The sequence below is a fragment of the Clostridium ihumii AP5 genome, assembly GCF_000612845.1.
In the GTDB taxonomy this organism is placed as follows: domain Bacteria; phylum Bacillota; class Clostridia; order Clostridiales; family Clostridiaceae; genus Clostridium_J; species Clostridium_J ihumii.
Genome location: NZ_CCAT010000049.1, coordinates 1 through 54729 on the forward strand (window position 1 = coordinate 1; position 54729 = coordinate 54729).

The following is a 54729-nucleotide window of genomic DNA, read 5'->3' on the forward strand; positions in this document are numbered from 1 at the left end:
CTTAGAAAAATAAGACGACACTACTGATGGAAATATATCTTTTGAAAAACATCCTATCAAATTGTTAAGCAAGCCTAAAAGGCTTAGACTTATGCGTATTATCAAATGTTCTTATTTTATCGAATTTTTATCCACATTTCTATAATACGTATGGTACAATATGACTAAATTACATATATATTATAAAATAAGGATATATCAAGGAGAAGTAATGAACAAGAAAGGTAATAAAATAAAAGAAAAAAGAAAAACATTAACGTATTCTACAAGAGAGCTTGCTCGTGTAACGAATGTTTTGGAAAAAGATATTATAGCATATGAAGCAAATAAAAAGGTTGCAACTTTAACAACTATAGAGAAAATAGCACATGCAACAAATACAAAAGTTAGTGATTGGGCTGACGAAGAATATTTTACAAGATCAAGAAATAAAAAAAAATTAGAAACTATTGTTGATAAAACTGATGAAGAAAATGTTATAGCTTTATTTAGGGCAATGTTTCGAGCAGATGATGTAATGGATACTCTATATAAAGCATTAATAAATATGAATGAAGTTAAAATGGAAAAAGATGAAGAAATTATATTCTCTGAATTCTCTAAAAAAATACTTATAAATATTGCTTCAATGAAATTAAAAAAAGTTTTCAATGCTTGTGAAATTGGGAGATATACAGGCAAAAATACTGATGATATAATAGTAAAAAAAAATAATACTAATATCAAAGAAAACAAAATTTCTATAAATCAGACAACTTTAAATAATATAACAAAAGAACTTAGAATTCTATTTAAAGATACTGATAACATAAAAATTATAATACAAGCTTTAATTAACATAAATTCTATTGATAGCAAAGGAAATTGTTCAAAAAAGGCTAAATTACTATTAGATACAATTATTGCTGATAAGATTAAAAAAGAATTAGACTGTCAATGAATATTTCATTTGAAAAATGATATAAAACAAGAAAAAATAATAAATAGTATAATAAAAAACAAAATATAGACACCTAATAGGTGTTTTTATTTTGTTTTTTTATTTATAAAAGGTAGGTGTAATATGGAAGAACTATTAAAGTTAGCAGGAACACAAGGAATATGGTGTCTTGCATGTATATTACTTACAATATATGTGCTTAAAACTACAAAGGAAAGAGAAGATAAGTTAAATGCAACTATAGACAATAACCAAAAAATAATAATGGATTTAACTAAAAATATAGAAGTTGTAACAGAAATAAAACAAGATGTTGAGGACATAAAAGAAAAATTAAAATAGGGAGGAATTTACTATGAGACAATTTAAAGAATGGTTAAAAAGATTTAAAAATACAGGTACTTTAACATCAACAGTAGGATTAATAGCTTTATTACTAATACAATTTGGAATGGATATTGATATGGGATGGTTAGAAAATACTATGACAATTATATGTAGTGCTTTAATAGTGTTAGGACTTGCAAACAACAGTGAAACACCAGGAATGGATTTACCTATTAATCCATTTAATAAGAAGGAGAGCGATATTGATGCAAAGTAGAAGTACAAGCAATTTAAAAGGAATAGATATTTCAAACTGGCAAGGAGATATAGATTATAGTAAGGTCAAAGCTAGTGGGATAAAAGTAGTTTATATGAAAGCATCCGAAGGTAATAATTATAAGGATGCTTTTTTAGAGCAAAATTATAGTAGAGCAAAAGAACAAGGATTAAAAGTTGGGTTTTATCACTTTTTTAGAGGTGATGCTTTAAATGAAGCTAGATATTTTGTAGAGTGCATTAAAAATAAAGTTTCAGATTGCTTATTAGCATTAGATATAGAAGTTGATTGTGGAATGGATGCAAGTAAACTAACTACTGAATGTATAACATTTTTAAAAGAAGTAAAAAGGTTAACAGGGAAAAATGTTGTTGTATATACTTATACATCTTTTGCTAATAGTTCACTAGATTCAAGACTTTCAAAGTATCCGGTATGGATTGCACATTATGGTGTTGACACTCCAGGATATAATCCTATTTGGACATCATGGGTAGGATTTCAATATAGTGATAAAGGACAGGTTAATGGTGTAAATGGTAACTGTGATGTTAATGAATTTAATAGTGGAATATTTAATGAAGTTGTAACTATTAATAAAAATGAGGGAGTTGTTACAGCTGATGTATTAAATGTTAGAGATAAACCTAATGGGAATATAATAGGAACATTATCGAATGGAGCAGTTATAAGGATAGATAAAAAAGTAGATAAGTGGTATTCAATTTATTTTGGGGACCATGGAGGATATGTATCAGTAGATTATATAAGAACAAATTTTGAAAAAGAAAATAATAAAGAGGTGTATGATATGAAAACAATAGTACTTTATTTTGGTGACATGGATGCAAATGCAGCTATATATGTAGCACAGAAAAATCAATGTCCTATGATGAAGAAGAGTGATTTTGATATAAGTGGATTAAAAGCAGAAAAGATAATTCAAATAGGTGGTAGACCAGGAACAGGAAGGAATGACAGTTTGAAAGATGCTGCTAAATTAGTTTAAAAAAAGAAGGTAGATTGCAAGTTTAAAATACTTGTAATCTACCTTCTTTTTTTATTTATTTTTAATTGTTTTTTTAGAATATTCAATAGCATTATTTATGTTATTTATTATAAATTTCAATTCATTTTCATTAAAGCTACTATTCTTCAAATCTTGCAAAGTAGTATTAAAGTATTCTTCTAAATTTAAGTTAACATTTTTAGGTTGTATAAGATTATTGGCATTAGCCTTATTGTTATTTCTTAATCTATCTATTAAACTATCACTCATATTTATATCCTCCATTACAAACAATATATTAACATAAAGTATTAAATATAACTGTACAGTAATATTTTTGGACTTAAATATTTTAAGTTTTTTATTTTCTACTTGACATACCGTAGACGGTACGATATTATATAATTATAAGGTTAAACGAAAGGGGATTTTAAAATGTCTTGGTATTATGGAACATTTAGTTGTGGACACGAAGGAAGAGTAAATATAATAGGGCCTAATAAAAATAGACAATGGAAAGCAGATAAAAGGTTCGAAGGAAAATGTGAAGAGTGCTATGCTAAATGGTTACAAGAAGAAAGAGAAAGAATAAATAAAGAAGCTTTAGAAAAGGCTGTTGAAATGGAGCTACCAGAATTAACAGGTACAGAAAAACAAATTTCTTGGGGAAATACAATAAGAGATAAATTTATAGATAAAATAGATTATTATTTAAATAATATAGATAGAGTAAAAGAAGATTTAAAATTTAATCGAATTGAGGATCTTTCAAAAAAAGAAATTAGTAGTATTGCTGAAAATTTAAACGATATTATGGATTATATTTTAGTACAAAAAACAAAATCTACATGGTTTATAGATAATAGAGATTCTTTAGTGGATGCACTTTTAAAAATATATAGAGAAATGGAAGCTAAGGATGACTTAAAGGAACTACTAGAACAACAAATTATAAAAGAGGGAACAATAAGTCCTTCTAATGTAGTTCACAATGGAATTGTAAACATAAATGCAGATGAAAATCTAATAACAGCTTCATATGAAAAAAATGAAGATTTTAGATTAATACTAAAAGATCTTAAATATAGTTGGAAAAATGGGAGATGGGAAAGAGAAATAAGTGAATCAACAGGAAGTTATATAGATAGAGCAGCTGAATTAGGGAATAGATTATTAAATGAAGGTTTTAGTATATCTATTCAAGATAAAGATATACGAGAAAAGGCTGTAAATGGAGATTTTGAATATGAATGCGATAGATGGATATATGGTAGAGCCAATACATCTAAATTCGCAATAAGATGGCAAGGATATGATAGAAATTTATATGATGATGCTAAAGGATTACCAGGTGCTAGATGGGAAAATGGAGCAATGCTTGTAGATATATCTCATTTTGAAGAAGTTGAGGAATTTGCAGAGCTGTTTGAATTTAAATTTTCTCAAAAAGCAGTATCATTGATAGATAAATATAAAGAAGAACTTACAAAAGTAGATACTGTAGATGTAGAAGAGGTTGAAAAATATACACCTAAAGATGGGTTATCTGAAATTTTAGAGAGTAGTAGAGAAATAATACCTGATTTAATAGATGATTAAAGTTTATGAGAAAATATAGGAATTGGTGGTGATTAAATGGAGCTATTAACAAACCTATATGAACATCAAAGAAATGCTGTAGAAAAATTAAGGCATATAAAAGTAGGGGCGTTATATCTTTGAGAGTACTTGAAATGGGTACCGGAAAAACAAGAACAGCACTAGAATTAATAAGTATAAGATTGAATAAGGGTAAGATTAGCCATGTTTTATGGTTATGCCCTTGTTCTGTTAAAGAAAATCTTAAAAAAGATATAGAAAAACATATAGGAAAATTTAATTCTGAACTTATTACTATATGTGGTATAGAAACTCTTTCTAGCAGTATAAAGGCTAATTTAGAGTTACTACAATTGGTAAAAAACAAATCTTGTTATTTAATAGTTGATGAAAGCAATTTGGTAAAAAACCATAAAACTAAGAGAACTAAAAATATAACAAGATTAGCTGAAAAATGTAAGTACAAATTAATATTGAACGGAACACCTATAAGTAGAAATGAAGCTGATTTATATTCTCAATGGTATATATTAGATTGGAGAATATTAGGCTATAAAAGTTATTGGAGCTTTGCAGCCAATCACTTAGAAATTGATGAAGTTGGTAGAATACGTAACTGTTTAAATACTGACTATTTAGTAGAAAAAATAGCACCATATAGTTACCAGGTTAAAAAATCCGAATGCTTGGATTTACCACCTAAAACATATGATGAAATTTATTATACATTAACTGATGAACAGGATGAACACTACGAAAAAGTAGCAGATGAATTATTATTTAAGGTTGATGAATTGGAACCACACACAATTTATAGGCTTTTTACAGGATTACAAAATGTTATAAGTGGATTTAAGGTAAATACAAAAAATAAATCACTAGAAAAAACAGATTTTTTCAATGATCCTTTAGATAATCCAAGAATACAATGCTTATTAGAAATACTAGAGCAAATAAATACTGATGAAAAAATAATTATCTTTTGTAAGTACACGAAAGAAATTACAGATATAGTAGAAATATTAAATTCTAAATTTGGACATAATGTTGCAATACCTTTTTATGGAGAAATAAATCAAAAACAAAGGCAAAAAAATTTATGTGAGTTCATGGATAAAGGACAGTTTTTAATAGCAAATAAAACATGTGCAGGATATGGATTAAATCTTCAATTTTGTTCGTACATAATTTATTACAGTAATGATTGGGATTATGCAACGAGAATCCAAAGTGAGGATAGAATCCATCGTATAGGTCAAAATAAAAACGTTCATATAATAGATATTTGTGCTGAGTATACACTTGATGAAAGAATTATAAAATGTTTAAAAAGGAAAGAAAATTTAGTAAATAGTTTTAAATATGAACTAGATAGAACTAAGGATAAATATGAATTATATAATTGGATTCAAAAGAGAAAAGATAATAAAGCAAGTAATAATATAGATAAATCAGATTTAATAGAATAATCCATAACCCTCCAAAGTTAACAATTTGTTAATTGACGTACCGTAAAAGGTATGATATTATAAATGTAGTTAGTAAAACGGAGGGTTTAATTATGAAATATTTTAAGTGCAATTACAATAGAACAGAGTTTTATTCAATTATGGGGAAATACTTTGCTGAAAGAAATTATAGAAAATTAATGCCTTACTTAGTTAATGATGATAAAACAGAATGGATAATAAAAACTAATAAAGAAAATGAGGTTTTAGGATTTATAAGTTTTATCGAAAGAAAAGATAAAATAACTATTGGCTATTTGTTTATTGAAGAAATTGAAAATAAAAAAGATATTCAGGATGAAATAATTATGGAATTTTATAATCAGCATGTATCAAAAGAAATGTATGCTGAAGTTGAAAAACATTTTGACATTGATATTTATTTAGATTTAGGATTTGAAGTGATAAAAGAATCAACTAATTATTATTATCTAGTAAGGAGGAAGCCTTATGAAATTATATAATAATACAAATGTTTATGATGCTGCTAAAGAAAGAATAAACTATATATTTGATGAATTTGAAAATATATGTGTGAGTTTTAGTGGTGGTAAGGATAGTGGGGTAGTGCTTAATCTTTGTATAGATGAAGCTAGAAAAAGGAATAGAAAAATAGGTGTTATGTTTATAGATCTTGAAGCTTTTTATGAAAAAACAATAGATTTTATAGAAAGTATTATAAAAAACAATATAGATGTTTTAGACCCATACTGGATATGTTTACCTATGGAAAGTCCAAATAGTTTAAGCTATTTGGAACCTACATGGATATGGTGGGATAAAGAAAAAGAGCCTATATGGGTAAGACCAATGCCTAAAAATAAGTGGGTTATAAATGAACAAAACAATCCACTAGATTTTTATAAAAAAAATATGCCTTTTGAAGAATTTATAAAATATTTTGGTGATTGGTATGGAAAAGGTAAAAAAACTGCTACATTAGTAGGTATAAGAACTGATGAAAGTTTAAATAGATTTAGAGCTATAGCAGGCGACAAAGCTATGTATAAAGATAAAAAGTATTCTACTAGAGTTTCAGAAAGTACTTGTAATTTTTATCCAATTTATGATTGGTCTGTTGAAGATATATGGACCTATAATGGCAAATTTGAAAAGGAATATAATAAATTATATGACATATTTTATAGAGCAGGTGTAAGCATACACAAAATGAGGGTTGATGAACCATTTGGTAATGAAGCTAAAGCAGGATTAAGCCTATTTAGGGTTATAGAGCCTAACACATGGGCCAAAGTTGTAAATAGAGTTAGTGGTGCTAATTTTGGTAATATTTATAGTGGGAAAAAAATAATGAGTGCTAATTATACATTACCTAAAAATCATACTTGGAAAAGTTTCACAAAGTTTTTATTAAGTACATTACCTCCTGAAACGGCTAATAATTATAAAACTAAATTCATTAAGTTTATTAAGTATTGGAATAAAGTAGGATGTCCAATGCAAGAAGAGTTTATAAAAGAATTAGAAGAAAATTATTCTGATGCAATAATAAATACACATGAGTTTAGTAAACGTGGAAAAGGTGATAAAGAAGTAATTAAATTTAAAAGAATATTAGATGAAGTTCCAGGAGTAGATAATAAAGATGATATTTTAACATGGAAAAGAATGTGTATGTGTATTATTAAAAATGACTATGTATGTAAGGGATTATCCTTTTCAATGACAAAGGATCTTACAATTAGGCAAAAGAATATAATGGAAAAATATAAAGGAATAATAAGGGGAGAATTATAATGAATAAAATATCTGATTTATTAAAAGAATTAAAAACTGAATTTAATAATATAGATAACATAGATGATAAAGTAGAAATAATTAATAATATCAAAAGTACTTTAGCTGAAATAAGTCCATTTGATGAACCAGTTGAATGTGTAAAATGGGTATCAATGGATAAGGTAAAAGCTAATTCATGGAATCCAAATGCAGTTGCTCCACCAGAAATGAAATTACTTTATGATAGTATTAAGTGTGATGGATATACTCAGCCAATAGTAGCATATAAATTAGAAAATGGAGAATATGAAGTAGTTGATGGATATCATAGAAATAGAATTGCTAAAGAACATAATGATATAAAAGAAAAACTATATGGATATTTACCAATAGTAGAATTAACATCAAACAAAAGTGATAGAATGGCATCAACAATAAGACATAATAGAGCTCGTGGTAGCCACGATATAGATTTAATGAGTAATATAGTAGCTGAATTACATGAAATGGGTAGAACTGATACATGGATAGCAAAACATTTAGGAATGGACTTAGATGAAATACTTAGATTAAAACAAATTACAGGCATTGCAGCATTATTTAAAGATAATAATTTTTCAAATAGTTGGGAGTAGGAGAGATAGTATGTCAAAGAATGGAGAAGTTAAAACAGCAAGAAAAATAATATTCACTACTGGAGGAAATGGATCTACATCATGTAGAGTTAGCCTTCCGAAAAGCTGGATAGATGAAATGAATATATCAAAAGAAGATAATGTAAAAATATCCTTCATAGATAATAAAATAATTATAGAAAAAAATTAATTTCAGAAGTAACATTTGTTGCTTCTTTTTTTATATTTACAAAGGTTTACTTTAAAATTAAGTTTACATAATTAAAATTATGACAATTATAAATTATGTAAACTTAAATCCGATTAAAATTTAAAAAACATAAAAAATAAAATTCACACCTTATAAAAATATGTTATTATTAATGTAATACAATTGTAATTTAAGGAGGCTTTGGATATGACTAAAGAAAATTTTAATAGATTACCAATAAATAAACAAATAGATACTATAAATACTTTGATCTATAAATTGGGAAGTATAAATAAAGCTTGTAAAGAAATAGGTATAGCTAAAAGCACAGTGAGAGATCGTTTTAAAAGTAAAGGGTATTATTATAACATAGAAAATAAAAAATATGAATTAGAAATTGAAGTAATATCATCTAAAAATGAACATGAACCTATTAATAATATAGGTAATAATTCGGGCGATAACAATCGTAATATTAAGTATTACGATAACAAATTGGATAATACGGAGGATTATGAGTGTAAATTTCCTTCTATAACTTTAACTAATCAAACATTATTGGCTTTAAATTTTATTACAGAAAATCTTGGAGAATTTAAAAAAATTATAAATAATAAAAACGTAATTGGATGTAATTATGTAGATTCTGAAATTATTATGCCTACTTTTAATGGTGATAATATGCCAACAACAATTAAAGTTAATAAAGCTATTTGGAATGATTTTTCTGAATTGGCATCCTACTATAAACAATATAGTAAACAAGATATTATAAGTTTAGCTTTTAAAGAATTTATTGATAAATATAGAAAATAATAGACATATTACAAGCGTAATATGTCTATTATTTTGCTAATTTCCATTAGAGCTATATAGTCTTAAAATAATCTTCTAATTCATTTTTATAACAATATATAGCCTTATCTAAAATGTAATTCTTATCTTCTTTGGTAAACTCATTGTATTCATTCAAAAACTGCTCTACTTCTTTCTTGTAGCAATCCTGAATCTTGCTAACAACATAAGCCTTATTCATTACATATCCCCTTTATATTTAACTAGTATAATAATTAAACTAGACTACTTTAATCTTATAAACTCAAAATATTATCAATGGAATTTTCACTTTCTTTATCTAGTTTTTTCTTAGTTTCTTTTGGTACAGTTTTTATTTCTATACCATTGCAATCTTGATTAATTAAATAAGTTACATAAGTGCTAAAATTATATCCTAAATCTTTTGCTCTTGCCAATCCTTTATTTAATATATCTTCTTCCAAACTTAAATTTTTTTTAACTTTACTCAAATTTATTCACCCCTAATAGGTAAAATGCTTTTGCATTTGTAAAAATTGTATCTTTATCTAGTTCTTCATTTAATAAAAACTTTCCAAGCCTATAAGATCCACCTCCAACAAAAATATGTTTGCTTGTAACATATTCCTTCATACCATTTAGTCTATTTAATATAAGTTTTGCATGTTTTTCTAATTCTGCATTTAATAAATTTTCAATATTAATTACTTTATTATCTTTTATTATTTCTTTAGTATCTAATAAATCATCAACTTTTAAAATGTCATAACTTACTGTGTATTCATTTTTAATTTTAGTTACAATAGAATTTGCTAAAATATTCATACCCAATTCAAAAGTATCTAATTTTTTTAGATTTTTATTATTGAAGAAACTTAAATCTACAGTATATCCTCCAATATCTACAACACATACATCACCTTTTAATTTATTTGGATCTAATAGCAGCACCCCTGAAGATTGTGGAAATACAATTACATCTGTAATAGTAAATCTCTTAGGTTCTCCATTAATTGTTATATTTACTGTTTTATTAGTTAATCCTTTAGTTAAAGTATCCTTTTGTGTTTTATAATATGATGCTGGAAGACCAGTCACTAACTTAATATCTTCATTAGTAGTATTCTTCATCGCCATACCTATTGCAGCATATAAACATAAATTAAAGTTTAACGATTCAATTTTATTTACTTCATTATCATACAAACAATTGCTACTATTTTCTCCAATAGTATATTCTCCACCCTCAAATTCTGCTTTTATGCTATTACATATATCTAAAATACCTTCTTCAATTGTACTTTTAAAACTAAACTCACCATTAGCACCCCATACTTTAGTGTGGCTATAGCCTACATCAATTCCTAATATCATATTTTATTCCTCACTTTCTCATATATAAACATATTATGTACATACAATGATTATATTATACGCATAATTTATATTTCATTTATTTTACAATTCAATTATACTCATATTATATTTATATTGTCAACATTTTGTGCGTATAAATATATAAATTTAACATATAATCTATATATATCATAAAATTAACGAAAACATTTTATAAACTATATATATCTTAGCTAAAATTAGTTTACATTTATTACCAATTATTGTAAACTATATACAAATAAATGTAAACATGAATTATTCAGAGGTGATATAAAGTGAGTAGAGGTAGAAAAAAAGAACCTGATGCCAAAAGAGAAGTCATAAGCATAAGGATAAATGAAAAACAAAAGGAAATTATAAATAAAAACCAGTTTATCAAAAAAGAAATTGATGAACTGGTTCGCAGATATGTGGATAACTATTTGTAAAAAAATAAAAGTGTTTACAAAAGATAAGATTGGATTTATAATAAAAACAAGTTATTACAACTTTTTGTAACAACTTGTCCAAATTAGAATATAATAATCGTTTTAAAATAAATAAAATTGCATAGCAAAAAAGAGTTGACACCGACCAAAGTTTCAAACTCTTTTTTCATCACAAATACTTAAAGTATTTTTTATTTCTTTATTAATATACTCATATTATATATATTTTATGATTATTTGTAAAGAGATTTTATAAAAAACTTCTAAGTATTTATTTGAAGCTATGTGTTTTGAATAATGAAAAGGAGTTATTTTTATGAGTAAAAGTGTATTGAACATATCAAAAGACATTTTAAAATTATTTAGAGATGGGAATGAAGTTCCCTTAAATAACATATCTTATAAGTTTACTAAAACAGAAAAATTAGTATTTTTAGCTTATTCATCTAAAATTATTAAATTTAATAATGATGAACTAGGTATAACTACTGTTATTAATAATACAGAAATAGCCAAACTATGTAACTTAACCGTTGCAACAGTAGTTACTGCTAGAAAATCTTTAGAAAAAACAGGATTAATTAAAGTAAAAAACATAGATAAATTCAAACACCAAGTTATTATTGTTGGATATGAAAACCTTCATTTAACTAAAGATGAAGGTGGTAGTGGTTACGTTAAAATAGGATTTAACATGTTCAAGGAGCTATGTAAGCTTACTGCTAATGAATTAAGAATTGCATTTGACTTAATTTTATCTATAGATAGTAATAAAGGTAATAAATTTAATGGTACTGATTCTTTGACTAGAAATTATAGCTTTATAAAAAAATATTTACCTAGTTATGTTGATTGTAAGAAAAAAGTTAAAGAGATTTTAAAAAAATTAGATGGATTATTTGACTTAACATTTAAAGAAGATAATATTCAAGCCAAAGAGATCCAAACATATAACGTTGAAAATTATTTAGCTTGTGTATCTAAGGGTAATAGAAAGTTTATTAAAAAAATACTTAAAAATACTAACATAAATTTTGATAGAAAAGATTTATCAGATTTAGTTCAAATGAGTATAGAATATGGTTGTAAATCTATTTCTAATGCATTAATGTATATATTCTTAAATACTATTAGTATTAAAGAAACTCTTGGTGGATTAGTCAGAACACTTATTAAAAGTGCTTCATTTAATGGACTAAATACATTAAATGTAAACTAAAAATATAATAGATATATTCTGTACTTTTTTAAGTATACATTTTTTAAAATTTAATAAGATTATTAAGATTTACTATAGTCTATTATTAGTAAGTCTATTTGTCGTATCTTTATTTAACAAAAATTTCAACTAGTAGAGAATTTATTTAGTTCTCTATTTTTTTATCTTATTTCATGCAATATTTTATAATTTTACTAACATATTTGTGGATAATTAAAAAATATTATATTCATAGTTTTTAATTTTTAACGGTATAGTTTTTAATTTTTAACGGTATGATTTTTAATTTTTAACGATATATATGTATAGTTTTTAATTTTTAACGGTATAGTTTTTAATTTTTAATATGTTTTAAATAACTACAACTGGCTATATTTAAAGGTTTGTTAGCTTTTTTTATTTTAAGCTAATATCTGTATTTCAACTTCTTCTTTATATAATATCTGGAAGAGAATCGATGTATTTCAAAGATAAACTGAAGAGCTCCTTTCCTATTCTTTTCTAAACCTTATATTATATCATATAAATTTTCTATTTTTTTGTAACACTTTTAAATAATTTAAATAGTATACAGTATAGGACATTGGCAACCACACACCGACAAATGTAACCCAATAAATATATACTTAGGTAGCCATTGGTATTAATTATATGCAAGGGGGTAACAATGAAACGATTGAGAATAACAATAAATTTTAAAGCAAATCTAAAAGAGGAGGTAGAACTCTACAATAAATTAAGCAGTTATAGCAATACTAGTAGCATAATTAAAGATATTCTTTTAGGAAGATTACCAATAGAAGTATTAGGATTAGATACTACAGAAAAAACTAAATTTAAATCAATTGATTTAAGCGAAATAATAGATAAATAAGCAGTAAAAAAGCCTACCTGATTTACAGATAGACTTTCCCAGTTTCTACTACGTTTCTCACAACGTCTACGACTTCGTGTTCACTACGTAGGATATGCTGGTAGGGTTTAAAAGTTGCTACATTTTATAATATATTAACAATTTATTTATTATTATTTTATAAGAAGTGGTACTAACTTCGATGCTAATTCAATACCAGCAAAGAATAAAGCTATTCCAAACTCTACTGTCATTTCAATCAACCACCTTTACTTTTTATTTGATATTTATATTGTAACCATAAAATTATAATTGTATTCATTAATTTTAAGGAGGAAACTATGAAAGTAATTGGATTTTATGAAAATAGAAATATAAGAAAATTAAAAAATCAATATGCTCTTGCTGAAGAAAATGCAACTAAAATAATTGCAAATAAAGATATAAATAAAAAAGCAATAATAATTTTAGGAAGTTTACTATATATACAAAATACTTGTGTATATGCAGCAGAATCTGGTGTTATGACTTCTATGGATAATTTAGGATTTAAGTTATTAGAAACAATGCAATGGATTGGAAGATGGGTTTGTATAGCAATGTGTATTAAAGAAATTATACAAACAGCATTACAAGGTGGAAGAACTAAAGATATAGGAAGTATCTTTATGAAATATATTATAATTTTTGGAAGTCTACTTTTAATTCCAAAGGTTTTTATGGAATTACCAGCTTATATAAATAATTAGAAGGTGATATGTAATGTATGTTAGTGTAATTGCAGTAAATGGAACATTAGATAAGTTAACAGAAGGGGTACAAACAATAGCACGAGGATTTGAGTATTTATTTCATCCAACTCATATTCTAATAGATTTATGGAATGGCCTAGTTGAAATATCAACACCTATCTGTATAACTAGTGCATTAGCTTGTATAATCTTGTACGCACTTGGATATAAGAAATATGGGAAAGGTATAACATTATCATTTATCATTTATATATTAATTCAAGCAATAGGGGTGATTTCAAAGTGAAAAATCTAAAAATGCCACTAGATAAATACTATCAAATAATTAAACCAACTTATATTTACTTAAAGGTTATACCTCATAAAAGCAATAGAAATCAAACTTCATCATGCTTGGCAAAATCTATATGTAGTATGTTTAAAAGTGTAAACCAAAGAATTGAAAGAATTGAAAAAAAATATATATATCATACAGATTGGAAATTTTGCTATATGATTGATATGAATAAATCAGATAAGAATGATATATGTTTCTATTTTATAGTGCCACAACACTACAAAAATTTAGCTAAAGAAAAAATTAGAGAGGTTTGGAATAAAAGTGATATAGAAGAAGTTAATATGATAAAACCATTTAATAATAATTCTGTTAAATATCAATTAAATTATAAGTTTGAAGATGCTCTTAGCTTAAAAATAAATAAAAGTAGCAATGAACCGCTTAACTCCATACTTAATGCATTTGATATTATGGAATCAGGGGATAGAGTAAGTATATTATATAATTTTCAATATTATGGAGATGATATGTGGAGAAGTTGCTATAAAAATTCAATAACTAGATGGGAAAATCATAAATCTTTAGAAAGGCAGCATAGCGCTGGATATATATTTAGACTTATTGCAAATGTACTAGTAGAAATTTTAGATATGCTAAATGGTGTAATAAATGATTTATTTACAATTTCAAGCAAAAATAAGGAGAATATAAGTCTAGTTGAATCATTAGCAGATGTTTTAAGTATAAATACAAAGAAATTATCCGAGTCAACGTTGAATAAAGGTACACAAAATGTATTGAAAACACAAATTGCAATTGTATCTGAAAGCTCAGACTTAAATAGAGCAAATACAAATGCATTAAGTGTATGTCAAAGTTATAAAGCATTAGAGGAAGATAATACTTTAGTTTATAAAAAAACAAAATATCCATTACGAATAGAAGATAAAAAATTTAAGGGAATAGAAGATAATATATTTAGTACGGAAGAATGTCATAATTTTTTACAATCTCCAGGAAGAGAATTACTTAATGAATATAGCATAGAACATACAAAAGTTATTGAGAATCCATTACCACTAGAATTACAAGCTGGAACTAAATATTTAGGAGAAGTTAAATATAAAGAAGCCAAATACAATTCTTATTTAGAAAATGAATATAATATTGGAAATCTTCCTTTAGTCCTTATAGGATCTCAAGGTGGAGGCAAAACAACTTATATGAGCAATTATGCGCATTATTGTACAGAGAGTAATGAGAGTGTAATTATAATTGATTTCATAAAGAATTGTGAATTAAGTGATAGCATAAAAAAAGTTGTATCTAAAGAAAAAATAGTAGAAATTGATTTAGGTACTGAGAAAGGAATCCAAGGATTAGGCTATAATGAAATTGCGATAAAGGAAGATATGAGTGATTTTGAAAAATTAAAGTTGGCTAATTTACAATCACAGCAAGTAATGGCTTTAGTAGATGCAATAAGTGTAGGAGATCCATTAAGTAGTAGAATGAGAAGATATTTAAATAGTGCAGCAACAATAGTATTATCACAAGGTCATAATAGTATTAAATCTGTTATTGATTGTTTAGAAAAACATGACAAAAGAAAGAAATATATTAGTAATTTGAATGATAATTTAAGAAATATGTTAGAAGATGAATTGAATACATTAGATGAATTAAATGAGTATTCAAAAGTAACTAATGATAATCCTATACCAGATATCATAGGAACTAAAGCAAGTAAAATAGAACATATACTAGACAGAATAGGTATGCTTAGAGAAGATTTTAAATTGAAGTATATGTATAATAAGTCATTAAAAGATAATATAAATTTAGTTGAATGTATGGAAAATGGTAAAGTTGTATTAATAAAAATGAATGAACAAGATTTTCAGAGTCCTATGATTAAAAATATAATGGTTACTTATTGGGTAAGTAAAATATGGTTAGCTAGTCAAATTCGTGGTGGACTTCATGATAAACCATTGAGAACAAATGTAATAATAGATGAAGTATTCCAGGCACCTACATGTATGAATACATTAGAATATATATTACCGCAATCAAGAAAATTTGGCTGTAAGTTTGTATTTAGTACACAATATATAAAACAATTAGAAAGAATATTCAATACATTAGAAGCTAGTGGAAGCAGTTATATGATGTTAAAAGGATGTCTAGAAGATGATTTTAAACATTTTAAATCAAAAATAAATAATTTTGAATTTGAAGATTTGAGAGATATGAAGCAATTTCACAGTTTAAATCTAATTTACTATAGTAAAGGATATTCTAGCTTTATAAGCCAACTTCCTAAACCAATTAAATAACAATAATAGATATTGATTTAAATAGATCAATATCTATTATACTAAAATAAGCTAGTAATATTTAAAATGATTAAAATATTACTAGCTTATTTTAGCATAGACTCAAGAAAAATAAGTATATTATTACGTTTCTCATTATCAAATTGGTTAAAAATATATATCAGTTTTAATGTATCCGAATTTAACATAGTTGTATTTAAATCTAATAACCAATCGGAAGAAACATTAAATTCTTTACCAATATTCCTAATAACTTCACAACTAGGAACAATTGTTCCATTTTCTATTTTTGATATTAATCCCCTACTAACATTAATTTTATTTGCAAATTCTTCCTGAGTTAGCTCTTTAGCATTTCTTAGTATACTAACTTTAAGGCCTAAACTTCTACGTATGTCCATTAAAATACTCCTAAAATAATTCTAACAGAAATATTTTAACATTAACAATTGCTATTACATTCAAATGTTAATATACTACCAAAAAGTAAGCTTAAAGTATAATATATTATATTTATTAGTCGTTTTCTTTTTTAGATTGTTCTTCTATACAACAATACTTTAATTCAGGATGTTTAAGTTTACAAAGTTCACATACATATTCATCTATTAAAAGTTTAGGGCATATATGCAATTTTATTGCTATTAAAAAAAATAATTTAATTTTAGGTATTCGTTTAAAACTTTCAACTTTTGAAATATAACTTTGAGATAGATTTAAAAATGTAGCTAATTTTTTTTGTGATATATTTCTTGAACGTCTATAATTATTAAATTTTTTTGACACAATATCACCCTTTTCATACTTTTTTTTACAATTATTTATTAAAAAGATACTATTATAATTATATATTAAATTATAATTATAATTATTGTTCGAAATAATGAAAATATTTACAAAATGTTTATTTATGTAGAATTTTGGGAAAAGTATGCCTGGGTGTCATGGATTTTCGTGCTATAATGTGTTTGTAAATTTTATATGAATAAGTCTAGACTTAAAAATATACGAAATATCTTAAATAAAAAAATAGGGGAGTGACTTAAATAATGGACAATGTAAAAAAAAAGATAATTGAACTAATAAATGAATTAGATGATTATAGATTATTAAAATTAATATACTTATATGCTAATAGTTTAAAAAAAAACAAGTAATTAAATTACTTGTCTTTCTTATTTTCACATATTATAGCATCTAATAAATTATTAACTAAATCAATATATTTTTCATCTAACTTAGTAAGTTGTGAAATAACCTTATATAATTGCTTATTATTAGATAATGAAATTTTAGCTAATGCATCAGCTAAAATTTCATCATCTTTTTGTGATATATACATATCGCCCTCATTTTTTAATAACCAATTTTGATTAACATTGAATACCCTACATATATCGTTTATAGTTCTTTCAGTTAAGTTTCTATGACCACTTTCATAAGATGCTACTTGACTTTGTGATAAATTGATTTTATCCCCAAAGCTTTTTTGTGAAAGTTTTTCAGATTCTCGAAGTTCTTTTATTCTAAATTTAATATTGTCCATAACAAAACCTCCTGAGATATATTATACCGTATTTTTATGGCAATGCAATATAAAAATAAAAAAAATACAATTTTAATATTGCTAAGAAATAATAAAAGTAGTAATATATAGGTAATGCAAAGAGGTTTATATATATTCAAAAGCGATAAAATAAGGCATATGAGTTATTAAAATACAGTATATAGTTATAAAATTAATGAAAAGGAGAGTAGGAGAAATGATATATAAAGCATGAAAAATGTCTTTAATTTAATAAAGTTATAAATAAAGAGCAGCTAAGCTACTCACTATTTATAACTTTATTAAATTGATTGGAGTCTTAATAATTCTAAGATTTGACTTAAAACAAATTCTTGATATTTTTTATCTAATTGTATATATTTCTCAATAAGTAAATCTGGAATCGGTGTTTTAGTGCTTTTTTTTATACCATCTGAACCGTCATAATTGTTGTTAATAAGCCATTCCTTATCTATGTTGTAAGTTAGAGCAATGCAATTTATAAGCAGTTTAGTTGGTTTGACATTACCTAATTCTAAATTTGCTATATTAGATCTTGAAACTCCGATTGATTCAGCAAATTGTTCTTGAGTTAATTTATTTGTAGTTCTTATTAGTTTTAATTTATTTGAAAAATACATTTTATCACCTCGAAGTAATGTAAGTATGAAAAAGAGATTTATCTAGTTTTATAATTTCTTCATTATAGATGAAATAAATCAAAAGAGAGATCTATTTGCTCTCTTTTGATTTTAATAATTTCTCTTGAGTATTTAAAAGTTCTTTAGCCATTTTAAGTAAATAATCTTGAGATTCAGTAGTAAGATTTTCGAATACATTCATAAATTCTTTTTCGTATGGTGATGATGAAAAAATTTCGCCTAAACCGGTTCTTATCCAATTTTCATTCACACCAAATTCTGAACATATAACTTTTATATATTTATCAGATAAGGGTCTGTTGCCATTTTCAATCATGGAATATGCTGTTTGTGTCAGTCCTAAATGCTTTGCAAATTCTGTTTGATTTAAACCTAAAGATTTACGAATATCTTTAACACGTTTAACCATAAATAAATTACCTCCATATTTAATTTGTAATATTACAATATCACAAATTAAATATAAAAACAATATTATATTGAAAAAAATATCACAAAATTAATAAAAATAGTTGACGTAATATTAAGTTAGTAATATACTAATAGCACAAAGTTAATAAAAAAGGAGGACAAGTCCATGGATAGAGTAGAAAAAATGTCTTTAATTTTCAATAAATTATCTAAAGAGAGCCAATACCATATACTGAGCATGGCTAACATGGCCAAAATAGCAGAAGCTGGGGTTTTAAAAAGGTTCGATGAGAATAAAGTTGAAAAGATTGTACAACAATAAGTACTATATTTTTACTATTTATGGGGTTAAAAATATAAACTCCATAAATAGTAAAAATAATTAAGCTCAAATTATAGGAGGATATTTTGAAGTACACAATTTTGGGATTTAATCAAAAAAAGGTGTTAGATCTTAAGTTAACAATTGAGGATTTGCTTATACTTAGGTATTTTATTGACTTTAAAGATTCAGGGGACATGGTATCAAGAATAATAGATAATGAAAAATATTATTGGGTTAAATATGAAAGTATAAATGAAGAATTCCCAATATTAAAGTTTAAGAAAGACACAATTTACAGGCGATTAAAAAAATTAGTTGAACTTAATATTTTAGTTCATACAACAGTAAAGGATAAAAATGGGAGTTATAGTTTTTATAATATTGGTAGAAATTACAAAATTTTAATATCAGACTCACTCGGATTTAAATCCGATGGGGGTACGGATTTAAATCCTGACCCCTACGGATTTAAATCCGTACCAAATAATCCATCTACTAATAATCCATCTACTAATAATAAATATATAGTCGAGATAATTGATTTTTTTAATACAACTTGTGGAACTAACTATAGAGCTACTAGTAAAAATACTAAAAAATTTATAAATGCTAGACTTAATGAAAAATTTACAGTAGATAATTTTAAAACTGTTATAGTAAAAAAATTTAATGATTGGAATGGCACGGAATATGAAAAGTATTTAAGGCCAGAAACATTATTTGGAACTAAATTTGAAATGTATTTAAACCAAAAAGAAAGGAGGAATAACATTGTTGCAACAACAAATCCAACAGATACAAAATACGATTTCACACCAAGGGAACCAACAGATGGAGAAATACCAGATGTCGACTTCTAACTGCACTAAATGTGGGGGGACTACATGGGTGTTGAATGAGTATGGAAGTTATAAAAGATGTGAGTGTTATGAAGTATCAAAAGCTAAAGAGCTTTGGGGAAACTATGGAGTAGATCCTAAAGAGATAAAAAAGATTAACACATATAAAGGCTATAACCAAGACACAAAAATAGCTAAAAAAATGGCAATTGACTATGTATATAATTTTTCGCTTAAAGATAGCACATGGTTATTGTTAACAGGTAAGCATGGTGGAGGTAAAACACATCTTTCAATTGGTATAGGAGCAGCATTATTAGACAAGGGTATACCAGTTGTTTATATGCCTTATATAGAAAGCATGTGGGAACTTAAAGCAAATGCAATGGACAATGAGTATTACTTAAAAATAATTAATAGGTTTAAAAAAGCTAAAGTACTTATAATTGACGATTTGTTTAAGGATAAAGTTGCAAATGGAAAATTAATTGCAGGTATAACTGATACAGATATAAAACATTTTTATCCAATATTAAATTATAGAATTTTAAATAATCTACAAACAATAATAAGTACAGAATGTACACCAGAAATGCTTATAAGTTTAGATGAGGCATTGGCTGGTCGGATGATATATTCATGTAAAAAAAATATAGTCAAGTTTTCGGAAAACTGTGATTATAGACTAAAAGAATACGAATGTGGTGATTAAATGAACAAGGTTGTATTAATTGGTAGATTAACTAAAGATCCTGAACTTAAATTTACAACAACAGGAATTGCAGTAACAACATTTACTTTAGCAGTTAACAGAAGATATAAAAGAGAAGGACAAGCAGAAGCAGACTTTATACCAATAGTAGTATGGGGGAAGCAAGCTGAAAGCACTGCAAACTATATGAAAAAAGGTAAGCTTATAGGAATTTCAGGAAGAATAGAAACTCGTTCTTATGAAGCTAAAGATGGAACAAGAAAATATGTAACTGAGGTAATAGCAGAAGAAACACAATTTATAGAATGGTCCAGTAAAGCAGAGACAGAAGCAGCTATACCAAATGATTTAACTTATCAAGAGAATGAAGATATACCATTTTAAAAATTAAGGAGAGCAAACATGAAATTTAATTTCAAGAGTAGATTTAAAATTGGCCAAAAGATTAGGATAGGCGAACAAAGAAGAGTTGGAATTATTAAGAATATAACATCAAATTTCATTGTAGTTAATTTTGGAAATTACAATGAAAGCTTTAATTATGGACAACTTATAGTAAAAAAAGGAGGTAGAAAAAAGTAAATTGGAATACAGAAAACAAGATGCTTTAGATCTTGTACGTTCTATAGCACAGAAAAAATCAGAAGAAACAGGAATTGATTATGACAAATGCATATCCTATGCGATAGATGAAGCCTGTAATCAATCAGGTTTATCATTAAATAAATATATACAAATAATAAAATAAGGAGTGAAAAACATGGGAAAAAATATGATTAGCTTAGACAAGTTTGCTGGTGAAAAGTTAGCAGCAAGAGTTAATGAATCGTTAAAAGAGATTCTTGAAAACATTAAGGATCCAAACACAGATTTTAAAAAGAAAAGAGAACTAAGTGTAAAAATGAAATTTGTAACAGATGAAGATAGAAGCCTTAGTGATGTAGAAATTGAAACTAAAACTAAACTAGCACCTAGAACTTCTGTAAAGACAAAGGTAGTAATTGATTTTGATGGAAATGAAGTTATAGCATCGGAGTATCAAAAACAGGTTCCAGGACAAATTGCTATGAAAGTTGATCCTGAAACAGGAGAAGTGACAACAACTGCTCCACAAGAAGAAGATAATCTTACAGGATTAAAAGTAGTTAAATAATTAAATTAAAATAAAAATTAAATTTTTAGGAGGAATAAAAAATGATAAAAGAAGCTTTAAAATACATTGTTGGATTAGGGGAGACTCAAACTTTAAATTTTGATGGTGACAATTATACAAACAGAGAGATATACAGAGTAGAAGGACCATTAGCACAAGCAATAACAACAACAACACTTACAAGTATAGTGGATTACATTAAAAATAATGTTGATGATAATAAAATGAGTGATAGGAATTTACTTATTCACATTAAATCACCTAACACAGTTGTACTTGAAAGTGATTTAAATAAAGACAGAAAAAGAGAAACATACATCGTAGCTGAAGCATTAACTCCAGACATAAACTTTGATAGATTTATGGATGCAGAGAGATTTAATATAATGCTACAAAGTAGTTTTGTAGAAAAAAAGGATAGAAGTATTGTGTTAAAAGTAGCTGGAAATATACAAGATTCAGCAGTTAAAACTTATGGTGATGATGGTACAAGTCAAACTGTATCTATTAAAGCTGGAGTAGCAAGCATTGCAGATGTTGTAGTTCCTAATCCCGTATATTTATCACCATATAGAACATTTCCAGAAGTAGAGCAACCAGATAGTAGGTTCATTTTCAGAATGAAAGAAGGTGCACAGTGTGCATTGTTTGAAGCTGATGGTGGTGCATGGAGAAATGTAGCAATGGATTCAATTAAAAAATATTTAGAAGAACAACTACAACAATATGATGTTGATATAATAAGCTAATTAATTTTAATAAGGGGCTTAGGCCCCTTAAAAAGAAAGGAAGTATGAAAAAATGAAATCAACTGGAATAGTAAGAAAAGTGGATGACTTAGGAAGAATAGTTATACCTAAAGAACTTAGAAAAACATTGAATATAAGTGAAAGAGATTCATTAGAAATATTTGTAGATGGAGAGCAAATAATACTAAGAAAATATGAACCAGCATGTATTTTCTGTGGAAGTGCTAGTGATGTAATAAATTACAAAGGTAAAAATATTTGCAAAAAATGTTTAAGAGAAATGAGGGAAGTCAAATGATTACAAGATTAATTGTTTTAGTAGTTGGAGGTGTACTTGCTTATCAAAATGTAAAGCTTAGAAAAAATATTATTGAAATAAATTTAAAAATGTCAAATGCAAAAAATGATATTGATGGAAATATAACCAAGATAGCATATGATATAAAAAATACAGAAGAAGAGGTGAAAAAACACATAAGCAAAGAAGCTACGAGAGTAATAGTTTCACCGGGACAGTATTTTTTTCTTAAATAGAATTGAGTGATAGTTATGAATAGAGCAGAGAGAAGAAGAACACAAAAAGAACAATTACAAATGAAAAAAACAATTAGTGATTTAAAACCAAGTGAGGTTAAGTTAGTAGATATCTGTGCAAATGAGAAAGCTAAAAAGATTGTACAAGCTAAGATGAATGTAATAGAAGAGTGTGTTGAGAGAAATATAAGTGCTTTTATATGCACACTCTTTGAAGATAAAACATTAGAAGAAATTTCAGAATTACAAAGTGTATTTTTAAATTTAGCAGAAGAAGATATAGGAAAATATGAGAAGTTAATGAAGGGAGATATAAAAGTGGCTGAAAAAACAATAAAAGAATTAAATGATAAGGCAATATTAAAATGTGAGGAGTTAATAAATGACACAAATATTAATCAAGCAGCAGCAGTAAAAATATTAAAAAAGGAATTTCCAGAAGCAAGTACAAGCATGTTAACTAATGTATATAAAATTAAAAAGGAAGAAATAAGCAATAAAAATATAAGTGATTTTACAAATAAATTAAGAGAAGAAGTATGCGAGAAAAATGGAATACAAGGTTTAAAAATTAAAAAAATGATAGTTGAAGGTAGTAATGGAGTTTATGAAATTGAAAACAATGTAGTCACATTACAGGATTTAAATATTGGCTTTGATAGTTTAGAAGAAGTAGAAAAATATAAAAAAACTGAAATAAAAAAGATTGAAGATAAAATAAATGAGATAAAACAAGTGTTTAATTTATATAAAAATGTATAAATAAAAGAGAGCTAAGGTAACATACAGGCCTTTGCTCTCACATAAAAAAACGTATTTAAATTATATCAGAAAATTTACTATAAATCAATTGAGGGAGGACATTAAGATGCATGTAGATTCAAGAGAAGAAGTAATAATAAAAATTGTTGGAAAGTTATCATTAGAGTTTCCTGAATATAAAAAGCAATTAAAAATTAGAAATATTATTGAAGAAGTTTTATATAAGTATGATGTTCATCCACAAGAAACAGGATTAGTTGCTAGTGATATACAAGAAAAAATAAGTATATATTTAGCAAGTAAAAAGCTTGATGGATTGAGCATGAAAACACTAAAGGGATATAAGTACAACTTAGATATATTTTCAAGTTATATTTGCAAACCAATAGCAACAATTACAACAATAGATCTTAGAATGTATTTAAGCGAAAGGTGTAAAACATTAAAACAAACAAGTATAAATACAGAAATATCAATTTTAAAATCGTTCTTTTCTTGGCTAGCAAACGAGGAATACATTCCCAAAAATCCAGCTGCTAAATTAAAATTAACTAAGCAACCCAAAAGATTAAGAAAAGCACTTAGTGATGAAGAAGCTGAAATTTTAAGGAAATCATGTAATACAGTTAGAGAAAAAGCATTAATAGAAATGTTTATAAGTACTGGATGTAGATTGAGTGAAGTAGTAAATACAAATGTAACTGATATAAATTGGGAAAACAGAAGTATTCGTGTTATAGGAAAAGGAAATAAGGAAAGAATTGTGTATTTCAATACACGAACAAAAATAGCACTTAAAGAATATTTAAGTAGCAGAAAAGATAATAATCTTTCATTATTTGTTTCTGGAAAAGGAAAACATGAAAGGTTAGGACAAAGATCTATACAAAGAGAAATTAAAAAAATAGCAAGTAGAGCAGGTATAGAAAAGTCAATATACCCTCATTTACTTAGACATACATTTGCAACAGAGAGATTAAATTCAGGAATGCCATTACCAGTATTGCAACACATAATGGGCCATGATAGTCCAGCAACAACTCAAATTTATGCAGAATTATCACAGGAAAATATAATGCATGAGTTTAGAAAAGCATCATAAAAAAGGTGTTCCGAACATGAACATTTTGTGTGGAAAGTGTGTGGAAAAGGTGTGGGAAGGGTGAACATTTTTAATTTTTACTGATATCTTGGAAACACTAGGCTTTGCCTAGTATAGAACCTAGTGTGATAGCAGTTCCCCCTTATGCTCTTAATTATTGTATGTACTGTTGCCAAAAATTAAATATTTAAGTAGGGTGAGGTTATCTAAATTGAAAAAGGTTGAGGTTTACGGACAATTAAGTTTATTTGATTTGAATATAAATGAAATTAAAACTAATGATAAAATTTCAAAAAACCCAATATTAAGCTTAAAAGTAAATGAAGCAAAAAAAGAAGAAAATAGATTAATTAATAGACAAGAAATAATCAATAAATATAAATCAATAAGTAATTTGAATAGAATAATAGCTTATTGTGGCGGTGGATTTGGAATAGAAAGTTTAGAAGAAAATGCATATAAAACTATATATGTTAATAGATACGGAGAAGAAGAGTTTGCTGTAAAAAATAAATGTCCAGTATTACCAATGGATAGAATAATACTTACTAATTGCGCTGCTAATTATAATAAAATTCAATCACAAAAATTAATAAAATATAAAAAGAATTTTAAAAAAGTTATAAAAAGAAAAGGTGATGAAAATATTATTTTAGAAAAAGATGGCCAAGCAGTAAGTATAAATTCTAAAGGGTGGTTGTTAGAATTTCAAAGTAATACTGCATATGAAGAAGATGAAATATTAGAAGTAATATGTAAAAAAGAAACTAATAACAGTACCAAGGTATTTAAAACAGGAGATAAAGTTATCGTAAATTTTGATGATTTAGAATGCAACGGAATAGTAAGATCTAAACATTCAATTTATGATGCGTACAGTATTGATTTTGAGAAGCAAGAACTAATGTGCAATACAACATTTCACATTAGCCAAATAAGATGAATTTGGAGGGCGCAAAATGAATCAAATAGATTTAATGAGACAAGTTCAGATTGAAAGATGTATAGGAGAATTGAATGCGTTAAAAGCAAGTTACTATGATCCTAGTGGAAACAATAAGGATTACTACTTAGTAAGAGAAATTATAAAAAATATGATTGATGAATTAAGAAGTGAATTAGGCTAATGATTAAGGGGTGAGGATATTGAGCGATAAGTGTTCATCATGTAATGGTAGTGGAAAGAAAATAATAACTACTAGAATAGGGTTAGTAACAATTCCAATTATGATAAGTTGTTCTAATTGTAATGGAACAGGAAGAATAAAAGATTGTAGAAAATGATTATAAAATGAAATATATGGAGGGGTAAAAATGGAAAGAGAGTTATTAAAACAAGGCGATAAGGTTGTCATGCACACATGTATAGAAGCCAAAAAATATAATGGAAAAATATGGACTTGTAAAACTGATGAATATACAACAGGTGAAGGAGTATATAAACAGAACTTAGTTTTTTTAGAAGGCTTCAGCGGATGCTTCACAACAGAATATTTGCAGAAGGTTAATATTACTGTTGATAAAGATTTAGAAATGTTGAACTTAAAAGAGAATAATAGACTTCTTGAAAATGGCTCTAAACAACTATGTGAGGAAATGAAAAGGTTAGTTGGAGAAAAAGAAAATTTAATTAATGCTTTAAGATATGTTAAAAAACAATATGAAACTGATTTTACTAAAAGAGAGTTAGAGACGTTAGAGCCAAGGGATGAAAGTGTATATTCTACAGTGGTAGAAACCCTAAATAAAACAAATATTTAATACACTGATTATGAAGTGAAGGAGTAAGTTATGATTGAGAAATATTTAAAAGATGCATTAAAGGCTGAATATATAATAAGCATTCCAATAGAAAATTTATCAAAAGAAGAATTGTCAGAACTAAGTGAAAAAGCTAAGTATGAGGATATATTAGTTACGCTAAGGACAGAACATAGTAATGTTCATCAAGGGGTACTTATATGTTTAATAAAAAAAGAATTAGTAAATGAGGAATTTTTAAAATACTTATAGTGATTATGATGTGAAAGGGGTTAGGGTTGTGGAAAGATATAAAATAGATCATGAATTAAAAATAGAACCTAAATATTATAACGATGTAATTAGTGGAAGAAAAAGATTTGAAGTCAGAAAAGATGATAGAAATTTCAAGATAGGTGATGTAATAAAGCTTGAAGAGTTTGATGAAATTTTACTTTATACAGGAAGAAGTAGTTTGTATGAAGTTATATTTAAGTTTGATGGTGGAAAATATGGAGTAGAAAAAGGATATTGCATATTATCTATAAAGCCATATAAAACAAGAACTTATCTAGGCATAACTTATTAGATAAATGATTAAAGGGTGAAGTTAGTGGAGAAATTTTGTAAGTGGTATTTAAGCTATAAGTTGAGAAAATATAAAATTAATGATTACGAAATAGTAATTAGAAATGATGGTAATACAATTTATAAAAGAAATTTTGAAAGAGAAGAATCAATAAAAAGAACTATATCAAAAATAAAATAGTCGTAAGCTGATTAAAAGGTGAAGCAACAGAGGTGAGAGTATATGGTGAAAATATTAGAGTTGTTTGGAGGTGTAGGAGCACCGAGAAAAGCTTTAGTAAATTTAGGAGTACCAGTAAAAGCTATTGATTATGTGGAAATAGATGAAAAAGCAGTACGTAGTTATAATGCTATATTTAACAAAGATTTAGCATATAAAACTCAAAATGTTGTTGGATATAATTTAAAGCCAGATATTTTAATTCATGGAAGCCCTTGTCAAGATTTTAGCATAGCGGGTCATCAAAAGGGCGCAGATGAGGGAACAGAAACAAGAAGTAGTTTAATGTGGGAAACTATACACATTATAGAGCAGATGGGTATATGGAAACCTAAATATGTTATTTGGGAAAATGTAAAAAATGTTTTAAGTAAACATATGAAGCATAACTTTAATAGATATTTAGATGAAATGCAAAAAATAGGATATACAAGTAATTTTGAAGTATTAAATGCATTAGATTTTGGATTACCACAAAAGAGGGAGAGAGTATTTACAATAAGTTGTTTGGACAGTACAATGTTCAATTTTGGTATCCTAGAAAGAAAACCAATGATTAATATATCGGAGTTTTTAGAAGATACAAAAGAAGAAAAATATATAGTAACACAGCCAAGTATGATAAAGAAAATAAATACTAATGATGGGAGTTTTGGAGGAAGGGTACAAATAATAAAAGATTTTTGCACAACTATAACAACTAAACAAATGAGGTGTCCTAATAGTGGTGTTGTTGATTTAGGAAATGGACAATATAGATATTTAACTGAAAGAGAATGTTGGAGATTACAAGGATATAATGATGAAGATTTTGAAGCAGCATTAAAAGCACATCCAGGAATACCAGGCAAATTAAATGGGGCATTGTATAAACAAGCAGGTAATAGTATTCCAATACCAATATTAGAAGCAATTTTTAAAGTTATTATAAATGAATATATGGCAGCTTGATAGTCGCATTTCAAATATAAAGTAAAAAATAAGGAGGAATAGAAATGGAAACAGGATATACATTTAACATAGAAAATTATGAGATTGATTATATAGGATTATTAGAAAATGATTTTACACCAGTTGATGATGTAAAATAAATAGTTTAAAAATATTGAATGGTATATACCATTCAGATAAAAAACATTATGAAAAATTAAAGAAGGTAACAATAAAAATTTCCTTATTTGTCCAAACGGTACTATACCGTTTCACATTTTTACTCAATAGGGGTTAACGGTATAGTATCAGAACTTAACAAAATGTAGTATTTTCAATACTTTGAGGTACCTAAAAAAAGGGACCATTGCGAATACTCTAGGAAACATATGTTTTTAAGAAAAATTTTATTTAAAATTATATTGTAAATATAAGGTAAATAAATAATTGTTTTCTGATGTAGAAAATTCATATAAAAATTATTTGAAGAGGTGAATATTTTGATAAAAATTAATACAATAGATGATTTAAATAAATATGCATCTAAATTGCCAAGAGTAGTAATAATGGATATAGATAAAAGAATTACTGATTGGTTAGCAGCAGGTGGAAATAAAGAAGATCCATATATAAATCAACAATTTAAATATGCAGAAAATGTTTTAAATAACATTTAGATAGAGGAGAAAAAAATGAAAACAAATTTAGGAAAATTTATGGTGTCAACAATAAAAGTACCAGATAGAAATAAAAAGCCTTACGAAACAGCTCTTTGTTTAGATTGCGAGAAAATAAAAGTATTTGAATTATATGAAACAGAAGTAGAAGCTAAAAAAGGTCATGAAGTATGGGTAAAAAAGGCTAAGAATATAACATTAGATGATTTTGAAAATCATAAAGATTTAGTCGATGATTATTTAATAACTATATTTGAAGCTTGTAAACTAAGAAGTAAAGTAGTAGATATATAAATAAAATAAATTGTAAAAATTAAAAATATTAGAAAAAAGTATCAGAAAAATGACAGAAAAAGAGCGCTTTTATGTGTAGAAAAGTAGCAGGTATAAATGCTAAGCTATTAATAGATTGATTAGAGAGGTGATTAAAATGAAAAATACAATGATTGAAATAATTGAGGTATTACTTATAAGTGTTTGTGTGTGTTTACTATGGAGAGTGTTAGAAAAATTAATATTAGGACAAGTAAACCCTAATAGTGTAGATAGTATTATAGGTTTAATATTAATAGTTTCTTTATATGGGAATCTTAAGCATTGCAAGAACATAATAAAAGATAACAAAGATAGTAAGGGAATATTAATAAGGAAAATTCATCTATGGATTAGTATAATAATTGATATATTTACATGTATAGTATTTGTAATGTTCATTAATGCAGCACTTAGTACATTAGGAGTTACTAAAAGCAGTTGGATTATAAATCTTGTATTTATATGTTTAAGTTTAGAATACTTAGATAATAGAACAGATGAAATAGAATGGAACATATATGAGTTAAAGAAAATTAGGAAAGTGAGTTAGTTAATGCATAGTAAATATATATTTGATAAATTAAAAATAGCAGAAGTAATTTCATTTCAATGTGATGTATTTAATTGTTCTGTAAACAGAGCATGGGATAAATACACACATCCAATAATAAAAGAACATATAACATTAGAAGAAATGAAACAATTTATAAATACATTAAAAATATAAAGAGAATTAAAATTTAAAACATAATATTAATATATATAAATATTATGTTTTATTTAAAAGGGGTATATAAATGATAAGTAAATTTTTCACCAGAAGTAAAAATGAAAAATTAGAAATAGATAATAGTAAGTTAACATTAAATGAATTAAATAAAAAATTAAAAGAAGAAACAAATGAGGTTGAAGCAGCAATTGAAAATAAGGACAGAGATAATTTATTAGAGGAATTACTAGATACAATTCAAGTCAGTGCTAATATGATTGAAAAAATAATTTTTGATGATAGAGAATTAGAAAATAAAATAAAAGAACATAATGAAAAATTAGAAGGTAGAGGTTGGGATAAATCTAATGAAGTAATTTTAATAACAAGTAAAAACAGAAGGAAGGGAATTTAATTTAATGGATAAAGCTATTTTTAGAAAAACAGAAAAAAGATTGTATAATTATTTTAATCAAGATAAAAAACTTAAATCTATTAATTTTAAAGTTAATTTACTAAGAGATCAGGTTAATCAAATTGAATACAGAATAAAATCAACAGATATAAATATACCTGCAGATATACCAGCAATAGATTACTCTGAAAAGGTACAATCTTCTACAGAATGTACAAGCTATGTTGAAAAAACAATGATTAAGATTATAGAGGATTTAATTATAGAAAGAAGTAGAATAGTAGAAAATATAAATAAACTTGAAAAAGAGATAAGGAATATAATGGCTAGTAATGCAATAATAGAATTTAACTTAAAATATATGAGAGAAGAAGATTTAAATTTTTTAAAGCTTAAATATAAAGAAGGACTTAAAGATTGGCAAGTAGGACAAAAATTAGGAATGTCACAATCCACTGCAACGAGGACAAGACAGAACTTAGTAGAAAACGTTGCTAATTGGGAAGAGTTTATAAAAATCGTGCATTAATACTGCATTAAATATGCATTAAATATGCATTAAATATGCATTAAATTATCAATAAATAATGTTACAATTAAATTAATCAAAAGAAGAAACATTCCCAGATCCCCTTTTTTAATAAATAGTATATCCTATAATACAAAAGAAGTTTTTAAAATTTTGACAGGATAAGTTTAAAAGACTAAGAGCAATCTTAGTCTTTTTTTATTTAGAAAGTGGGTGATATTATGATAAAAATGTATAGTTCATATAAATGTGTAAATTGTAAAAATGAATTTGTATTATTATTAGAGGATGTAGAAAAATTTAAAGGATATCTAACATGTCCTTATTGCAATAGTAAAAAAGTAAAAAAGCTAAAAGAAGCAGATGATTTAAAAGAATGTATGTATGAAAGAACATATAAAAAAATAAATGGAGCAATAAGGCAGGTGAGATAAGTTTGGCAAAAGTATATCCAATTAAAGATAAAAAGAAGATAGCTTTAATAAAGAAAATACTTATTAAAGAAAATAGAGAACGTGATTGGATAATGATAGCTATAGGAATAAATACAGGATTAAGAATTTCAGACATCCTACAGCTTAAAGTTAAACATGTTAGAAATAAAAATAGAATAAATGGTATTAAATCGAAGAAAACTAAAAAAACTATAGATATAATTATTAATAAGAATTTAAGAGAAGAATTAAATTCTTATATAAAAGGAAAAAAGGCTGAAGAGTATCTTATAAAAACTACTAATCAGGAGAATGGAGAAGTTGTTAACAAACCAATTTCAACAACTCAGGCCTATAGGATAATGAAATATATTGAAGAAAAGGCTAAAATAAAGGAAAACTTAGGAACACATTCATTAAGGAAAACATTCGGTTATAACTTATACAAAATTAAAGGTATAGCAATAGTTCAAGCTACATTACAACATGAGACACAGCTTGATACAATAAGATACATAGGGGTAGAGGATGAAGAAATTGACAATGGTATTGAAAACATAAAATATGATTAAGATGTACGATTTTAAGATATAAAATACATTAAAGATAGTAAATAGCTAAAGATATAGTAATATCAATGGTTTAAAGATAATTAAATGATGTAAGAAAATATAGAAATCGTACATAATAAAAAATGTTAACTAACTTAATAATATCAAGGGGTTAGAGGCAATTTTTATTAAATTTTAATATATTAGAGTTTAAGTAGATAAGAAACAACACAATTAAAAGATTGCAGAAAAAATTTTTATGGTTCAAAACAACCTCATTTTATGGACAATGATATTTTAAAAAGATATAGTATTAAAAGTAACCTATATATTAAAAGTATCAAAAGCTATTGAAAATGGATTAAAAATCTGATATATTAAAAGTATCAAATAAAACGTTCGTTAGAATTAATACTTTTAATATATGAGGTGGAAATAATGAGTAAGATATATGGTTATTGTAGAATATCAACTGGTAAACAATCTATTGAAAGACAGCATAGAAATATTTTAAAGGAATATCAAAATGCAATAATAATTGATGAAGCATTTACTGGAACTAAAATAGAAGGAAGAAGAGAATTTAATAAATTAATAAGTAAAGTTTCACTAGGAGATATTATAGTATTCGATTCAGTATCACGTATGAGTAGAAACGCTGATGAAGGATATAAACTATATGAGAAATTATTTAATGCTGGAATAGAACTAGTATTTTTAAAAGAACAACATATAAATACATCGACTTATAAAAAGGCTTTAACTAGCAATATAGAAATGACTGGAACTAATGTTGACTTTATATTAGAAGGAATAAATAAATATTTATTAGCATTAGCTAAGGAGCAAATTAAACTTGCTTTTATGCAATCTGAAAAAGAAGTTGAAGATTTACATCAAAGGACAAAAGAAGGTATAGAAACTGCAAGATTAAATGGTAAGCAGATTGGACAAAAAAAGGGTTCTAAATTAATTACTAAAAAAAGTATTCAATCTAAAGAACAAATATTAAAATATAGTAAAGATTTCAAAGGAACACTAAGTGATGTTGAAGTTATGAAACTTATAGGTCTTGCAAGGAACACATACTATAAATATAAAAAAGAATTAGTTAATGAATTAAATAATTATATTGAATAATAATTGTAGAAGCACTTGATTTTAATCAGGTGTTTTTTATTATGGAGGTAATTATGGGGAAAGCAAGAAGTCCAAATAGAGAAAAAGCTTTTAAAATTTATATAGAGAATGGTGGTAATATTGCACCTAGACAAATTGCTAAAATTTTAGGAGAAAGTGCTTCAAATATTAGTTCATGGAAAAATAAAGATAAATGGAATGAAAAACTACCGCCTAATAAGGGTGGTGCACCAAAAGGAAATCTAAATTCGTTAAAACATGGTTTGTATTGTGACGATAATAAAAGACTACCTGAAGAATTTTTAAAGAAATGGTTTCCTTCAGCAACTATTAAAGCATATGAAGATTCCTATACTTTAGGTATAAGTAAATTAGATAAAATAGGCCATTATATTGATATCATTTGGGCCAAAGTTATGAGAAGTCAAAAAATAACAGAAGTAAAAAATAAAAAAGATACAACTAAAGAGCTTAAGAGGACAAAGGAGTCTTATGGTGCTAAAAGTTCATCAGAAGAAAAAGAATATGAAATTCAATTTTCATGGGATAAAGTATTAAAAGATTTAGAAATAGAAACTCAAGTTTTAGGAAAATTAACAAATGCAATAAAAACATATGAGGAATTACTTCATAAAAACTGGGACTTAGCAACAGAAGAACAGAAATTAAGGATAGAGAAACTTAAAGCAGAAACAGAAAAGATAAAAGGAAAAGATAGAAGTGAAGCAATAGAAATAGTGGTTAAAAGAAAGAGTGAATAGTAATGGCTATAGAAAGAGAAGTTAATCCACACTTTGAAGATTATCTATTTAATTGGGATTATAAATTTTACTTTTTAGTTGGTGGTTATGGATCAAGTAAATCATACAATACTGGTTTTAAAATAATTCTTAAATTGTTAAAAGAAAAGAGAACTGCACTAGTAGTAAGAGAAGTCTATGATACCATTAGGGATTCTTGTTTTTCATTATTAGAAGAAATAATAACTGAAATGGGACTTGAAGATATTATTCAGTGTAAAACTTCACCTATGCAAATAAGATTTCCAAATGGAAGTAAGATTATATTTAAAGGTATGGATAAACCTCAAAAATTAAAGTCTATTAATAATGTATCTTTAGTATGGATAGAGGAATGTTCAGAGGTCAAGTATGATGGATTTAAAGAACTTACAGGTAGATTAAGACATCCAAGTTTAAAACTACATATGATATTAACTACTAATCCAGTCTCAAAAAGCAATTGGTGTTATAAGTATTTCTTTATGGATAATAAAAATCATTTTTTCATGGTAGATGATAAAGAACTATATAAGAAAAGAATAATTATAAAAAATAATACTTATTATCATCATTCAATTGCAGATGATAACTTATTTTTACCTAAATCTTATATAGAACAATTAGATGATTTAAAGACACATGATAAAGATTTATGGAGAATAGCTAGAAGGGGACAGTTTGGTATTAATGGATTAAAAGTATTACCACAATTTGAACATAAACCTTACTATGAAGTATTAGACTTAATGCATAAGATTAATAAGCCTTTATATAAGGTTGGTATGGACTTTGGTTTTGAAACTTCATACAATGCATTAATTAGACTTTGTATAGATCATGAAAATAAAATTCTTTATATTTATTGGGAGTATTATAAAAATCATATGACAGATGACAATACTGCTAAAGAAATATCAGAGTTTAAACAAACACAAGAATTAATAAGAGCAGATGCAGCAGAGCCTAAAACTATTAAATTTTATAAACAAGAAGGCTTTAACATGAGAGCTGCTAAAAAGTTTCCAGGTTCAAGACTACAATATACAAAAAAGGTTAAAAGGTTTAAGAAAATAATATGTTCAGATAATTGTACAAATACTATTGAAGAATTAGAAGAGTTAACATATGCAGTTGATAAGAATGGGGAAATTATTGAAGATGAATTTAATATAGATCCACATACATTATCGGCAATATGGTATGCATTAGATGGTTATGAAGTATCAGATCTTAAGGAACATAAATATGATAGTGATATCTATAATAAGGGTATTGGAATTAAGGGTAATATACAACAAAGAAAGAAAGGAGGTAATGTATTTTAATGATAGATAAAACAATATTTGATGATAATTATAGAAGTAAAAAATCACAGTTATTAAAACTTAGTCAGGCTGAAAAGGAAGAAAGACAAAAGGCTAAGAAAGATTTTATATTTTACTTAGGTGAATGTGAAGATAAAAGAGCAGCATTATTAAATTTTGAGTTATTAGGTCAAAGCTGGATGAATGTTGATGATTTAGACTATGAGCCTAGTCAGATTATAGATAATAAAATAAAACCACTTATTCATAAGCAAGCTAGATTTATGTTTGGAAAAGAACCAGATATATTATTTAAACCATATGATAAGAATTTTAAACAAACATGTGAAGAACTTAGACAATATATAGATGCAATATTAAATGCTAGTAAGTTTTGGAGTAGTACACTTAAAGCATTTAGAATAGCAACAGTAACTAAAAGAGTTTTACTAAGATTAGAAGCAAATCCTAATCAACCAGTAAGACTTTTTTATCATTCTATAGATGATTTTAATTATGAAAATGATAGTGATGATATAACTAAACTTAAATCAGTAACGTTTGTTAGAGAAGATCCAAATAATAAAAAGGATAATGATAGCAATAACGTATGGTATAGATACACATATTACATGAATGGTGAAAATTGCTATTTAAGAACAGAAACATTTAAAGAAAATAACTTAGATTTACCATTCAAAGAAACAAATAAGAATACAGGACTAAGTAAGATACCATGTTGGGTTATAGTAAACGAACAAAGTATAAATAATATATATGGTTCAAGTGACATAAAAGACTTAAGACCATTGCAAAATGCTTATAATAGGAGATTAAGTGATTTTAATGATGCACTGAGATTTCTAATGTTCGGACAAACAGTAATCATTGATGGCAATGAAGATGATGTAAACAGTTGTAATATAGCTCCAAATAGTTTAATGGCTATAAAGAGTTTAAATCTAGAAGAAGGTGGAAAACAAGCACAAGTAAAGAGAGTAGAAAGTGGGTTTAGCAATGCAGAGCCTATTAAAATGTACTTAAAAATATTAGATGATAGCATGCATGAGAAACTTGCAATACCAGTAGAAGATAAACTTACAAATGTGCCTAGTGCTAAAGCAATAAAATATATTTTTACAGAGCTTGTTGCTAGATGTGAAGAAAAGTGGAATGATTGGGAACCTATTATAAGAAGTATGTTAAGACTTATAGTAGAATCATGTAGCAAATTTAACTGTTATAGTGATTGGAATTCAAGTTGGAATAACTTGCAATACTCTATAGTTATAAATAAGAATTATCCAATACCAGAAGATGAAGAAGATGCAAAAAGATTAGCAATGGATGAAGTAGTATCAAAGGTTAAAAGTCGTAAGAATTACATTAAGGAATACTCTAGTGATGAAGATTATAAAGAGCAGTTTAATGAGATATTAGAAGAGACTACTTTAATACAAAACGCACAAGATTCAATGATAAATGATGCTAATAATGAAATAAATAATATAGATAAAGAATTAGAAAATGATGAAGAATAATGGTGATGAATCATGAGTTCTTATAAGAAAAAAGTGTTAGAAGCAAGAAAAAAGATATTAATTCTAACAATGGAACAAGAAAAAGAAATAAATGAAATATATGCAAAGGCAGCAGATAGATTAATTGATGAAATATTAGATTTACCAGATACAAGTAGAACTAGAATACATGATATTGATATAGCAAGGTTACTTAATGATTACACTAAAGATTTATATAAACAACTTTATCCTAATATAACTGATAATATGATGGAAAGCTCTATTATACAAAGACAAGTCATTTTAAATTTTATGGATCAAGTAGCAACAGATAGGGTATTAAGTAAAATAGTAAAATATAATATTAATAACTATTCAAATAGTGTGGTAAAAACACTTATAGCAGGAGAATACTATAAGGATGGTAAGACATTAAGTAAAAGACTCTGGAATGTAACAAAGGAAAATAGTAATAAGATTGATGAATTTATTAAAATGAATATTGCAGGTGGTGCTAATGCTAGAAAATTAGCTAGTGATTTGAATGTACTTATTAATCCTAAGAATTATATCATAAGTAATAATTTTAAAGCTGGATTTGATAGTTATAGAATTTCTTATCAAGCGCAACGGTTAGCTAGAACAAGTATTACTCATGCTGCTACAGAAACACAGATACAAAATGCTAAGAAAAATCCATTTAATAAAGGATTAAAGTGGAATTTAAGTTCACAACATAGTATTCGCATGCATGGAAAGGCAGATATTTGTGATGATTATAATGGTAAAGTATTTAAACCTAATGAAGTACCATTACAACATCCAAATTGTATGTGTTACTTTACAGAAGAAGTTATAAGTATAGATAGTGCAATAGAAAGAATTAATAGGTGGGTTGATGGTGGAAAAGATATTGAACTTGATGAATTGTTTAATAAGAGAAAATTACATTATTAATTATGAAAGTCTATAGAATAGGATTTTTTAGTTTTCTCTAAGTATAACTAAAACTGCTAATAAGGAGGAATACGGTGAAAATAATTATATTTATAATATTTCTAATTGTTATGATTGGGGATATTTATATGAATTATAAGGTGGGTAAAAAGATTGAAGAGAATATTGTTGAGTTAAAAGAAAGAAAAATATTATGTACAGAAATTAAGTGCAATATTGAAAGTGCAATTGAAAAAAATGAAAATGCAGAAAATATAACTATTGAAGAATTAACTGAAAAAGTAGCTGAAAGATTTTGTAATGGATTAAAAAAAGCATTATGTTCAATGAAAAATTATTAAAAGGAGAGGATTTAAAATGCCAAAGTTAGATGAAATTTTAGGTACAGCATATGCTCAAATACCAGAGGATTTAAAGAAAAAATATAAGGATATAGATTTAGTAGACAGTACTAACTATATTGAGAAAAAGGACTATGATACTGTAAAAAAAGAAAGAGATCAATATAAAAAAGATATTAAAAAAAGAGATACTGATTTAGAAACCCTTCAGGAAAAGGTTAAAGACAATGAGGAATTAAATCTAGAAATAGAAAAATTAAAAAAGGAAAATAAAAAAGCAGCAGATGACTATAAAGTTGAATTGGAGAAGATAACATTTGAGTCTAAGTTAGAAAAGAAATTAATAAGTTATAACCCACAAAATGTTGCTATTCTAAAGAAAGCTTTAGATTTATCTAAAGTTAGTCTTGATGGTGATAACTTCCTAGGATTAGATGAACAAATTAAATCATTAAATGAAACAGATAAGTATTTATTCAAGGAAAGTAAGCCAGAAGATATTCCAGGAGGAACAGGAACAATAGGAAGTGACAACAATAATAACAATGAACAAACAGATACAAATAGTATAGGTGGAACACTTGCTAAAGCTAAGACTGAAAATATCAATTCAGAAGCTCAAAGCAAGTTTTTTTCATAGAAATATAAAATAAGGAGGACTAAATAGTAATGAGTTATGAAAGAACTGAAAAGATTATGGGCGAAAATAAGTCCATATTACTAATGGCAGGAGAATTATTTCAAAATGTGCCTATAAAAGTTAAGAAAGCAGATATAACATCAAGCTTAGTTAATGGAGTTCTTAAGGCAGGTACTTTACTTAGTAAAGATGGAAAAGTAGTTGATGGAACAACAGTTACTAATGATAAGGCTTTTGGATTAGTTTATAAAGATAGGGACTTTACTTATAGTAATGGCAATGAAACTGTTTCAGTAACTATATTTGGATTCATAAATGAAAAAATATTACCTAAAGAAATACCATTACAAGCTAAAGCAGCTATGAAAATGCTTATGTTTCTATAATTAAAAAATAAGGAGGACAAGTTGATGGATTGGAGAGACTATATAAATTCAAAAGAAATTGCAACATATATTAAAGAACTAGCACCAGAAATGCTAATAGGTGAAGCATTATTCCCAAGAAAGAAACAATTAGGAATGGATTTAAAGTATATTAAGGGTGCTAAGAAAAAACCAGTAGTACTAAAGCCAAGTACATTTGATGTTGCTGTTAAGGCAAGAACTTTAAAAGCAGAATTAGATGTTAAAATGAAAAGAATGCCATTCTTTAAGGAAAGTGTAATTGTAAGTGAAGAAAATAGACAGCAACTATTACTTGCATCACAAGCTGAAAATAAAGAATTGTTAATGATGATTCTATCAGAAATCTATGATAATTATGTTGGATTAGTAGATGGTGGTGATATGCAAATGGAACGTATGAGAATGCAAGCACTAGCTAATGGGTTTATAAATATTACTAGTGATGATGGAGACGTAATATTTGACTTTGAAGTACCAACAGAGCATAAGGAAGTTCTTACTGGTAATGCAGTGTGGAGCAATCCAGAGGCAGATATTGTAGGCGATATAGAAAGATGGAAAATTAAAATGAGAAATGCAGGATATGCAGTACCAACTAGAATGGTATTAACAAGTAAAACATTTGGTTATATTGCTAAGAATAAGGCTATTAAATTTGACATTGATAAAGATGGAAGAGTAATTTTAACAGATGAAATGATTAAGAATTATTTAAAGAATAAACTTGGAATATCTACAGCAGTAGTTAGTGGAACTTATAAATTAGAAGATGATACAGAAGAACAATATTTTCCGGATAATAAAGTAACATTAATTCCTGATGGTAATTTAGGAGCAACTTACTATGGAACAACACCAGAAGAAGCTGACAAAATGTATAGTTCAAAGTTAGATTGTTCTATAGTTAGAACTGGTGTAGCAGTAACAACAATGAGAAAAGAAGATCCAGTAACAGTTGAAACAAAGGTATCACAACTAGGAATGCCAAGTTTTGAGAAAGCTGATGAATGTTTCTTCAGTACAGTAGCTTAAGAGTAGTTAATTATATAACTACTCTTTTAAATTTAGAAGGGTTAGAAGGGATGGATACGAATGGCAGGTAAATCAGATAAAGTTATAAATGAAAATTTAGAAATTAATAAAGATGAAAAAGATAAGATTGAAGAATTTATTAATGTAAGAGCACTAGTAAATATTAAGTATGATAAAGAAGTTTATAAGATAGGTGATGAATTTACAATTAGAAAAGAAAATTCACAGGACATGCTAGAAAAGGAATATGTAGAATTGGCAGGTGAATAAGAATGGAACTTACACCTTTAGAAATATTAAAAATTAATTTAAATGAAAGTCAATACCCTGTATTTACTGATGAAGAACTTAATAATTTATTATTAGTTAATGATAATAATGTTCTTAAAGCCAGTTGGCGTGGATGCTTAATGAAAGCAAATACAGATAATAAAATTAAAGTAGGTCCAATAGAAGTTGAAAATGCTGATCCGGACTATTGGAATAACTTAGCTAGTATTTATCAACATGATTATTTACAAGAACAAGCTACTTTAATACCAACTAAACCTAAAGGATATAAAACATCCATGAGAAGGGTGGATGGTTGTTGATGGCTAGATTACAAGCTAAAAAAATAATAAACGCAATAAATAAAGGGATAGCCGTAAATCCAACTACATTTAATGTTAAACATATTGAAAGAGTAGAAGTTGACGGAGCTTTTGAAAAAATAGAAAGTATAAAAACATATAAGGGAATTATCTATTTAGAAGATGATAAGAACAAGATAAAAATAGAAAGTAATACAATAGGAACTGAATACTCTACTACAAAATATAAAATGATATTGAATAATCAAAATGAAATTACAGTTGATGAAAAAAATAAAATTGAATTTGATTGTAATGAAGGACATATGAAGATTATTGGTGCATATCCAATATTTATTGAAGATACTTTATGTGGATATATGTGTGAGTTAGAAAGAACTTAGAGGAATCTACTATTTAGAAGGTGATTTTATGTTTGAAGTTAATAAATGGTTAGAGAAAAAAGTATTTGGTATGGGAGTTTTTTTTGAATATGCTGTATGCCCTATGCTAGTTAACCAAGCAAAAACAAAAGCTTATTGGAAAGATAGAACAGGCCATGCAAGGCAAAACATAAATGGTGGAGTTGAAGGAAGTAGTTCTGAAATTGAACTTTATTTAGCACATGGAACTGAATATGGTGAATGGTTAGAAAGAGGTACTGGTATATATGGTCCAACTAAAAAGCCTATTGTACCAGTTAATAAAAGTGTTTTAAGTTGGGTTGATACTTCAGGAAAACGACATTTTGCTAAAAGTGTTAAAGGTATGAAACCTATGCCAATATTAGAAGATACTTTTACAGATAATAAAGAACTTATAATAAAAGTCATAGAAAAGTATTGGGAAGGATAATTTATGAGACATGGAATAAGACAAAAATTAATAGAGTCTGATATAGGAATACTTAATTGCTATGAACCTAACATTCCTAATAAACAAACTATTAAACCTTATGCAGTAGTAGTACAAAATGATGATACTAAAAACAATGAAGCAGTAGGATTTAAGAGAACTATTGAAGTATGGTTTTATGTTGATAAAACATCATTTAAAGAGCTTGATAAAATTGTAGAAAAAGCAATTAAAGCGCTACATATGCAGACTATAGAAGATGTAAAAACAAAAGAAACATTTACTTGTATATTCAATGGAATTGTTGGTCAAGATGGAATAGATGAAGAATGGGATGCTTTATATAGAGGATTACAATTTACTGTAATAGCTTTACACGATGATGAAGAGATTAATACAGACTCTTGGTTAGATGCACTAAAAGATTTTACAAAAGAAATAACAGATATTGAAGTTTATCAGAATACATGGAAAAAAAATTTTAAAGATCCATCTATACTTTGGAGAGTATCTAACACAAGTAAGGAACGTATTAATTCAGCATTAATAAAAGAAAGTAAGACACTTATATGTCATATTGTTAGTAATAATAAAAATGAAATTAATAAATTATTAGATACTATAGAAGATAAACTCATTACAGATTTAAAGATACCTTTAGATATTAAGGATAAAAGATATTTAACTATAGAAAGTATAGAAGAAGATAGAGAAGCAGATATGCTAAGTAAAGGACAATTAACTGTAAAATTTTTTAAAAGAAAAATGATAGATCAGAAAGAAGTACCTACAATAGAAAAAATATATGGTAGAGGTAATTTAGAATAGGAGGATTAATATGGCGAAAGAAACTACAGTCGAAGAAAAAACAACTAAGATAGAAACTAAATATCCAATAGAGGATTTTATAAAAAATAGTGAAGCACTTGGCTACAGAAGAGAAGTAGTTGCAGGTGCTTTATTTAATTTAAAAGAAAAAGAATTTACTAAAAGTGAATTTGAAAAGAAAGTAAGAGAATTTTTAGGAAAGAAGGTAGTATAAATGGCTACAGGAAATTGGGATGAAAATAACAGGCCACAAATACCAGGGTTTTATAATCGTTTTGAAACTAAGGCAGAAGAAAGAATAGGAACTGGCATACATGGTATTTTAGCAATGCCAGTAAAGTCGGATTGGGGAGAAACTAAAAAAGTTATTTCTATTAAATCTGAAAAGGAACTTAAAAAACAATTTGGAGAAAATATGAACTTAACTGCTTTTAGATTGGGTAGATTGGCACTTTTAGGGAATCCAAAAGAATTATTACTTTATAGAATGACTGATGATAATGCAAAGTGTTCAACATTAACTTTAAAAAATGGTGAAAGTGCACCTGCAGATATTATAGTTTTAGAAAGTAAATATCCTACAACAAGAGATTTTAATATAACTATAAGAGCAAATTTAATAGCACAGGATAAAAGGGATTTAATTCTATTTGAAGGAAGTAAGCAATTATTTGCTATAACTGCATTAGATAGCAACTTAGATGAAGTGGTTGAAAGAATTAATAGCAATGTAGAAAACACATATATAAATGCTAAAAAGATTGATAATGCAACTGGATCATTGGGTGAGGTAGCAAATAAAAAGTTTACAGGTGGAAATGATGGTATAAGTGCAATTACAAATAAACATTATTTGGAGACTATGAAAGCTTTTGAAAGCTATGGAATAGATGGATTTACATTAGATGGAGTAACAGATATATCACTTCAAAATTGTGTGAAGGAATGGGTTATAAGAAATAAAGATGAAGGTATAAATATAATAGCTTTTTTAGGTGGAAGTAAAGAAGAAACTTTAGAACAAGCAAACAGTAAGTCAAAAGAATTTAATCATGAAGATGTAGTAAATGTATTTTGTCATGGCTATTATGAAGGCATTAAATATAATCAAGCTGAGGTTGCTGTATATGTAGCAGCGCTTGGAACAGGGCAAAGATTAGGTGAGAGTTTATGTAATGAAGTAACTATATTTGATGAAGTTGAACCTAGATTATCTAAAGTAGAGATTGAAACTGCGCTGAATAGTGGAACCTTAGTTTTAACTAAGGATGATAGTGATGTAATAATTGTAGATGATGTTAATACATTAAAGAATTATCCAGATAATAAATCAGACGTATTTGGAAGTATTAGAGCAGTTAAATTTTTAAATGCTGTTGATGGAGATACATCTTTAAAACGAAAAGATTTTGTTGGGAAAGTAACAAATGATCCAGAAAACAATACAGGAAGAACATTGATTCTCTGTGCATTGAAAAAGTACTTTGAAACATTATCTAATGCAGGAATTATAAGGAATGACTTTACAGTTGAAATTGATAAAGAGCTTCAAGCAAAGGCAAAATCAGACGAGTTCTTTTGGAAATGGAATGCAACTTATATTGATGTTGTAAAACGTATCTATGGAACAGGATACGTTAAAAAATAGAAAGGATAGTGATATAAATGACAGGAGAATTAGATGCAAGTAGAGTATGTAATGGTACCTACGGGAAAATATATATGGATGGTGAATGGCAATCACATGTAAATGAGTGTACTGCAGATGTTGAAATGGATATGAAGGACATTGTTACATGTGGTAGTGAATGGACTGGTTATAAATGTGGAGCAAAAAAAGGCTCAGGAAACATTAAAGGATTCCATGTAACTAGTAAAATGATTCAACAAGGGTTCAAAAAGTTTGAATTACTTTCAAGCTTGGAGGACCCGGAAGCATATGGTTTTGAAAGAATAAGACTTAAAAATTGTAGAGCCACAAAAGTTAATTTGATTAATTTTAAAGGTGGAGAAGTTGTAGAAGAAGATATACCATTTGTTTTTAGTGGATTTGAATTGGTAGATCCTATTGTAGCAGAATAATAAAATATAAAAAATAATATATTAGATATAAATTTAGGAGGAATAAAATTATGAATAGAACAGCGGAACAAATTTTAGATATGAATGAAGAAGATATCTTAAAGCAATTAGTAGAAGAGGAAGAATTGCCAGCTGCAACAGTTATATTAGACAGATTAAAAATTAAATTAGAACTTAAAGGATTAACAGAAAAAGAAATAAGTTCTATAAAAAAAGAATGTTCTACTAGAAAAAAAGTTAGAGGTATTTGGGAAGAAAATTTAAATAGTGCTGAATTTGATGCAGGATTAATTGTAGCTGCAACAACTAATTTTAATTGGGATAATCCAACACTAATAGAATCTAAACATGTAAGTGATGGCAAACAATATATTAGAAGAAAATTATTAGCTGGTGAAATATCAAACCTTGTAAGCAAAATACTAGATTTAAGTGGATATAATGATGAAATAGAAGATGCTGAAAACATAAAAAACTAATAGAGTCGGGAGGTCGTATTACTGCACTTTATAATTTATTTACAAAACACAATATGTCTCCTGACTTTGTTATGTCTAAAAGTAAAATGGCGAGGAAACTTCTCTTCGCCTTTTCAAACTATGAAATAGAAAAAGAAAATAAAGCTTATGAAAAAGCCAGGAGGTGATATAACTGGCTAAAAAAGAAATATATCGAATTGGAATTGGTATTAGCGTAAGTGGAGATAAGGAAGCTAAAACTAAACTTACTGCAGTTGAAAGAATAGCAGAAAGTACAAAGAAAAAAATGAAAGCTTTAGATAAAATAAAAGCTAGTCCAAGTGTTAAAATTACAGATAATGCATCAAGTACAATTGATAAAGTAAAATCTAAAAGTGATAAGTTAAACAAAACAGTTACAACAAAGATAAAAGTTACGGATAATGCAAGTACTACTGTAGATAAAGTAAAATCTAAGACTGATAAACTGAATAGGACATTTACAAGTAAAGTAAAAATTAATGATGCTGCAAGTGTGACAATAGATAAAATAAAATCCAAATCAGATGATTTAAATAATAAAAAAAACAAGATTAAAGTAAGTGCTGATGATACAGCAAGTGAGCCTATAAGCAGAGTAAAATCAAAAGCAGAAGAATTAGGAAATAAGAAAGCTAAAGTTAAGTTAGAGGCTAAAGATGAAGCTACAAGTGTAATAAATAAAGCACAGAATAAAATCAATGGTTGGATTAAGACAGGTGCAAAGAAAATAATAACTATAGGCTTAGCTGGTAGTGTTGCACTTGGTGGATTAGGTGTTGGTTCAGCAATGAAAACTTTCACAGGGTTTGAATCAGCAATGAGTACTGTTCAGGCTACAAGTCAGTCTACAAAAGAAGATTTAGTTAAGTTAACAGATAAAGCTAAGGAAATGGGTGCAAAATCTGTTTTTAGTGCAACAGAATCAGCCGAAGCATTAAATTATATGGCTATGGCTGGATGGAAAACAGACCAAATGCTAGGTGGTATAGAAGGTATTATGAACTTGGCAGCTGCTAGTGGTGAAGATTTAGCAATGACTAGTGATATAGTTACAGATGCATTGACAGCATTTGGAATGCAAGCTAGTGACAGTGGTAAATTTTCAGATATATTAGCATCAGCTTCAAGTAATGCAAATACTAATGTACATTTATTAGGAGAATCTTTTAAATATGTAGCATCAACTGCTGGAGCAATGAAATATAGTGCAGAAGATACAAGTATAGCATTAGGTTTAATGGCGAATAGTGGAATTAAAGGGTCAATGGCTGGAACTGCTCTAAAAAATGCAATAGTAAATATGGTAAGTCCAACGGACACTATGGCTGGTGTAATGGATAATTATAATTTATCCTTAACTGATACAGATGGCAAAATGAAGTCATTAAAAAGTGTAATTGATATGCTTCGAGAAAAGATGGGTGGTCTTGATGAAGCAACACAAGCAGCAGCTGCTGCAGATCTTTTCGGAAAAGAAGCAATGTCAGGAATGTTAAGTATTATAAATGCAAGTGAATCAGATTATAATAAATTAACTAATGCTATCTATAACTCTGATGGAGCGGCAAAAGCAATGTCAGAAACCAGGCTTGATAATCTAAAAGGACAAATTGAAGAGCTTTCTGGAGCAGCAGAAACAATGAAAATTGACTTAGCTACTAAATTGGCTCCATATACAAAAGAATTTATAACATGGCTTATAGGAAAAATGCCCGCAATTTCAGATAAAATAATGAGTACAGTTGATTATATAAGCAATCATACAGATACAATAAAATCACTTGCAATAACTTTAGGTAGCTTAGGAGCATCTATTGCAGTATTTTCTAAGGTAGGTGCTATAAGTAATTCAATTTCAGGCTTAGGAAACGTAGTTAAGTTATTTAAAGGTGGTTCTGTAGTAAAAGAAACCACTGAAATAGCAGGAGGAATAAAATCTATAGGATTAGCAAGTAAATTATTGCCTGTACTATTTAGTCCAGCAGGTGCAGCAGTAATTGGTACTGTAGGTGCTATTGGAATTGCAGTAAAAGCAAATAGTTCATTAATGAAAAAAGCTACATCGACAACAGTTGAAGAATTAGGTCCAATAGAAAAAATAATGAATAGTTTACATGGTAATCTAACTAAATCAAAATCTGAAATGCAGAAGTTAGGTCTTGTATATAAAGATTTTGGAGAAAATATTGGAGACGATTTTAAAAAGAAACTTGAAGAATCATCTAAGTCTCTATTGGATTTTCAATTACTTATAAATAAAATTAATTTAGATGGAGCAATAAGCGAAAAAGAATCTATAGAATTTGATAGTAAGGTACAAGAAATGTTTGATAATTCTATTAAAACTATAGAAGAAAAGAAAAAAGAAACTCATTCAGCATTAGAAAAATTGTTTGCAGATGATGGAAATATAAGTGAAGCAGAACAGACAACATTGGATTATTTTAGTCAAAAGTATGATACTCAGGTTACAGCAGAGCAAAAGTTACAAGATGAAATATATAATATAAAAGAAAAGGCAATAGCAGATCATGGAAAGTTACTTGATGAAGATATAAGACAAATCAAAGAAAAGCAACAGGAAAGGGCAAGAATTGAACTTGAAGCAACTGGTGGAAATCAGGATGAAATAAATTATGCTAAAAATGAATTTAAGGCTAGGGCTGAGAATTTAGACATAAAAGATGCGTCAAAATTATTAAAGGATTCTGCAAAAGAGCGTGATGATGCCATAGTTGATATTAAAGCAAAATATAATACTTATATAGATAACCTTAAAAATGAATTATCTAATCCAGAACTTGATGCAGCTAAGAGAGGTAAGTTAGAATCAACATTAACAGAACTTGAAAAATCAAAAGCAGCTAAAATAAAGTCACAAAATGACTTATATAATTCAAACTTAGATACAGTATATAAACAAAATCCTAATTTAGAAGGTCAAATAAATAAATATACTGGAGAAGAATTTACTAATAAAGATATTTCATCACAAAAAGTTATGAATAAAATAAAAGAAACATATGATGGAATAGAGCAAATAACTAAAAGTGGTAATTATAGAGTGTATGATGCATCTAAGAAAGCATGGACAAATTTACAGGTAGCAGTAGATTCCAATAGTGGTGAAATAACAGGAATATATGATGAAACTTCTAGAAAATGTGGTGCATATACAGCCGAAATGGGAAACGAACTTGAAAAATTAGGCAAAACTCATACAGATTTAAATACAAGTACTGTAGAAGCAATGAAATCATTAAGTGGTGCACATGTAAATTCAAAAGGTCAAATAGTATCAGCAAATGATGAAATTGTTGCAAGTTTAGATAAACGTAAAATAAGTACAGATGGTGTTCGTTCAGGAATAATAAATTTAAATGGAACTCCTATAGAAATTAAAAGTGATGCTACTGGAGCAATAACTAATATGGATCAAGTTATGACAGCAATAAATTTAATGCCACCTTCAAAAGAAATTGCAGTTAATGCACTAACTGATACAGCTAATAATAAACTAAACACAGTAGAAAATTCACAAAATAGGTTAAAACCTGAAAACAATATCAAAGTAAATGCAAATACAACAGAGGCAGAAGGAAAACTTGGTGGATTATTAGGAACTTTAGGTCAGATAGTTGGAACAGCATGGACTGCAACAGTAAATGTTATGAAACAAAGATATGGTTTTGGTAGTAAAGTAGATGAAAATGCTAGTGGAACAAATTCATATAGAGGTGGATTTTCAACTGTAAATGAACGTGGATGGGAATTATCTGATAGAAAAACAGTTCCAATCATAGGTGCTCATAAAGGGAACCCATTAACTTATATGTCTAAAGGTACTAAAATATTGAATCATATGCAATCAGTTAATGATATGAAGAGAGAAGTTGCTGCACAAATTGATAATAAAATGGTGTATAAACAACCTCATGTACAATATCAGGTTGCACAAGCTCCACAACCTCAAATTGCAGGAATTGGTGGATTAAATTTTGGAGATATAAATGTTAATGTTGAAAGTAATGATGACATAGATACAATAGTAGCAGAGGCTACTAAAGAAGTGGCTAGAAAATTAAAAGAGGCATTGCTTAATATTAAAAAATAAGTAATTTTATGGTATGATTTAATAGGAGGTGAAAGGCTTGAAAAAAAATAAAAAGACACTTGTTGTAGGAGTTGTAGTAGTCATTGCGCTAATTTTCATTATTGATATGAGTATTACAATAAATAAAATTGGAAATTTTCCTGTTAGTAAACCATATGATGAATTTACTTTAAATGAGAAGATAGCTTCCAAATTAAGTGGATATGAATTCTTTACAAAAAAGGAGCTTGAAGAAAAAGGTATTATATATACTGATGATCAAAATGAAGCGAAAAAAATAATAGAAATATTTAATCCTTTAATAGAACTGGTTTCTGCAAATAAAGATGGCGAGGATACAGAAGAAAAAATAAAAGTATGCGAGTCAATATTGGATGAATTAGATAAAGAAAATTCAAGTGGAAAAATAAAAGGTGATAATCTTATAAATTTCATAGATGATTGCATTAGTATGACTCAAAATTATAAGTTTTCATTAGAAGCTTATAATAAATTAGAAGTTGATAAGTATAAAATGTATAGTGAAAAAGTAGTTGAGAATTTCAATAAAATTAATAATGATATGTCAAGATTAGGATTTGGAAAAAAATAATAGTTAAAAGCACTCATTCTAAAATTTGAATGAGTGCTTTTGTTTTAAATTTGGGGTGATTGTTTTGGATGTATATTTAAAAAAGGATAAGACAACTTTTCATTTCCCTGTTAATCCACTTGAAAAAGTATTTATAGAAAAAGAAAAAAGATATATTACTGTAGACATCTTAGATTTTGGAGAAGTTGATCTAGCGCAGAAAGGCAAAAAAATAACTGAGTTAAGTTTTGATACATTTTTCCCAAAAGAATATGATGAATCTTATTGTAGATACATAGATATTCCTAATCCTAAAGATGCTATAGATTTATTAACTAAATGGAAAGATGAAGAATCTCCAGTAAGGCTTATCATAACGGATTTTGAGTTTAACGAATTAGTTAATATATCAAAATTTACAGTAGAAGAAAGAGGCGGAGAAGTAGGAGATAGATATATTAGTATTTCTTTTAGAACAGACAGAGATATTAGAATAGAAACTTTAAATACTCAATCTAAAAGTTCTAGTTCTCTTAAAAATAATAGATCTACTCAATCAAGTAAATTTAATAGAAATGATATAGTTAGGGTTACTGCAGATGTACTTAATGTTAGAAGTGGACCAGGAACAAGCAATCCTGTTATAGGTTCTGTTACTAATGGAACTAAATTAAAAGTATGGAGAGCACAAGGAAACTGGATTGATGTATTTTGGGGGAATCATGGTGGATTCATATGTCAAGATTATGTTACTAAATAAGGAGTTTTGCTTATGGAATTAATACTAAGAAATAAATATAAAATTACATTAACTGCAGAGAGTGGAACACTTAAAGAAAGTATAGATGGAATAGCATATACTTTAAGTCTTTCATTGATAAATACAGATGAATTTGAAAGATTAGGTATTGCTAAAGGACATAGTATAGAACTATATGATTATGCCTTTAATAGTAATAATACTAAGGTTAGGATATTTAGTGGTATAGTTTGGGATGTAAATAAATCTAAAAAAACTAAAAAAATGACTATAACCTGTAAAGAAAGGACTGTTTATATAGAAGAGAGTGAGGATGAATTTCTATGTTTAAACGGTCAAACAGCTACTCAAAGGGCTAGTTTACTTTGTAAGGATTGGAACATTCCTATAGGTACTTTTGTTAATACAAAAGTAGGATTAACTAAGGATAGAAGGAAAGAATCAATTTACAGTATGATGTGGAAGGACCTTAAAGAAACAGCTCAAAAGGGTGGCGAACTTTATAAATTTAGAATGGAAACTAAGTTGAATTTAATTAAATTAGGTTCAAATTCTGTAATTTATAAGTTAGATAGTATTTTAGATGATGTGCAAAATAAAAGCAGTTTAAGTGGCGCAGTAACGCAAGTTAAAGTATTAGGTAAGAATGATAAGGAAGATACTAAATCGCCGGTTATAGGTGTATTTAAAAAAGGTACTGAAAGTTATGGAACAATACAAAAGGTTGTACAAGATGAAAAAGTACAAAATTATGCTAATGCACAAAATAAAGCAAATTCTTTATTTTCGGCAGGAGAAAACAGTATAGATGTAAGTTGTGTACAAGATATAAATACTCTTAGAGCTGGAGATGTAGCTAGTTTATATGGCACTAAATATTATGTAACAGATATTACACATACATTAGGTGGTAAAGGTAGTATGGATTTAACATTAATGAATTGGGAAGGAGTTAAGAGGAAGTTCTATGGAGAGTAATATGTTTGAAGAAGTAGTTAGAACTATTAATAATAATACTACTGAAGCTATTGATGGAGCAATGTATGGTACTGGATTTACATTAGGAACATTAACAACAACAGGACTGAAACTAGATAACTTTAAAAAAGAAATTAATGATTATTTAGTTTTGGATTATCTTAATTTAAAAGATAAATACAATACAGAATCAGCAGGAGAACATACTCATAGCCATAATTTTAAAACTCCTTTAAATATTGAAAAGTTAAAAGTAGGCGATAGAGTTTTAGTTGCACAACTAGGGAAGGATTGTATAATAGTTGGGAGAGTGAAGGCACATGAATAACTTGTTTCCAGATGGAAGTTTAGAAGAAATTACTTTAAAAGAAGATACACCAATAGAACTGAAAAAAACTTATGCAATTGACTTTGAAACTGGGGAATTTATAAGGAATCCAGATGGTTCAATTAAATTGCTGAACGAGTTTGATTCATATATACAATGGTGTCAAAAGGCTATGATGACAGCAAGATACAAGTATGAAGCATATTCAAATTTATATGGTAAAGATATTATAGGATCTACTAGTTTAGATAAAAAAGCAATGGAGCTTGAAATTAAAAGAGTTACACGAGAGGCTTTAATGGTTCATCCATTTACTCAAAGTGTTGACTCTTTTTCTTTTGACTGGAGAAATGGAGAAGTTTTTTACACATATGAAGTTACAACTATAGATAATGAAACTAAAACTCTAATGAATACTGAGAAAGTGGGGTGATTGATAAATGGATATAAATATTCCAGATATTTTAAAGGAAACAACTGAAAATATACATGAGAGAATGTTGAATAAAGCACCTAAAGATATAAGTATATTGGAAGGTGATATATTCTGGGATGCAACTAGACCAAGTGCTGAAGAGATAGCTAGAATTAAAAATATAGATATGCAAAGTATTTTAGAATTAGCATTTACACAAAGTTCCACAGGAAAGTATCTTGAATATATAGGAGAAACTAAAGGCAAATTTAAAAATCCACCTACTAAATCAATGGGATATGTAAAATTCAAAGGGAATCCAAATACTTTTATTCCAAATGGATCTAGAATTTCAACAATTTCTGATGACGTAAAAGAAGCCATTGAGTTTGAAACAATAGAATCAGCCCCAATAAATGAAACAGGAGAAGTAGTTGTTAAAATAAGATGTTTAATACCAGGTATTATAGGAAATGTTAAAGCAAACACAATAAATGTTTTGGTAAGTCAAATAAATGGCATAAAAGAAGTTACAAATGAAGATGATCTTATAGGTGGAACAAATATTGAAGATGAAGAACATTTTAGAGAGAGAATTATGGAAGCAGAACAAAATGATTTTCTAAGTGGTTCAGATAGTGATTATGAGCGTTGGGCAAAAGAAGTAGATGGAGTTGGCCAAGCTTATGTTATAGAAGAATGGAATGGTCCAGGAACTGTTAAGGTTTTAATTTTAGATAAAAATTATCAAGTGGCCAATGAAGATTTATTAAAGAGAGTTAAAGAATATATTCATCCAGATAAAAAGGAAGGAGAAAACAGAAAAGGAAAGGCTCCTATAGGTGCTAAAGTTACCATTAGCACACCAAGTATTTTAAAAATTAATGTAAAAGCTAAATTCAAGTTTAGTAACAATTCTAATACAGAAATATTACTAGACGATATAGAAATTAAAATCGCTAATTATCTAAAGAAAATAAAAATCAATGGAGTAGTTAATTATAATGCGATTCATTCTATTGTAGGCTTGTATATCCTTACAAATGAAGGGATAGAAGATTTTAGTGAATTAAAAATAAATGATGGAACTAGTAATATAACATTAGTAGATCAAGTAGCTGTTGTAGGAGATGTTATTAATGTTTAAATCAGTTAAAGCACAAGAAATGTATTCAAGTGTATCTCCTGTATATGAAAAAAATAAATTAATGAAATTAATCTATGAATCTATTGGAAGTGAATTAGATGACAATATAGAACTCACAGAAGAGATTTTAAATCAATTTTTCCCTCAAACTGCTACATGGGGTCTTGTTATATGGGAAAAAAGATTAAATATATCAAGTAATCTTAATGAAAATATAGATATAAGAAGGGCAAAAGTAATTTCTAGACTACAGAGCAAAAATAAAATAATAAATCCACATCAAATGGCTATTATAATTTCAAATTATACTAAAGCTAAAATAGACATTGTAGAAGATGTAGCACCTTATGTGTTTGAAATAAACTTAGAAAGCAATGTAGGATTCCCAATTGATTTAAAGGAAATGTATAAGGAAGTTATTAGAGTAAAACCTTCTCATTTAGGGGTTAGATATAAGTTAACATCAATAAATAGAAATAAAATATTTTTAGGTGCAGCAACACTTTGTGGAGAAGAAGTAACAGTGTATCCTTGGTCACCTAGAGAAATAGAATCAAAAGGAAAGATAAATATAGCTATGGGACATAATACAGGACTAGAAAATATAGTTATATATCCTAGAAAGGAGATTATTTAATATGGCTCAACAATTTTATACACTTCTAACTAATGTAGGTAAGGCAAAACTAGCTAATGCTAGTATATATGGGAGAAAAATAAATCTTACAACCTTAGTTGTAGGAGATTCAAATGGCAATTATTATAATCCTACAGAGAGTCAAGAAGAATTAGTACATGAGGTTTGGAGAGGCAACATACATTTAATTGCTATAGATGAACAGAATCCCAATTGGATTAAAATAGAAACAGTTATTCCAAGTGATGTTGGTGGTTTTACTATTAGGGAAGTAGGGGCACTAGATGATGAAGGAAACTTAATACTAATAGCAAAATATCCTGAAACATATAAGCCTGTAATTGATGATGGAGCAACAAAGGAATTAAAAATCAGAACAATACTAGAAGTTAGTAATGCAGAAAATGTTACATTAAAAATAAAGTCTAATCTTATTACAGCAACTATGGAAGATATAGATAATTTAAATAAAAAAATAGAAAATATAAAAGTTCCAGTTGAAAGTGTAAATTCTAAAACAGGAGCAATAGAGCTTAAAGCAGAGGATATTAACTGCAATGATAATAAGTCAGTTGAGTCGCATTTGGAAGATATGACGAAAGA

General features: G+C 27.0%; 81 protein-coding genes. 72 read left to right on the forward strand and 9 right to left on the reverse strand.

Annotated elements, in window-relative coordinates:
- Positions 1 to 211 precede the first annotated feature (211 nt).
- The 4 genes from BN346_RS10165 to BN346_RS20540 all read left to right on the forward strand — a co-directional run bounded on the left by BN346_RS10165 (position 212) and on the right by BN346_RS20540 (position 2553).
- Complete coding sequence (locus BN346_RS10165; RefSeq protein WP_040328385.1) at positions 212 to 940, forward strand: helix-turn-helix transcriptional regulator; 729 nt, start codon at positions 212 to 214, stop codon at positions 938 to 940.
- A gap of 123 nt (positions 941 to 1063) precedes the next feature.
- On the forward strand, positions 1064 to 1282 hold the full coding sequence (locus BN346_RS10170) for a BhlA/UviB family holin-like peptide (protein ID WP_040328387.1): 219 nt from the start codon (positions 1064 to 1066) through the stop codon (positions 1280 to 1282).
- 13 nt (positions 1283 to 1295) lie between these two features.
- A complete protein-coding gene (locus BN346_RS10175) occupies positions 1296 to 1544 on the forward strand; it encodes a hypothetical protein (protein ID WP_051540262.1) in 249 nt (82 codons plus the stop codon).
- The gene (locus BN346_RS20540; protein ID WP_051540264.1) at positions 1534 to 2553 is read left to right on the forward strand and encodes a GH25 family lysozyme; all 1020 of its coding nucleotides are present in this window, start codon (positions 1534 to 1536) and stop codon (positions 2551 to 2553) included. The genes BN346_RS10175 and BN346_RS20540 overlap by 11 nt, the downstream gene beginning before the upstream one ends.
- A 51-nt stretch (positions 2554 to 2604) precedes the next feature.
- Here the strand turns inward: BN346_RS20540 and BN346_RS10185 are convergent, their stop codons facing one another.
- Entirely contained in the window at positions 2605 to 2823 is a 219-nt protein-coding gene (locus BN346_RS10185) for a hypothetical protein (protein WP_040328389.1), read from the reverse strand.
- 165 nt (positions 2824 to 2988) lie between these two features.
- Between BN346_RS10185 and BN346_RS10190 the strand changes: the two genes are divergently transcribed.
- The 7 genes from BN346_RS10190 (at position 2989) to BN346_RS10220 (ending at position 9041) form a co-directional block, all read left to right on the forward strand.
- Positions 2989 to 4152: a hypothetical protein gene (locus BN346_RS10190; RefSeq protein ID WP_040328391.1), complete on the forward strand. Its 1164-nt coding sequence runs from the start codon at positions 2989 to 2991 to the stop codon at positions 4150 to 4152.
- 86 nt (positions 4153 to 4238) lie between these two features.
- Positions 4239 to 5621, forward strand: coding sequence for a DEAD/DEAH box helicase (locus tag BN346_RS10195; RefSeq protein WP_341350020.1), 1383 nt, complete (start codon positions 4239 to 4241; stop codon positions 5619 to 5621).
- A 92-nt stretch (positions 5622 to 5713) separates the two neighbouring features.
- The gene (locus tag BN346_RS10200) at positions 5714 to 6124 is read left to right on the forward strand and encodes a hypothetical protein (protein ID WP_040328392.1); all 411 of its coding nucleotides are present in this window, start codon (positions 5714 to 5716) and stop codon (positions 6122 to 6124) included.
- A complete protein-coding gene (locus BN346_RS10205) occupies positions 6111 to 7418 on the forward strand; it encodes a DUF3440 domain-containing protein (RefSeq protein WP_040328393.1) in 1308 nt (435 codons plus the stop codon). Before BN346_RS10200 ends, BN346_RS10205 begins: the two co-directional genes overlap by 14 nt.
- On the forward strand, positions 7418 to 8035 hold the full coding sequence (locus BN346_RS10210) for an IbrB-like domain-containing protein (protein WP_081770980.1): 618 nt from the start codon (positions 7418 to 7420) through the stop codon (positions 8033 to 8035). Before BN346_RS10205 ends, BN346_RS10210 begins: the two co-directional genes overlap by 1 nt.
- A gap of 10 nt (positions 8036 to 8045) precedes the next feature.
- Positions 8046 to 8225, forward strand: coding sequence for an AbrB/MazE/SpoVT family DNA-binding domain-containing protein (locus BN346_RS10215; protein ID WP_040328394.1), 180 nt, complete (start codon positions 8046 to 8048; stop codon positions 8223 to 8225).
- A gap of 207 nt (positions 8226 to 8432) precedes the next feature.
- Positions 8433 to 9041, forward strand: coding sequence for a hypothetical protein (locus tag BN346_RS10220; RefSeq protein ID WP_040328395.1), 609 nt, complete (start codon positions 8433 to 8435; stop codon positions 9039 to 9041).
- 52 nt (positions 9042 to 9093) lie between these two features.
- Here the strand turns inward: BN346_RS10220 and BN346_RS21630 are convergent, their stop codons facing one another.
- From BN346_RS21630 to BN346_RS10230, 3 genes are read right to left on the reverse strand one after another with little or no spacing between them, the layout of a single operon-like run.
- Positions 9094 to 9261, reverse strand: coding sequence for a hypothetical protein (locus BN346_RS21630; protein WP_158644475.1), 168 nt, complete (start codon positions 9259 to 9261; stop codon positions 9094 to 9096).
- 55 nt (positions 9262 to 9316) lie between these two features.
- Entirely contained in the window at positions 9317 to 9532 is a 216-nt protein-coding gene (locus BN346_RS10225) for a hypothetical protein (protein WP_040328397.1), read from the reverse strand.
- Positions 9525 to 10415 carry a ParM/StbA family protein gene (locus BN346_RS10230; RefSeq protein WP_040328399.1) on the reverse strand — a complete coding sequence of 297 codons (891 nt, stop codon included), beginning with the start codon at positions 10413 to 10415 and terminating at the stop codon, positions 9525 to 9527. The genes BN346_RS10225 and BN346_RS10230 overlap by 8 nt, the downstream gene beginning before the upstream one ends.
- A 299-nt stretch (positions 10416 to 10714) precedes the next feature.
- On the opposite strand from BN346_RS10230, the gene BN346_RS21930 reads away from it, so the two are divergent.
- The 6 genes from BN346_RS21930 to BN346_RS10255 all read left to right on the forward strand — a co-directional run bounded on the left by BN346_RS21930 (position 10715) and on the right by BN346_RS10255 (position 16310).
- Complete coding sequence (locus BN346_RS21930; RefSeq protein WP_187372135.1) at positions 10715 to 10867, forward strand: hypothetical protein; 153 nt, start codon at positions 10715 to 10717, stop codon at positions 10865 to 10867.
- 316 nt (positions 10868 to 11183) lie between these two features.
- Positions 11184 to 12086: a helix-turn-helix domain-containing protein gene (locus BN346_RS10235; RefSeq protein ID WP_040328401.1), complete on the forward strand. Its 903-nt coding sequence runs from the start codon at positions 11184 to 11186 to the stop codon at positions 12084 to 12086.
- 667 nt (positions 12087 to 12753) lie between these two features.
- Entirely contained in the window at positions 12754 to 12960 is a 207-nt protein-coding gene (locus BN346_RS10240) for a hypothetical protein (protein ID WP_040328403.1), read from the forward strand.
- 320 nt (positions 12961 to 13280) lie between these two features.
- Entirely contained in the window at positions 13281 to 13688 is a 408-nt protein-coding gene (locus BN346_RS10245) for a hypothetical protein (RefSeq protein ID WP_040328404.1), read from the forward strand.
- Positions 13689 to 13701: 13 nt separating this feature from the next.
- Positions 13702 to 13977, forward strand: a complete 276-nt coding sequence (locus BN346_RS10250; protein WP_040328405.1) for a hypothetical protein — start codon at positions 13702 to 13704, stop codon at positions 13975 to 13977.
- Entirely contained in the window at positions 13974 to 16310 is a 2337-nt protein-coding gene (locus tag BN346_RS10255) for a type IV secretory system conjugative DNA transfer family protein (RefSeq protein WP_051540267.1), read from the forward strand. The genes BN346_RS10250 and BN346_RS10255 overlap by 4 nt, the downstream gene beginning before the upstream one ends.
- Before the next feature lie 86 nt (positions 16311 to 16396).
- Here the strand turns inward: BN346_RS10255 and BN346_RS10260 are convergent, their stop codons facing one another.
- From BN346_RS10260 to BN346_RS10280, 5 genes are all read right to left on the reverse strand, one after another.
- Positions 16397 to 16711 carry a helix-turn-helix domain-containing protein gene (locus BN346_RS10260; protein WP_040328407.1) on the reverse strand — a complete coding sequence of 105 codons (315 nt, stop codon included), beginning with the start codon at positions 16709 to 16711 and terminating at the stop codon, positions 16397 to 16399.
- Positions 16712 to 16826: 115 nt separating this feature from the next.
- A complete protein-coding gene (locus tag BN346_RS21635; RefSeq protein ID WP_040328408.1) occupies positions 16827 to 17096 on the reverse strand; it encodes a helix-turn-helix domain-containing protein in 270 nt (89 codons plus the stop codon).
- Positions 17097 to 17472: 376 nt separating this feature from the next.
- Complete coding sequence (locus BN346_RS10270) at positions 17473 to 17856, reverse strand: helix-turn-helix domain-containing protein (protein WP_040328409.1); 384 nt, start codon at positions 17854 to 17856, stop codon at positions 17473 to 17475.
- Between the two features lie 302 nt (positions 17857 to 18158).
- Positions 18159 to 18497 (reverse strand): helix-turn-helix transcriptional regulator, encoded by a 339-nt coding sequence (locus BN346_RS20545; protein ID WP_051540269.1) that lies wholly within the window; start codon positions 18495 to 18497, stop codon positions 18159 to 18161.
- A 91-nt stretch (positions 18498 to 18588) separates the two neighbouring features.
- Positions 18589 to 18927: a helix-turn-helix domain-containing protein gene (locus BN346_RS10280; protein WP_040328410.1), complete on the reverse strand. Its 339-nt coding sequence runs from the start codon at positions 18925 to 18927 to the stop codon at positions 18589 to 18591.
- A gap of 168 nt (positions 18928 to 19095) precedes the next feature.
- Here BN346_RS10280 and BN346_RS21640 point away from each other — a divergent pair, with 168 nt between their 5' ends.
- The 55 genes from BN346_RS21640 to BN346_RS10525 all read left to right on the forward strand — a co-directional run.
- The gene (locus tag BN346_RS21640; protein WP_158644476.1) at positions 19096 to 19251 is read left to right on the forward strand and encodes a hypothetical protein; all 156 of its coding nucleotides are present in this window, start codon (positions 19096 to 19098) and stop codon (positions 19249 to 19251) included.
- An 86-nt stretch (positions 19252 to 19337) separates the two neighbouring features.
- Positions 19338 to 20114, forward strand: coding sequence for a conserved phage C-terminal domain-containing protein (locus BN346_RS20550; protein ID WP_051540271.1), 777 nt, complete (start codon positions 19338 to 19340; stop codon positions 20112 to 20114).
- Positions 20101 to 20805, forward strand: a complete 705-nt coding sequence (locus BN346_RS10290) for an ATP-binding protein (protein WP_040328411.1) — start codon at positions 20101 to 20103, stop codon at positions 20803 to 20805. Before BN346_RS20550 ends, BN346_RS10290 begins: the two co-directional genes overlap by 14 nt.
- Positions 20806 to 21189 carry a single-stranded DNA-binding protein gene (locus tag BN346_RS10295; RefSeq protein ID WP_040328412.1) on the forward strand — a complete coding sequence of 128 codons (384 nt, stop codon included), beginning with the start codon at positions 20806 to 20808 and terminating at the stop codon, positions 21187 to 21189. It abuts the gene before it with no gap.
- An 18-nt stretch (positions 21190 to 21207) separates the two neighbouring features.
- Positions 21208 to 21387: a hypothetical protein gene (locus BN346_RS10300; RefSeq protein WP_040328413.1), complete on the forward strand. Its 180-nt coding sequence runs from the start codon at positions 21208 to 21210 to the stop codon at positions 21385 to 21387.
- A 1-nt stretch (position 21388) separates the two neighbouring features.
- Positions 21389 to 21553, forward strand: coding sequence for a hypothetical protein (locus BN346_RS21645; RefSeq protein WP_158644477.1), 165 nt, complete (start codon positions 21389 to 21391; stop codon positions 21551 to 21553).
- 12 nt (positions 21554 to 21565) lie between these two features.
- Entirely contained in the window at positions 21566 to 21958 is a 393-nt protein-coding gene (locus tag BN346_RS10305; protein ID WP_051540273.1) for a hypothetical protein, read from the forward strand.
- Between the two features lie 41 nt (positions 21959 to 21999).
- Positions 22000 to 22707 (forward strand): hypothetical protein, encoded by a 708-nt coding sequence (locus BN346_RS10310; RefSeq protein WP_040328414.1) that lies wholly within the window; start codon positions 22000 to 22002, stop codon positions 22705 to 22707.
- A gap of 52 nt (positions 22708 to 22759) precedes the next feature.
- Positions 22760 to 23005, forward strand: a complete 246-nt coding sequence (locus tag BN346_RS10315) for an AbrB/MazE/SpoVT family DNA-binding domain-containing protein (protein WP_040328415.1) — start codon at positions 22760 to 22762, stop codon at positions 23003 to 23005.
- The gene (locus BN346_RS10320) at positions 23002 to 23241 is read left to right on the forward strand and encodes a hypothetical protein (protein WP_040328416.1); all 240 of its coding nucleotides are present in this window, start codon (positions 23002 to 23004) and stop codon (positions 23239 to 23241) included. Before BN346_RS10315 ends, BN346_RS10320 begins: the two co-directional genes overlap by 4 nt.
- Positions 23242 to 23256: 15 nt before the next feature.
- Entirely contained in the window at positions 23257 to 24003 is a 747-nt protein-coding gene (locus BN346_RS10325) for a hypothetical protein (RefSeq protein ID WP_040328417.1), read from the forward strand.
- Positions 24004 to 24109: 106 nt separating this feature from the next.
- Positions 24110 to 25105: a site-specific tyrosine recombinase/integron integrase gene (gene xerA, locus BN346_RS10330; RefSeq protein ID WP_040328418.1), complete on the forward strand. Its 996-nt coding sequence runs from the start codon at positions 24110 to 24112 to the stop codon at positions 25103 to 25105.
- Positions 25106 to 25316: 211 nt separating this feature from the next.
- Positions 25317 to 26048 (forward strand): hypothetical protein, encoded by a 732-nt coding sequence (locus BN346_RS20555; RefSeq protein ID WP_051540275.1) that lies wholly within the window; start codon positions 25317 to 25319, stop codon positions 26046 to 26048.
- Between the two features lie 16 nt (positions 26049 to 26064).
- Positions 26065 to 26232 (forward strand): hypothetical protein, encoded by a 168-nt coding sequence (locus BN346_RS21650; RefSeq protein WP_158644478.1) that lies wholly within the window; start codon positions 26065 to 26067, stop codon positions 26230 to 26232.
- 19 nt (positions 26233 to 26251) lie between these two features.
- Entirely contained in the window at positions 26252 to 26389 is a 138-nt protein-coding gene (locus tag BN346_RS21655) for a zinc finger domain-containing protein (protein ID WP_158644479.1), read from the forward strand.
- A 30-nt stretch (positions 26390 to 26419) separates the two neighbouring features.
- Positions 26420 to 26866 carry a hypothetical protein gene (locus BN346_RS21935; RefSeq protein WP_203226297.1) on the forward strand — a complete coding sequence of 149 codons (447 nt, stop codon included), beginning with the start codon at positions 26420 to 26422 and terminating at the stop codon, positions 26864 to 26866.
- A 30-nt stretch (positions 26867 to 26896) separates the two neighbouring features.
- The gene (locus BN346_RS10345; RefSeq protein WP_040328419.1) at positions 26897 to 27118 is read left to right on the forward strand and encodes a hypothetical protein; all 222 of its coding nucleotides are present in this window, start codon (positions 26897 to 26899) and stop codon (positions 27116 to 27118) included.
- A 28-nt stretch (positions 27119 to 27146) separates the two neighbouring features.
- Positions 27147 to 27434 carry a DUF3850 domain-containing protein gene (locus tag BN346_RS10350; protein WP_051540277.1) on the forward strand — a complete coding sequence of 96 codons (288 nt, stop codon included), beginning with the start codon at positions 27147 to 27149 and terminating at the stop codon, positions 27432 to 27434.
- A 24-nt stretch (positions 27435 to 27458) separates the two neighbouring features.
- Positions 27459 to 27614, forward strand: a complete 156-nt coding sequence (locus tag BN346_RS21660) for a hypothetical protein (RefSeq protein ID WP_158644480.1) — start codon at positions 27459 to 27461, stop codon at positions 27612 to 27614.
- Between the two features lie 42 nt (positions 27615 to 27656).
- Positions 27657 to 28604 carry a DNA cytosine methyltransferase gene (locus BN346_RS10355; protein ID WP_040328420.1) on the forward strand — a complete coding sequence of 316 codons (948 nt, stop codon included), beginning with the start codon at positions 27657 to 27659 and terminating at the stop codon, positions 28602 to 28604.
- 479 nt (positions 28605 to 29083) lie between these two features.
- Positions 29084 to 29260, forward strand: coding sequence for a DUF6877 family protein (locus BN346_RS10360; protein ID WP_187372136.1), 177 nt, complete (start codon positions 29084 to 29086; stop codon positions 29258 to 29260).
- A 15-nt stretch (positions 29261 to 29275) separates the two neighbouring features.
- Positions 29276 to 29554, forward strand: coding sequence for a hypothetical protein (locus tag BN346_RS10365; protein ID WP_040328421.1), 279 nt, complete (start codon positions 29276 to 29278; stop codon positions 29552 to 29554).
- A 136-nt stretch (positions 29555 to 29690) separates the two neighbouring features.
- On the forward strand, positions 29691 to 30125 hold the full coding sequence (locus BN346_RS10370; protein ID WP_040328422.1) for a hypothetical protein: 435 nt from the start codon (positions 29691 to 29693) through the stop codon (positions 30123 to 30125).
- Positions 30126 to 30128: 3 nt separating this feature from the next.
- Positions 30129 to 30302: a hypothetical protein gene (locus tag BN346_RS21665; protein ID WP_158644481.1), complete on the forward strand. Its 174-nt coding sequence runs from the start codon at positions 30129 to 30131 to the stop codon at positions 30300 to 30302.
- Positions 30303 to 30372: 70 nt separating this feature from the next.
- A complete protein-coding gene (locus BN346_RS10375) occupies positions 30373 to 30699 on the forward strand; it encodes a nucleoside triphosphate pyrophosphohydrolase family protein (protein ID WP_051540279.1) in 327 nt (108 codons plus the stop codon).
- 4 nt (positions 30700 to 30703) lie between these two features.
- Positions 30704 to 31228, forward strand: coding sequence for a hypothetical protein (locus BN346_RS10380; protein ID WP_040328423.1), 525 nt, complete (start codon positions 30704 to 30706; stop codon positions 31226 to 31228).
- A 221-nt stretch (positions 31229 to 31449) separates the two neighbouring features.
- Positions 31450 to 31662 (forward strand): hypothetical protein, encoded by a 213-nt coding sequence (locus BN346_RS10385; RefSeq protein WP_040328425.1) that lies wholly within the window; start codon positions 31450 to 31452, stop codon positions 31660 to 31662.
- Between the two features lie 2 nt (positions 31663 to 31664).
- Positions 31665 to 32234 (forward strand): tyrosine-type recombinase/integrase, encoded by a 570-nt coding sequence (locus BN346_RS10390; protein ID WP_040328427.1) that lies wholly within the window; start codon positions 31665 to 31667, stop codon positions 32232 to 32234.
- 417 nt (positions 32235 to 32651) lie between these two features.
- A complete protein-coding gene (locus BN346_RS10395) occupies positions 32652 to 33353 on the forward strand; it encodes a recombinase family protein (protein ID WP_040328428.1) in 702 nt (233 codons plus the stop codon).
- 53 nt (positions 33354 to 33406) lie between these two features.
- On the forward strand, positions 33407 to 34114 hold the full coding sequence (locus BN346_RS10400; RefSeq protein WP_040328429.1) for a phage terminase small subunit-related protein: 708 nt from the start codon (positions 33407 to 33409) through the stop codon (positions 34112 to 34114).
- 2 nt (positions 34115 to 34116) lie between these two features.
- Entirely contained in the window at positions 34117 to 35460 is a 1344-nt protein-coding gene (locus BN346_RS10405) for a PBSX family phage terminase large subunit (RefSeq protein ID WP_040328430.1), read from the forward strand.
- On the forward strand, positions 35460 to 36980 hold the full coding sequence (locus BN346_RS10410; protein ID WP_040328432.1) for a phage portal protein: 1521 nt from the start codon (positions 35460 to 35462) through the stop codon (positions 36978 to 36980). Before BN346_RS10405 ends, BN346_RS10410 begins: the two co-directional genes overlap by 1 nt.
- A 12-nt stretch (positions 36981 to 36992) precedes the next feature.
- Positions 36993 to 37919, forward strand: coding sequence for a structural protein (locus BN346_RS10415; RefSeq protein WP_040328433.1), 927 nt, complete (start codon positions 36993 to 36995; stop codon positions 37917 to 37919).
- Positions 37920 to 37993: 74 nt separating this feature from the next.
- Positions 37994 to 38260: a hypothetical protein gene (locus tag BN346_RS10420; protein ID WP_040328435.1), complete on the forward strand. Its 267-nt coding sequence runs from the start codon at positions 37994 to 37996 to the stop codon at positions 38258 to 38260.
- 16 nt (positions 38261 to 38276) lie between these two features.
- Complete coding sequence (locus tag BN346_RS10425) at positions 38277 to 38900, forward strand: phage scaffolding protein (protein WP_040328437.1); 624 nt, start codon at positions 38277 to 38279, stop codon at positions 38898 to 38900.
- 29 nt (positions 38901 to 38929) lie between these two features.
- Positions 38930 to 39286, forward strand: a complete 357-nt coding sequence (locus tag BN346_RS10430) for a hypothetical protein (RefSeq protein WP_051540281.1) — start codon at positions 38930 to 38932, stop codon at positions 39284 to 39286.
- A 24-nt stretch (positions 39287 to 39310) separates the two neighbouring features.
- Positions 39311 to 40339, forward strand: a complete 1029-nt coding sequence (locus BN346_RS10435) for a major capsid protein (protein ID WP_040328438.1) — start codon at positions 39311 to 39313, stop codon at positions 40337 to 40339.
- A gap of 60 nt (positions 40340 to 40399) precedes the next feature.
- Complete coding sequence (locus BN346_RS10440) at positions 40400 to 40609, forward strand: DUF7210 family protein (RefSeq protein ID WP_040328439.1); 210 nt, start codon at positions 40400 to 40402, stop codon at positions 40607 to 40609.
- Between the two features lie 2 nt (positions 40610 to 40611).
- Positions 40612 to 40932: a hypothetical protein gene (locus BN346_RS10445; protein WP_040328441.1), complete on the forward strand. Its 321-nt coding sequence runs from the start codon at positions 40612 to 40614 to the stop codon at positions 40930 to 40932.
- The gene (locus tag BN346_RS10450) at positions 40932 to 41315 is read left to right on the forward strand and encodes a hypothetical protein (RefSeq protein ID WP_040328442.1); all 384 of its coding nucleotides are present in this window, start codon (positions 40932 to 40934) and stop codon (positions 41313 to 41315) included. Before BN346_RS10445 ends, BN346_RS10450 begins: the two co-directional genes overlap by 1 nt.
- 28 nt (positions 41316 to 41343) lie before the next feature.
- A complete protein-coding gene (locus tag BN346_RS10455) occupies positions 41344 to 41766 on the forward strand; it encodes a hypothetical protein (RefSeq protein WP_040328443.1) in 423 nt (140 codons plus the stop codon).
- A gap of 3 nt (positions 41767 to 41769) precedes the next feature.
- Positions 41770 to 42594: a DUF6838 family protein gene (locus BN346_RS10460; protein ID WP_040328444.1), complete on the forward strand. Its 825-nt coding sequence runs from the start codon at positions 41770 to 41772 to the stop codon at positions 42592 to 42594.
- Positions 42595 to 42604: 10 nt separating this feature from the next.
- Positions 42605 to 42808, forward strand: coding sequence for a YqzN/YkzM domain-containing protein (locus BN346_RS10465; RefSeq protein ID WP_040328445.1), 204 nt, complete (start codon positions 42605 to 42607; stop codon positions 42806 to 42808).
- On the forward strand, positions 42809 to 44242 hold the full coding sequence (locus BN346_RS10470; RefSeq protein ID WP_040328447.1) for a phage tail sheath family protein: 1434 nt from the start codon (positions 42809 to 42811) through the stop codon (positions 44240 to 44242).
- A 17-nt stretch (positions 44243 to 44259) separates the two neighbouring features.
- Entirely contained in the window at positions 44260 to 44676 is a 417-nt protein-coding gene (locus BN346_RS10475; protein ID WP_040328448.1) for a phage tail tube protein, read from the forward strand.
- Between the two features lie 50 nt (positions 44677 to 44726).
- Complete coding sequence (locus BN346_RS10480) at positions 44727 to 45155, forward strand: phage tail assembly chaperone (protein WP_040328449.1); 429 nt, start codon at positions 44727 to 44729, stop codon at positions 45153 to 45155.
- A 286-nt stretch (positions 45156 to 45441) separates the two neighbouring features.
- The gene (locus tag BN346_RS10485; RefSeq protein WP_051540283.1) at positions 45442 to 49290 is read left to right on the forward strand and encodes a phage tail tape measure protein; all 3849 of its coding nucleotides are present in this window, start codon (positions 45442 to 45444) and stop codon (positions 49288 to 49290) included.
- Between the two features lie 37 nt (positions 49291 to 49327).
- Entirely contained in the window at positions 49328 to 49882 is a 555-nt protein-coding gene (locus tag BN346_RS10490; protein ID WP_040328454.1) for a hypothetical protein, read from the forward strand.
- 55 nt (positions 49883 to 49937) lie between these two features.
- The gene (locus BN346_RS10495) at positions 49938 to 50621 is read left to right on the forward strand and encodes an SH3 domain-containing protein (RefSeq protein WP_242838423.1); all 684 of its coding nucleotides are present in this window, start codon (positions 49938 to 49940) and stop codon (positions 50619 to 50621) included.
- Positions 50622 to 50633: 12 nt separating this feature from the next.
- Entirely contained in the window at positions 50634 to 51599 is a 966-nt protein-coding gene (locus tag BN346_RS10500) for an XkdQ/YqbQ family protein (RefSeq protein ID WP_040328456.1), read from the forward strand.
- Positions 51589 to 51927 (forward strand): hypothetical protein, encoded by a 339-nt coding sequence (locus BN346_RS10505; RefSeq protein ID WP_040328457.1) that lies wholly within the window; start codon positions 51589 to 51591, stop codon positions 51925 to 51927. Before BN346_RS10500 ends, BN346_RS10505 begins: the two co-directional genes overlap by 11 nt.
- Positions 51920 to 52360: a DUF2634 domain-containing protein gene (locus BN346_RS10510; RefSeq protein WP_040328458.1), complete on the forward strand. Its 441-nt coding sequence runs from the start codon at positions 51920 to 51922 to the stop codon at positions 52358 to 52360. The genes BN346_RS10505 and BN346_RS10510 overlap by 8 nt, the downstream gene beginning before the upstream one ends.
- 7 nt (positions 52361 to 52367) lie before the next feature.
- A complete protein-coding gene (locus BN346_RS10515; RefSeq protein ID WP_040328459.1) occupies positions 52368 to 53489 on the forward strand; it encodes a baseplate J/gp47 family protein in 1122 nt (373 codons plus the stop codon).
- Positions 53482 to 54126 (forward strand): putative phage tail protein, encoded by a 645-nt coding sequence (locus tag BN346_RS10520; protein WP_040328460.1) that lies wholly within the window; start codon positions 53482 to 53484, stop codon positions 54124 to 54126. The genes BN346_RS10515 and BN346_RS10520 overlap by 8 nt, the downstream gene beginning before the upstream one ends.
- A gap of 1 nt (position 54127) precedes the next feature.
- Positions 54128 to 54729 (forward strand): phage tail protein (locus BN346_RS10525; RefSeq protein WP_162472037.1); only part of this gene is annotated, 602 nt, incomplete at its 3' end.

Coding starts and splice junctions, on each gene's coding strand:
- BN346_RS10415 (WP_040328433.1), top strand. CDS start 36,993: ATGAGTTCTTATAAGAAAAAAGTGTTAGAAGCAAGAAAAAAGATATTA.
- BN346_RS10355 (WP_040328420.1), top strand. CDS start 27,657: ATGGTGAAAATATTAGAGTTGTTTGGAGGTGTAGGAGCACCGAGAAAA.
- BN346_RS10315 (WP_040328415.1), top strand. CDS start 22,760: ATGAAATCAACTGGAATAGTAAGAAAAGTGGATGACTTAGGAAGAATA.
- BN346_RS10280 (WP_040328410.1), bottom strand. CDS start 18,927: ATGGTTAAACGTGTTAAAGATATTCGTAAATCTTTAGGTTTAAATCAA.
- BN346_RS10295 (WP_040328412.1), top strand. CDS start 20,806: ATGAACAAGGTTGTATTAATTGGTAGATTAACTAAAGATCCTGAACTT.
- BN346_RS10475 (WP_040328448.1), top strand. CDS start 44,260: ATGACAGGAGAATTAGATGCAAGTAGAGTATGTAATGGTACCTACGGG.
- BN346_RS10385 (WP_040328425.1), top strand. CDS start 31,450: ATGATAAAAATGTATAGTTCATATAAATGTGTAAATTGTAAAAATGAA.
- BN346_RS10345 (WP_040328419.1), top strand. CDS start 26,897: ATGATTGAGAAATATTTAAAAGATGCATTAAAGGCTGAATATATAATA.
- BN346_RS10185 (WP_040328389.1), bottom strand. CDS start 2,823: ATGAGTGATAGTTTAATAGATAGATTAAGAAATAACAATAAGGCTAAT.
- BN346_RS21665 (WP_158644481.1), top strand. CDS start 30,129: ATGCATAGTAAATATATATTTGATAAATTAAAAATAGCAGAAGTAATT.
- BN346_RS10240 (WP_040328403.1), top strand. CDS start 12,754: ATGAAACGATTGAGAATAACAATAAATTTTAAAGCAAATCTAAAAGAG.
- BN346_RS10200 (WP_040328392.1), top strand. CDS start 5,714: ATGAAATATTTTAAGTGCAATTACAATAGAACAGAGTTTTATTCAATT.
- BN346_RS10480 (WP_040328449.1), top strand. CDS start 44,727: ATGAATAGAACAGCGGAACAAATTTTAGATATGAATGAAGAAGATATC.
- BN346_RS21640 (WP_158644476.1), top strand. CDS start 19,096: ATGGATAGAGTAGAAAAAATGTCTTTAATTTTCAATAAATTATCTAAA.
- BN346_RS10500 (WP_040328456.1), top strand. CDS start 50,634: ATGGAATTAATACTAAGAAATAAATATAAAATTACATTAACTGCAGAG.
- BN346_RS20540 (WP_051540264.1), top strand. CDS start 1,534: ATGCAAAGTAGAAGTACAAGCAATTTAAAAGGAATAGATATTTCAAAC.
- BN346_RS10235 (WP_040328401.1), top strand. CDS start 11,184: ATGAGTAAAAGTGTATTGAACATATCAAAAGACATTTTAAAATTATTT.
- BN346_RS10455 (WP_040328443.1), top strand. CDS start 41,344: ATGTTTGAAGTTAATAAATGGTTAGAGAAAAAAGTATTTGGTATGGGA.
- BN346_RS10190 (WP_040328391.1), top strand. CDS start 2,989: ATGTCTTGGTATTATGGAACATTTAGTTGTGGACACGAAGGAAGAGTA.
- BN346_RS10245 (WP_040328404.1), top strand. CDS start 13,281: ATGAAAGTAATTGGATTTTATGAAAATAGAAATATAAGAAAATTAAAA.
- BN346_RS21630 (WP_158644475.1), bottom strand. CDS start 9,261: ATGAATAAGGCTTATGTTGTTAGCAAGATTCAGGATTGCTACAAGAAA.
- BN346_RS10310 (WP_040328414.1), top strand. CDS start 22,000: ATGATAAAAGAAGCTTTAAAATACATTGTTGGATTAGGGGAGACTCAA.
- BN346_RS10365 (WP_040328421.1), top strand. CDS start 29,276: ATGAAAACAAATTTAGGAAAATTTATGGTGTCAACAATAAAAGTACCA.
- BN346_RS10405 (WP_040328430.1), top strand. CDS start 34,117: ATGGCTATAGAAAGAGAAGTTAATCCACACTTTGAAGATTATCTATTT.
- xerA (WP_040328418.1), top strand. CDS start 24,110: ATGCATGTAGATTCAAGAGAAGAAGTAATAATAAAAATTGTTGGAAAG.
- BN346_RS10305 (WP_051540273.1), top strand. CDS start 21,566: ATGGGAAAAAATATGATTAGCTTAGACAAGTTTGCTGGTGAAAAGTTA.
- BN346_RS10470 (WP_040328447.1), top strand. CDS start 42,809: ATGGCTACAGGAAATTGGGATGAAAATAACAGGCCACAAATACCAGGG.
- BN346_RS10485 (WP_051540283.1), top strand. CDS start 45,442: ATGAAAGCTTTAGATAAAATAAAAGCTAGTCCAAGTGTTAAAATTACA.
- BN346_RS10380 (WP_040328423.1), top strand. CDS start 30,704: ATGGATAAAGCTATTTTTAGAAAAACAGAAAAAAGATTGTATAATTAT.
- BN346_RS10205 (WP_040328393.1), top strand. CDS start 6,111: ATGAAATTATATAATAATACAAATGTTTATGATGCTGCTAAAGAAAGA.
- BN346_RS10440 (WP_040328439.1), top strand. CDS start 40,400: ATGGCAGGTAAATCAGATAAAGTTATAAATGAAAATTTAGAAATTAAT.
- BN346_RS10410 (WP_040328432.1), top strand. CDS start 35,460: ATGATAGATAAAACAATATTTGATGATAATTATAGAAGTAAAAAATCA.
- BN346_RS10210 (WP_081770980.1), top strand. CDS start 7,418: ATGAATAAAATATCTGATTTATTAAAAGAATTAAAAACTGAATTTAAT.
- BN346_RS10465 (WP_040328445.1), top strand. CDS start 42,605: ATGGCGAAAGAAACTACAGTCGAAGAAAAAACAACTAAGATAGAAACT.
- BN346_RS20545 (WP_051540269.1), bottom strand. CDS start 18,497: ATGTATTTTTCAAATAAATTAAAACTAATAAGAACTACAAATAAATTA.
- BN346_RS10445 (WP_040328441.1), top strand. CDS start 40,612: ATGGAACTTACACCTTTAGAAATATTAAAAATTAATTTAAATGAAAGT.
- BN346_RS21935 (WP_203226297.1), top strand. CDS start 26,420: ATGGAAAGAGAGTTATTAAAACAAGGCGATAAGGTTGTCATGCACACA.
- BN346_RS21650 (WP_158644478.1), top strand. CDS start 26,065: ATGAATCAAATAGATTTAATGAGACAAGTTCAGATTGAAAGATGTATA.
- BN346_RS10435 (WP_040328438.1), top strand. CDS start 39,311: ATGGATTGGAGAGACTATATAAATTCAAAAGAAATTGCAACATATATT.
- BN346_RS10450 (WP_040328442.1), top strand. CDS start 40,932: ATGGCTAGATTACAAGCTAAAAAAATAATAAACGCAATAAATAAAGGG.
- BN346_RS10425 (WP_040328437.1), top strand. CDS start 38,277: ATGCCAAAGTTAGATGAAATTTTAGGTACAGCATATGCTCAAATACCA.
- BN346_RS10320 (WP_040328416.1), top strand. CDS start 23,002: ATGATTACAAGATTAATTGTTTTAGTAGTTGGAGGTGTACTTGCTTAT.
- BN346_RS10400 (WP_040328429.1), top strand. CDS start 33,407: ATGGGGAAAGCAAGAAGTCCAAATAGAGAAAAAGCTTTTAAAATTTAT.
- BN346_RS10250 (WP_040328405.1), top strand. CDS start 13,702: ATGTATGTTAGTGTAATTGCAGTAAATGGAACATTAGATAAGTTAACA.
- BN346_RS10230 (WP_040328399.1), bottom strand. CDS start 10,415: ATGATATTAGGAATTGATGTAGGCTATAGCCACACTAAAGTATGGGGT.
- BN346_RS10300 (WP_040328413.1), top strand. CDS start 21,208: ATGAAATTTAATTTCAAGAGTAGATTTAAAATTGGCCAAAAGATTAGG.
- BN346_RS10215 (WP_040328394.1), top strand. CDS start 8,046: ATGTCAAAGAATGGAGAAGTTAAAACAGCAAGAAAAATAATATTCACT.
- BN346_RS10430 (WP_051540281.1), top strand. CDS start 38,930: ATGAGTTATGAAAGAACTGAAAAGATTATGGGCGAAAATAAGTCCATA.
- BN346_RS10325 (WP_040328417.1), top strand. CDS start 23,257: ATGAATAGAGCAGAGAGAAGAAGAACACAAAAAGAACAATTACAAATG.
- BN346_RS10165 (WP_040328385.1), top strand. CDS start 212: ATGAACAAGAAAGGTAATAAAATAAAAGAAAAAAGAAAAACATTAACG.
- BN346_RS10290 (WP_040328411.1), top strand. CDS start 20,101: ATGTCGACTTCTAACTGCACTAAATGTGGGGGGACTACATGGGTGTTG.
- BN346_RS10175 (WP_051540262.1), top strand. CDS start 1,296: ATGAGACAATTTAAAGAATGGTTAAAAAGATTTAAAAATACAGGTACT.
- BN346_RS10170 (WP_040328387.1), top strand. CDS start 1,064: ATGGAAGAACTATTAAAGTTAGCAGGAACACAAGGAATATGGTGTCTT.
- BN346_RS10220 (WP_040328395.1), top strand. CDS start 8,433: ATGACTAAAGAAAATTTTAATAGATTACCAATAAATAAACAAATAGAT.
- BN346_RS10395 (WP_040328428.1), top strand. CDS start 32,652: ATGAGTAAGATATATGGTTATTGTAGAATATCAACTGGTAAACAATCT.
- BN346_RS10520 (WP_040328460.1), top strand. CDS start 53,482: ATGTTTAAATCAGTTAAAGCACAAGAAATGTATTCAAGTGTATCTCCT.
- BN346_RS10460 (WP_040328444.1), top strand. CDS start 41,770: ATGAGACATGGAATAAGACAAAAATTAATAGAGTCTGATATAGGAATA.
- BN346_RS10260 (WP_040328407.1), bottom strand. CDS start 16,711: ATGGACATACGTAGAAGTTTAGGCCTTAAAGTTAGTATACTAAGAAAT.
- BN346_RS10370 (WP_040328422.1), top strand. CDS start 29,691: ATGAAAAATACAATGATTGAAATAATTGAGGTATTACTTATAAGTGTT.
- BN346_RS10515 (WP_040328459.1), top strand. CDS start 52,368: ATGGATATAAATATTCCAGATATTTTAAAGGAAACAACTGAAAATATA.
- BN346_RS10270 (WP_040328409.1), bottom strand. CDS start 17,856: ATGGACAATATTAAATTTAGAATAAAAGAACTTCGAGAATCTGAAAAA.
- BN346_RS10510 (WP_040328458.1), top strand. CDS start 51,920: ATGAATAACTTGTTTCCAGATGGAAGTTTAGAAGAAATTACTTTAAAA.
- BN346_RS10505 (WP_040328457.1), top strand. CDS start 51,589: ATGGAGAGTAATATGTTTGAAGAAGTAGTTAGAACTATTAATAATAAT.
- BN346_RS10375 (WP_051540279.1), top strand. CDS start 30,373: ATGATAAGTAAATTTTTCACCAGAAGTAAAAATGAAAAATTAGAAATA.